Annotated in this window: 44 protein-coding genes, 1 tRNA gene and 1 pseudogene (2 of these 46 cut by a window edge); 26 read left to right on the top strand and 20 right to left on the bottom strand. The window is 64.6% G+C overall.

Annotated features, from left to right (window positions below):
- Both AC066Y_RS22395 and AC066Y_RS22390 read right to left on the bottom strand, forming a co-directional pair.
- Positions 1-2,392: the 5' portion of an adenylate/guanylate cyclase domain-containing protein gene (locus AC066Y_RS22395; protein WP_478275754.1), read on the bottom strand. 107 nt of this gene lie to the left of the window's left edge; the window shows 2,392 of its 2,499 coding nt (coding positions 1-2,392); its start codon is at positions 2,390-2,392; its stop codon lies off the left edge, out of view.
- A gap of 137 nt (positions 2,393-2,529) precedes the next feature.
- Positions 2,530-4,593 (bottom strand): AsmA family protein, encoded by a 2,064-nt coding sequence (locus AC066Y_RS22390; RefSeq protein ID WP_478275753.1) that lies wholly within the window; start codon positions 4,591-4,593, stop codon positions 2,530-2,532.
- Positions 4,594-4,805: 212 nt separating this feature from the next.
- Here AC066Y_RS22390 and AC066Y_RS22385 point away from each other — a divergent pair, with 212 nt between their 5' ends.
- Positions 4,806-5,480, top strand: a complete 675-nt coding sequence (locus AC066Y_RS22385; RefSeq protein WP_092121855.1) for a Crp/Fnr family transcriptional regulator — start codon at positions 4,806-4,808, stop codon at positions 5,478-5,480.
- A gap of 244 nt (positions 5,481-5,724) precedes the next feature.
- Here the strand turns inward: AC066Y_RS22385 and AC066Y_RS22380 are convergent, their stop codons facing one another.
- Entirely contained in the window at positions 5,725-6,585 is an 861-nt protein-coding gene (locus AC066Y_RS22380; RefSeq protein WP_478275752.1) for an AraC family transcriptional regulator, read from the bottom strand.
- A gap of 186 nt (positions 6,586-6,771) precedes the next feature.
- Here AC066Y_RS22380 and AC066Y_RS22375 point away from each other — a divergent pair, with 186 nt between their 5' ends.
- The 5 genes from AC066Y_RS22375 to AC066Y_RS22355 are packed head-to-tail and all read left to right on the top strand — an operon-like array spanning position 6,772 to position 12,540.
- Positions 6,772-8,349, top strand: a complete 1,578-nt coding sequence (locus AC066Y_RS22375; RefSeq protein WP_478275751.1) for an ABC transporter substrate-binding protein — start codon at positions 6,772-6,774, stop codon at positions 8,347-8,349.
- On the top strand, positions 8,346-9,347 hold the full coding sequence (locus AC066Y_RS22370) for an ABC transporter permease (RefSeq protein WP_478275750.1): 1,002 nt from the start codon (positions 8,346-8,348) through the stop codon (positions 9,345-9,347). Before AC066Y_RS22375 ends, AC066Y_RS22370 begins: the two co-directional genes overlap by 4 nt.
- A complete protein-coding gene (locus AC066Y_RS22365) occupies positions 9,347-10,180 on the top strand; it encodes an ABC transporter permease (protein WP_478275749.1) in 834 nt (277 codons plus the stop codon). Before AC066Y_RS22370 ends, AC066Y_RS22365 begins: the two co-directional genes overlap by 1 nt.
- Positions 10,177-11,880 carry a dipeptide ABC transporter ATP-binding protein gene (locus AC066Y_RS22360; protein WP_478275748.1) on the top strand — a complete coding sequence of 568 codons (1,704 nt, stop codon included), beginning with the start codon at positions 10,177-10,179 and terminating at the stop codon, positions 11,878-11,880. The genes AC066Y_RS22365 and AC066Y_RS22360 overlap by 4 nt, the downstream gene beginning before the upstream one ends.
- A 24-nt stretch (positions 11,881-11,904) precedes the next feature.
- Positions 11,905-12,540: a pyridoxamine 5'-phosphate oxidase family protein gene (locus tag AC066Y_RS22355; protein WP_478275747.1), complete on the top strand. Its 636-nt coding sequence runs from the start codon at positions 11,905-11,907 to the stop codon at positions 12,538-12,540.
- Here the strand turns inward: AC066Y_RS22355 and AC066Y_RS22350 are convergent.
- The 5 genes from AC066Y_RS22350 to AC066Y_RS22330 form a co-directional block, all read right to left on the bottom strand.
- The gene (locus AC066Y_RS22350) at positions 12,534-12,929 is read right to left on the bottom strand and encodes a nuclear transport factor 2 family protein (RefSeq protein ID WP_478275746.1); all 396 of its coding nucleotides are present in this window, start codon (positions 12,927-12,929) and stop codon (positions 12,534-12,536) included. The genes AC066Y_RS22355 and AC066Y_RS22350 overlap by 7 nt on opposite strands.
- A 117-nt stretch (positions 12,930-13,046) precedes the next feature.
- Positions 13,047-16,199, bottom strand: a complete 3,153-nt coding sequence (locus tag AC066Y_RS22345; protein WP_176534268.1) for an efflux RND transporter permease subunit — start codon at positions 16,197-16,199, stop codon at positions 13,047-13,049.
- A gap of 13 nt (positions 16,200-16,212) precedes the next feature.
- Complete coding sequence (locus AC066Y_RS22340) at positions 16,213-17,130, bottom strand: efflux RND transporter periplasmic adaptor subunit (RefSeq protein ID WP_478275745.1); 918 nt, start codon at positions 17,128-17,130, stop codon at positions 16,213-16,215.
- Between the two features lie 256 nt (positions 17,131-17,386).
- Positions 17,387-18,037 (bottom strand): OmpA family protein, encoded by a 651-nt coding sequence (locus AC066Y_RS22335; protein ID WP_478275744.1) that lies wholly within the window; start codon positions 18,035-18,037, stop codon positions 17,387-17,389.
- 139 nt (positions 18,038-18,176) lie between these two features.
- Positions 18,177-19,748 carry a caspase family protein gene (locus AC066Y_RS22330; protein WP_478275743.1) on the bottom strand — a complete coding sequence of 524 codons (1,572 nt, stop codon included), beginning with the start codon at positions 19,746-19,748 and terminating at the stop codon, positions 18,177-18,179.
- Between the two features lie 373 nt (positions 19,749-20,121).
- Between AC066Y_RS22330 and AC066Y_RS22325 the strand changes: the two genes are divergently transcribed.
- Both AC066Y_RS22325 and AC066Y_RS22320 read left to right on the top strand, forming a co-directional pair.
- Complete coding sequence (locus tag AC066Y_RS22325) at positions 20,122-20,928, top strand: N-acyl homoserine lactonase family protein (protein WP_478275742.1); 807 nt, start codon at positions 20,122-20,124, stop codon at positions 20,926-20,928.
- Positions 20,929-20,946: 18 nt separating this feature from the next.
- A pseudogene (locus tag AC066Y_RS22320) lies at positions 20,947-21,873 on the top strand (NAD(P)-dependent oxidoreductase); the annotation flags it as partial.
- Between the two features lie 273 nt (positions 21,874-22,146).
- On the opposite strand, the gene AC066Y_RS22315 reads toward AC066Y_RS22320, so the two are convergent.
- A complete protein-coding gene (locus AC066Y_RS22315) occupies positions 22,147-22,596 on the bottom strand; it encodes a MarR family winged helix-turn-helix transcriptional regulator (protein ID WP_229165148.1) in 450 nt (149 codons plus the stop codon).
- A gap of 305 nt (positions 22,597-22,901) precedes the next feature.
- Between AC066Y_RS22315 and AC066Y_RS22310 the strand changes: the two genes are divergently transcribed.
- The 5 genes from AC066Y_RS22310 (at position 22,902) to fahA (ending at position 28,576) form a co-directional block, all read left to right on the top strand.
- Entirely contained in the window at positions 22,902-24,527 is a 1,626-nt protein-coding gene (locus tag AC066Y_RS22310; RefSeq protein ID WP_478275741.1) for an FAD-dependent oxidoreductase, read from the top strand.
- Positions 24,528-24,537: 10 nt separating this feature from the next.
- Entirely contained in the window at positions 24,538-24,765 is a 228-nt protein-coding gene (locus AC066Y_RS22305) for a DUF2783 domain-containing protein (RefSeq protein ID WP_478275740.1), read from the top strand.
- A 28-nt stretch (positions 24,766-24,793) separates the two neighbouring features.
- Positions 24,794-25,750: an MBL fold metallo-hydrolase gene (locus AC066Y_RS22300; RefSeq protein WP_478275739.1), complete on the top strand. Its 957-nt coding sequence runs from the start codon at positions 24,794-24,796 to the stop codon at positions 25,748-25,750.
- The gene (hmgA, locus tag AC066Y_RS22295; protein ID WP_478275738.1) at positions 25,750-27,096 is read left to right on the top strand and encodes a homogentisate 1,2-dioxygenase; all 1,347 of its coding nucleotides are present in this window, start codon (positions 25,750-25,752) and stop codon (positions 27,094-27,096) included. The genes AC066Y_RS22300 and hmgA overlap by 1 nt, the downstream gene beginning before the upstream one ends.
- A 208-nt stretch (positions 27,097-27,304) precedes the next feature.
- Positions 27,305-28,576, top strand: a complete 1,272-nt coding sequence (gene fahA, locus AC066Y_RS22290) for a fumarylacetoacetase (RefSeq protein WP_478275737.1) — start codon at positions 27,305-27,307, stop codon at positions 28,574-28,576.
- A gap of 105 nt (positions 28,577-28,681) precedes the next feature.
- Here fahA and AC066Y_RS22285 read toward each other — a convergent pair whose 3' ends face one another.
- Both AC066Y_RS22285 and AC066Y_RS22280 read right to left on the bottom strand, forming a co-directional pair.
- Positions 28,682-28,993 carry a DUF1272 domain-containing protein gene (locus AC066Y_RS22285; RefSeq protein WP_478275736.1) on the bottom strand — a complete coding sequence of 104 codons (312 nt, stop codon included), beginning with the start codon at positions 28,991-28,993 and terminating at the stop codon, positions 28,682-28,684.
- Positions 28,994-29,077: 84 nt separating this feature from the next.
- Positions 29,078-29,554: an Lrp/AsnC family transcriptional regulator gene (locus tag AC066Y_RS22280; RefSeq protein ID WP_478275735.1), complete on the bottom strand. Its 477-nt coding sequence runs from the start codon at positions 29,552-29,554 to the stop codon at positions 29,078-29,080.
- Positions 29,555-29,677: 123 nt separating this feature from the next.
- Here AC066Y_RS22280 and hppD point away from each other — a divergent pair, with 123 nt between their 5' ends.
- A complete protein-coding gene (gene hppD, locus AC066Y_RS22275; RefSeq protein WP_478275734.1) occupies positions 29,678-30,796 on the top strand; it encodes a 4-hydroxyphenylpyruvate dioxygenase in 1,119 nt (372 codons plus the stop codon).
- Positions 30,797-30,867: 71 nt separating this feature from the next.
- Here the strand turns inward: hppD and AC066Y_RS22270 are convergent, their stop codons facing one another.
- The 4 genes from AC066Y_RS22270 to AC066Y_RS22255 all read right to left on the bottom strand — a co-directional run bounded on the left by AC066Y_RS22270 (position 30,868) and on the right by AC066Y_RS22255 (position 35,958).
- Positions 30,868-31,980 (bottom strand): CaiB/BaiF CoA transferase family protein, encoded by a 1,113-nt coding sequence (locus AC066Y_RS22270; protein ID WP_478275733.1) that lies wholly within the window; start codon positions 31,978-31,980, stop codon positions 30,868-30,870.
- 248 nt (positions 31,981-32,228) lie between these two features.
- Positions 32,229-33,029: an FAD binding domain-containing protein gene (locus AC066Y_RS22265; protein WP_478275732.1), complete on the bottom strand. Its 801-nt coding sequence runs from the start codon at positions 33,027-33,029 to the stop codon at positions 32,229-32,231.
- A 13-nt stretch (positions 33,030-33,042) separates the two neighbouring features.
- The gene (locus AC066Y_RS22260; protein ID WP_478275731.1) at positions 33,043-35,382 is read right to left on the bottom strand and encodes a xanthine dehydrogenase family protein molybdopterin-binding subunit; all 2,340 of its coding nucleotides are present in this window, start codon (positions 35,380-35,382) and stop codon (positions 33,043-33,045) included.
- A gap of 90 nt (positions 35,383-35,472) precedes the next feature.
- Positions 35,473-35,958: a (2Fe-2S)-binding protein gene (locus tag AC066Y_RS22255; RefSeq protein WP_478275730.1), complete on the bottom strand. Its 486-nt coding sequence runs from the start codon at positions 35,956-35,958 to the stop codon at positions 35,473-35,475.
- A gap of 408 nt (positions 35,959-36,366) precedes the next feature.
- Between AC066Y_RS22255 and AC066Y_RS22250 the strand changes: the two genes are divergently transcribed.
- From AC066Y_RS22250 to AC066Y_RS22235, 4 genes are all read left to right on the top strand, one after another.
- Positions 36,367-38,082: a PQQ-dependent dehydrogenase, methanol/ethanol family gene (locus AC066Y_RS22250; RefSeq protein WP_478275729.1), complete on the top strand. Its 1,716-nt coding sequence runs from the start codon at positions 36,367-36,369 to the stop codon at positions 38,080-38,082.
- A gap of 26 nt (positions 38,083-38,108) precedes the next feature.
- Positions 38,109-39,311 (top strand): c-type cytochrome, encoded by a 1,203-nt coding sequence (locus AC066Y_RS22245; protein WP_478275773.1) that lies wholly within the window; start codon positions 38,109-38,111, stop codon positions 39,309-39,311.
- Between the two features lie 138 nt (positions 39,312-39,449).
- A complete protein-coding gene (locus tag AC066Y_RS22240; RefSeq protein WP_176534248.1) occupies positions 39,450-40,130 on the top strand; it encodes a response regulator in 681 nt (226 codons plus the stop codon).
- Positions 40,131-40,211: 81 nt separating this feature from the next.
- Positions 40,212-40,991: a LuxR C-terminal-related transcriptional regulator gene (locus tag AC066Y_RS22235; RefSeq protein ID WP_478275728.1), complete on the top strand. Its 780-nt coding sequence runs from the start codon at positions 40,212-40,214 to the stop codon at positions 40,989-40,991.
- A 102-nt stretch (positions 40,992-41,093) separates the two neighbouring features.
- Here AC066Y_RS22235 and AC066Y_RS22230 read toward each other — a convergent pair whose 3' ends face one another.
- Positions 41,094-42,467, bottom strand: coding sequence for an ATP-binding response regulator (locus tag AC066Y_RS22230; protein WP_478275727.1), 1,374 nt, complete (start codon positions 42,465-42,467; stop codon positions 41,094-41,096).
- A complete protein-coding gene (locus AC066Y_RS22225) occupies positions 42,464-43,636 on the bottom strand; it encodes an FIST N-terminal domain-containing protein (RefSeq protein ID WP_478275726.1) in 1,173 nt (390 codons plus the stop codon). Before AC066Y_RS22225 ends, AC066Y_RS22230 begins: the two co-directional genes overlap by 4 nt.
- A 462-nt stretch (positions 43,637-44,098) precedes the next feature.
- Here AC066Y_RS22225 and AC066Y_RS22220 point away from each other — a divergent pair, with 462 nt between their 5' ends.
- A complete protein-coding gene (locus AC066Y_RS22220; protein ID WP_478275725.1) occupies positions 44,099-46,132 on the top strand; it encodes a methyl-accepting chemotaxis protein in 2,034 nt (677 codons plus the stop codon).
- 152 nt (positions 46,133-46,284) lie between these two features.
- Here AC066Y_RS22220 and AC066Y_RS22215 read toward each other — a convergent pair whose 3' ends face one another.
- Complete coding sequence (locus AC066Y_RS22215; RefSeq protein ID WP_478275724.1) at positions 46,285-46,677, bottom strand: DUF3175 domain-containing protein; 393 nt, start codon at positions 46,675-46,677, stop codon at positions 46,285-46,287.
- Positions 46,678-46,909: 232 nt separating this feature from the next.
- Here AC066Y_RS22215 and AC066Y_RS22210 point away from each other — a divergent pair, with 232 nt between their 5' ends.
- The 4 genes from AC066Y_RS22210 to AC066Y_RS22195 all read left to right on the top strand — a co-directional run bounded on the left by AC066Y_RS22210 (position 46,910) and on the right by AC066Y_RS22195 (position 52,053).
- Entirely contained in the window at positions 46,910-48,352 is a 1,443-nt protein-coding gene (locus AC066Y_RS22210) for an MFS transporter (RefSeq protein WP_478275772.1), read from the top strand.
- A 3-nt stretch (positions 48,353-48,355) separates the two neighbouring features.
- Positions 48,356-49,183, top strand: coding sequence for a trehalose-phosphatase (gene otsB / locus AC066Y_RS22205; RefSeq protein ID WP_478275723.1), 828 nt, complete (start codon positions 48,356-48,358; stop codon positions 49,181-49,183).
- A 213-nt stretch (positions 49,184-49,396) separates the two neighbouring features.
- On the top strand, positions 49,397-50,848 hold the full coding sequence (locus tag AC066Y_RS22200; RefSeq protein WP_478275722.1) for a trehalose-6-phosphate synthase: 1,452 nt from the start codon (positions 49,397-49,399) through the stop codon (positions 50,846-50,848).
- A 1,115-nt stretch (positions 50,849-51,963) separates the two neighbouring features.
- Positions 51,964-52,053, top strand: a tRNA-Ser gene (locus AC066Y_RS22195).
- Between the two features lie 108 nt (positions 52,054-52,161).
- On the opposite strand, the gene AC066Y_RS22190 is transcribed toward AC066Y_RS22195, so the two are convergent.
- On the bottom strand, positions 52,162-52,404 hold the full coding sequence (locus AC066Y_RS22190) for a hypothetical protein (RefSeq protein WP_478275721.1): 243 nt from the start codon (positions 52,402-52,404) through the stop codon (positions 52,162-52,164).
- Positions 52,405-52,498: 94 nt separating this feature from the next.
- On the bottom strand, positions 52,499-54,106 hold the full coding sequence (locus tag AC066Y_RS22185) for an AMP-binding protein (RefSeq protein WP_478275720.1): 1,608 nt from the start codon (positions 54,104-54,106) through the stop codon (positions 52,499-52,501).
- 197 nt (positions 54,107-54,303) lie between these two features.
- Between AC066Y_RS22185 and AC066Y_RS22180 the strand changes: the two genes are divergently transcribed.
- The 3 genes from AC066Y_RS22180 to AC066Y_RS22170 all read left to right on the top strand — a co-directional run.
- Complete coding sequence (locus AC066Y_RS22180) at positions 54,304-54,897, top strand: N-acetyltransferase family protein (protein ID WP_478275719.1); 594 nt, start codon at positions 54,304-54,306, stop codon at positions 54,895-54,897.
- A 244-nt stretch (positions 54,898-55,141) separates the two neighbouring features.
- Positions 55,142-56,491, top strand: a complete 1,350-nt coding sequence (locus tag AC066Y_RS22175) for a DUF3100 domain-containing protein (protein ID WP_478275718.1) — start codon at positions 55,142-55,144, stop codon at positions 56,489-56,491.
- Between the two features lie 23 nt (positions 56,492-56,514).
- Positions 56,515-57,671: the 5' portion of a M20 aminoacylase family protein gene (locus AC066Y_RS22170; protein WP_478275717.1), read on the top strand. It continues 13 nt past the right edge of the window; the window shows 1,157 of its 1,170 coding nt (coding positions 1-1,157); the start codon lies at positions 56,515-56,517; its stop codon lies beyond the right edge, outside the window.

The following is a 57,671-nucleotide window of genomic DNA, read 5'->3' as shown; positions in this document are numbered from 1 at the left end:
CCTCGACATGGGGCTCGACCATGCCGTAGACGCGGCGGCTCACCACGATCTGGTTGGCCTTGGCCTCGCCGCACAGGCGGGAGGCGAGGTTGGTGACGCTGCCGATCGCGGCGTATTCCAGCCGCTGCTCGAAGCCGACCTGGCCGAGCGTGGCATAGCCGAGCGCGATCCCCATGCCGAAGCCGAGACTGTGGCCGCGGTTGCGCCACTTCTCGGTCAGTGCGCCGATGGTGTCGCGCATCTCGACCGCCATCTTCACGGCGCGCAGCGTGTGGTCCGCGAGTTGGATCGGCGCGTTGAACAGGATCATCACGCCGTCGCCGGCATAGCGGTCGAGCGTGCCCTCGTACTTGAAGATCAGCTTGCCGAGCGCGGCGTGATATTCGCGCAGCACGTTCATCGCCTCTTCCGGCTCGGTCGCCTCGGTGAAGGCGGTGAAGCCGCGCAGGTCGCAGAACACGACGGTGACCTCGCGCCGGTGGCTATCGAGCAGCCCCTCATGGCCGTCGGAGGATGCGATCAGCTGCGCCACCTGCGGCGCCAGGAAACGCTCGAGCTTGCGGATGCGTTCGATCTCCGTGAGCTGGGTCTCGACGCGCGCCTCCAGCGACTTGTTCCAGTCGGTGAGCTCTTCGGTCTGCTGCTGCAATCTGTCGGCCTGCTCGCGCACGGTGGCGTTGGCCTGCTCCAGCGCGTGGCTCTTCTGGTCCACCTCGGTGAACAGCCGCGCATTGCGCATCGCCAGCACCGCCTGGTGCGCAAAAGTCTTCATCAGGCCGATCAGGCTCGCGGGGAAATCGCCGGGCGCCTTGCGCAGCACCACCAGCGAACCGAGCACGCCCTGCTGGTCGACCAGCGGTACGACAAGCACGGAGTGGAAGCCGGCGCCGACCACGACATCGCGCAGGGGATGATCGGCACTGGATTCTTGCTTTAACGCGTTTTCTTCACGCGAACCGGTATCCGCTTCGCTCGAAAACGCTCTCGTGGCGAGATCGGGAAACGCCAGCGGCTCGCCCTTCGTCGCGGCCTCGGCGAGCGGGCTGTTCGCGGCGTCGATCGCGCGGTGATGGCCCTCGGCCTCGGCGTCGATGCCGATCGATTGCGTCAGGTTGAAGCTGCGGCTCGTCGCGTCATAGCCATAGATCAGCACGGCGTCGGCATGGGTGATCTCGAGCGCGCGGGCGGCGACTGTCGGCAGCACGGCGTTGAGGTCGAGCGAGGACGCCACCGCGCGGCCGACCTCCTCCAGCACCTTCAGCTCGTTGATCGATTGCGCGAGATCCCGCGTGCGCTCCTTCACCTTGCCTTCGAGGCCGGAATAGGTCTCGGCAAGCTGCGAGGCCATGCTGTTGAATTGCCCGGCGAGCTCCTCCAGCTCATCCGCGGTCTTCACCTCGATGCGGTGGCCGAAGTCGCCGGCCCCGAGCCGCCGCGCGCCGGTGCGAAGGGCCGTGATCGGCACCAGCATGCGCCGCGCCAGAATCGTGCCGGCGATGATCGCGACCACGAGGCCGAGCGCGATCAAGAGCGCGATGCGCACCAGCTGGTCGCGGATCGGCGAGAGCGCCTGCGCGGTGGGCTGCTCGACAAAAACGTGCCAGCCGAGGTCCGGCGCTGATGTTGCAGTCGTCAGCACCGCGTTGCCGTCGACATCCTTGCCGGAGGCGATCCGTCTGCCGCTCGGCGACAGCACTGCCGCGACCTGCGGCAGCGCGGCAAGGTCCTTGCCGACCTCGGGGCCCTTCGACGAGCTCGCCAGCACGCGGCCCTTGGCGTCGACGAGATAGGCATAGGCCGTGCGGCCGACCTGGGAATCGCCGAAATAGTCGTTAAGGAAACGCAGGTCGATCTCGGCCACCGTGACGCCGGCGTTGAAGCCGGAATGCTGCTCGCCGATCGACATATAGGGCCGCTCGTCGCGAAAATACGCCGGCGCGTAGGCGGTGCCGCGCTCGATCGCCTCGGTGAAGCGGAGGTCGCGGGAGAAGTCGGCGTTGGAATTCAGCGTGTAGGTCTGGCGCGACAGCCGCAGCACCTCGCGGCCCTGGCCGTTGATCAGGGTGAGCTGGTTCACCGCCGGCACCTGGCCGAGCAGCTGGGCATAGTCGGCGCGCCGCAGCTCGACCGTGTTGGAGGAGGCGCGGGTCACCCAGGAGATCTGGCGCTCGAGATCGGAGATCGATTGCTCGATGCGTTTGGCGGTGGCGTCCGCCTTCTCGCTCATCGCGTCGGTCAGCGTGCTCCTGATGCCGCGATAGCTGATCCAGGTCTCGAGCGCGCCGTTGACCGCGAGCACGAACACGACGAGGCCGACCAGCGCGAGGACGTATTTGGCGAACAGGCCGCCGCGCAGGAACCAGTTCTTGCCCTTGTCCGGTGCCCCGTTCATCCAGCCTCGTCCGTTCCCCTCCAATCAGTCGGGTGCGCCACTGTATCGCTGCTGTTTAGCACGGATCGGCCGGGCAAGGCGGGGCCTCCCGTCGCATGGTTAGCCCTGCATTCCGGCGGGGGATATCCGGGAATATTTCAGCGGTTGAACAGCTGTCGCAGCACGTCGTTCATCGCGGGATTGTCCTGCTGCTCGGCGGTGTCGGCCGGCGGAGGGGCGGGCGGTGGCGCGGCGGCCGGCGGCGCGTCCGGGGTGGGCTGGGCCAGGCTGCGGCTCGGGCGGGAGGCGTTGCCTTGATTGAGGGTGGAGAGGCCCTGCTGCAGCAGGTTCCCGATGGTGTCGCCGAGCTGCCCGCCGAGCGGGTTGGTCTGGCCGGCGGCCGCGCCGCCAGGCGCCTGGCCCGTGCCGGGCTGCGCGCCGGTTCCGCCGCCCTGCACGCCGTTGAGGAGGTTGCTGAGCCCGTTCAGGCCTTGGCTCAACCCCTGGCCGTCCGCGCCGAACAGGCCCTTGCCCATCTCCTTGAGCTTGGCATAGGCGGCCTCTGGATTATCGAGGATGCCCTGCATCTCCGGATAGATCCGCGGGGACACCCAGGGCCCCTCGATCATCACGGGGATGCCGAGGCCGACCGGATTGCCGGTGCGGCCCTGGCCCTCTGTGGTCATCACGAGCTGCGGCTCGACGCGGAACCCGATCTGGCGGGTGTTGAGATCGACGGTGCCGACCCCGCCCATCTTCACCAGCGGGCCGATCAGATTAAGGTCGGTGGTCACGGCCTGGCCCTTGTCGAGCTTGAACGAGGCCGAGAGCTGGCTGAGATCGGTCGACAGTGCCTCACTCTGCTGCCAGCCCGACAAGGTGCTGGTCGTGAGGTTGCGGATCATCTGCGCGACGTTGAGGCCGAGGATCTTGCCGTCCTGGAATACGACGAAGGCGGTGCCGCCGAGATTGCCGACGATCGCGCGCGCACTGCTGCCCTGCGAGGTCAGCGCGATCTTCGCCTGCATCTTGCCGTCAAGCTTGTCGAATCCGGCGAGGCTCTTCAGCACCGGCTGCGCGCGCACGCCGGCGAGATCGAGCCGCAGCGCATAGGTTGGGTTCGAAGCTCGCACGTCGATCGTGACGTCGCCATTGGCGGTGCCCTCATAGGCGCCGAGATTGGCGAGCCGGGCCTTCAGCACGCCGCTGTCAACAGATGCATCGATCGACGCCTGCACGAAGCGGCCGTCGCCGATCACGAGCTCCGCCGCCGAGATGCGCGCCTGCGCGTCGACATAGTTGAGCCCGCCAAGGTCGATCGATGCGTTGCTCCAGCTGTTGGTGCCCAATGGCTGCGCCGCATCGGGCTGGCCCGGCCGCAGCGCCATCGTCATGCGCTGGAAGTCGAGATCGAGCTTCACCAGCGGCTTGTTGCTGGCGAAGTCGACCGAGGCCCAGCCGGTGAAGCCGCCATCGCCGAGCGTGCCGGATACGCCGTTGAACATCACCACCGTGCCGTTCAGGCGCACTTCCGCATTCGCCTTGATCGCAGCGGGCAACAGGCCAGGTGCGTCGATGTTGAACTCGGCCGGCACGTTCTGGCGTTCCAGCGGCGCCTGTGGCGCGGTCGCGCGGATCTCGAACTTCAGCGGCTTGTCACTGGCGCTCGCACTCCCCGTGACGACGATCTTGCGGTCGTTGCCGATGGTCGCATCGGCATTGAGCGTCTCGATCCGGTTCTCGACCCGATCGCGCACATTGGAGAACACGATGGTGCCGCCGCTGACGCTGACATGCCGGATCGTGAGGCCGCCGTTGTCGGACGCGGAAGACTTCGCCGGCGGATGATGGTCGCGGGTGCGCTCGCGCTGCAGCGGCAGATTGATCACCGGCTTGACGATCGCGAGGTCGGTGATGTCGGGCTGGCCCGACCACAGGCTCGACAGCGTCATCTCGGCTTCGACCCGATCAGCCGCGAACCGGTTGTTGGCCTCGCGCTCCCGCGGGTCCTGGAGCACGACGCCGCGCAGCGTCAGATTGACGGTCGGCCAGAGACTAACTTTGGCGCCGCCATTGATGGTGAGCGTGTAGCCGGTCTCCCGCTCCACCCGCTCGGTGATGGCCGAAATGAGGAACGAGGACGGGATCCCGATCGCGGCCACCAGCGCGATGATCACGATCACGGCAGCGATGGCGGCCCCGGCGAATTTTGGTGCTCTCATGTCGATATTCCAGGCCGGGCAGACAGGGTTCCGCCGCAGAAAGGCACGGCCGAACGCACGAGATTATCCCGCAAACGGGACCTCGCTCCAACGGTTGGAAAAATAATCCGTTACCAGCATGAACTTATGTGACCTCTCACACACTCTTATGAGGGTGATTGTTGCTAACCGGGCGTCGGGGGACCGCTCGGATCGATTTGGAAGGCAATACAATGAGCAAACAGGCCGAATTTGCGGTCATTCTGAAAATGAACCCGATGTTCGCCGATCTCGGTGCGGACGAATTGGCGCGGCTTGCGGGCCTTTGCCACACCCAGCAGCTCGCTGCCGGCGAGGTGCTGTTCCAGAAAGGCGATCCCGGCGACGCCCTGTTTGGGGTCCGCCGCGGCCAGATGCGCATCGAAACCGGTGCCTCCGACGGCAGCCGGCTCACGCTGAACTTCATGGGATCCGGCGACCTGTTCGGCGAAGTCGCCGTCCTCGACGGTCAGGAGCGCACCGCGGATGCGACCGCGGGGGAGCCCACCGAATTGTTCGTCCTGCGGCGGGAGGATTTCCTGGGCTTCCTCGAGCGCGAGCCGAAGGTCGCGGTCCGCCTGATCGAATTGCTGTGCCAGCGCATCCGCTGGCAGAGCGAGCGGATGGAAGAATCCGTGCTGCAACCGTTGCCGGTCCGCCTCGCACGCCGGCTGTGCGCGCTGGCCGAGGATTTCGGTTCCGAGGTGCACATCTCGCAGGAACAGCTCGGCATCTTCGTCGGCGCGGCGCGCGAGAGCGTCAACCGGCAACTGCAGACCTGGCGCAAGGACGGCATCGTCGACCTGCAGCGCGGCCGGATCATGCTGCACAACATGACCAAGCTGACGGCGGTCGCACGCAACGACTAAACGGTTGCATGCAACGCGCGCGCGAGGATCGCGTCCTCTCGCGCGCCTTGCTTGCGAATGTTGACGCACTCCTGCCTAAAAGACTTGCTTGCATGACGAGGCCGGTCTCGCTTTCATCGGCCGCCGGTCCTTGGGGTGACACCCAGCCTTGCTGGCCTCACGCCATCCACCTGCAAACCCCTGCGGTCTCTTTCCCGTTGACCGCAGGGGTTTTGCGTTCCGCTCGTGCGCGACGCGAGCGCGTCTACCTCATCACCACTTCGGGATCGGCCCAGCGCAGATACTGGCGCGGCGCGGCGCCGAGCTCGCGCTTGAACATCGCGGCAAACGCGCTCGGGCTGTCATAGCCGACGTCGAGCGCGACGCAGGTGACGGCTTCGCCGGCGCCGAGCCGGGCCAGCGCTTCGAGCAGCCGCACCCGCTGGCGCCAGGCCGCAAAGCTCTGTCCAGTCTCGCGCCGGAACAGACGCGTCAAGGTCCGCCGGCTGAGCTGGATGCGATCGGCCCATTGGTCGAGCGTGAGATCGGAACTCGGATCGACCAGCACCGCTTCGCAGATCGCGGCAAGCCGCGGATCGGGCGGCACCTGCACATGCAGCGACACTTCGGGCATCCTGCCGATCTCATCGAGCAGGAAATCGACCAGCCGGCCGTCGCGCCCTTCCGGGTCGTAACGCGTCGGCATATGCACCGCTTCTTCCATGAGCGCTTCGACCAATGCGGAGACCCTGATCAGGCGGCAGGTTGCCGGCGCATTCCGCACGCGATCCGGCGTGACATAGATGGTCTGGATCTCGACTTCACCCCATGCACGCGATTGGTGCGCGACGCCGGCTGGAATCCACAGGCCGTGGCCGGGCGGCACGACGAAATGGCCGCGCTCGGTCATCATCGAGGTCACGCCTGCGGTCTGCAGGATGAACTGATCGCGTCGGTGCGCGTGTCGCGCGCTCGTGCTTTCGTTCGGATAAGAGGCCGCCATCGCCGCGAGCGGCCGTTCGACCTGTTGCAGTTGTCCGGCATAATGCGCGGCAGCTACGGGACCGGATTGCTTGCGGCACACGCGCAGGCCAGCGGTGTCATTTCGTCGCGCTGCGACTTTCAAGTGTCGTGAGCTCCTGATCGATCGTCGTTTTCGCAGGGTGCTCATGCATCTTCCGGGCCAGTTGGCCCGATCGCGATGGTTGTTGTCCCCAATCAGGTAGCGCGGGATACGGCGTTTGGCAACAATGCCTCACCCCGCGACATTCGCCGAAATCGAATGCCTGACGCGCGGCGACGGAGAGGTCCGATGAACAGACGCGAATTCACCAAGGCGATGCTGGCCTGCGGTGCAGCCATCCCGTTCGGCATCACGCGGGCGGCGGGCCAGACCCGCGGTGGAACGCTCAACACCATCATCCAGCCGGAGCCGCCGGTTCTGGTGACGGCGCTGAACCAGCAGCAACCGACCCTGACGCTTGGCGGCAAAATCTATGAAGGCCTGCTGAAATACGGCGCCGACCTCAAGCCGATGCCCGGCATGGCGCAGTCCTGGGAGGTCTCGCCGGACGGCCTGACCTACACATTCAAGCTGTTTCCCGGCATCACCTTCCACGACGGCAAGCCGATGACCTCGGAGGACGTGGTCTTCAGCTGCATGAAGCTGCTGGTGGAGACGCATCCGCGCGCGCGGCAGAACTTCGCCCGCGTGGCGTCGGCTGAAGCGCCCGATCCGCTCACCGTCGTGTTCAAGCTGAAGCAGCCGTTCGCGCCGTTCATCGGCTGCTTCGACTGCACGTCCGCGCCGATCGTGCCCAAGCACATCTACGACGGCACCGACTATCGCAAGAACCCGGAGAACGACAAGGCGATCGGCACCGGCCCCTTCAAGCTGAAGGAATGGGTGCGCGGCTCGCATGTTCACCTGGTCCGCCATGACGGTTACTATCTGAAGGACGAGCCTTATCTCGACGAGATCGTCTACCGCGTGATCCCGGATGCGGCGTCGCGTGCGCTCGCGCTCGAGAACGGCACGGTGCAACTCGTGCAATGGTCCGACGTCGAATTCTATGACGTGCAGCGCTTCAAGGCGCAGAAGAACCTCGAATTCACCACCAAGGGCTACGAGTATTTCGCACCGCATCAGTGGCTCGAAATGAACAACCGCATCGCGCCGATGAACGACAAGCGGTTCCGGCAGGCGGTGATGCACCTGATCGATCGCGAGGCGTTCAGCAAGCGCGTCTATTTCGGCAACGCCAAGATTGCGACCGGCCCGATCTCGTCGAAGACGCGGTTCTACGATCCGAACGTGAAGCGCTACGAGTTCTCGGTGGACAAGGCCAAGGCGCTGCTCGACGACATGGGGCTGAAGCCTGGCGCCAACGGCAAGCGGGCCGAGATCAAGTACATCGTGCCGCCCTATGGCGAGTCCTATCAGCGCGCCGGCGAGTTCTTCCGGCAGAGCTTTGCACGCGTCGGCATCGACCTCGTGCTGGTCGGCACCGACATGGCCGGTTGGGCCGAGAAGGTCGGCAACTGGGATTACGAGATGACCCAGAACCTGCTCTACCAGCTCGGCGATCCCGCGCTCGGCGTCGCCCGCACCTATATTTCGTCGAACATCAAGAAGGGCATCCTGTTCTCGAACACGCAGGGGTACTCGAATCCCGAGGTCGACAGACTGTTCGACGAGGCCGCAATCACGCTCGATGAAGCCAAGCGCCAGGAGCTCTACAGCAAGGTGCAACAGATCCTGGTCGAGGATGTGCCGGTGGCCTGGACGCTCGAGATCGAATACCCGATCATCTACGACAAGGCGTTCAAGAACATCGTGACGACGGGCATCGGCTCGCACGAAACCTTCGGGTCGGTTTACAAATCGTGACGCCACTCGGGAGCGCAGCGGCGATCGGGCTCCAGGTGATCAGCCGCATCGCCCAGCTCGTCGCCGTGATCCTCGTCATCGCGACGTTCAACTTCGTGCTGGTGCGCGCTGCGCCCGGCGACCCGGCGCAGGTGATGGCCGGACAATCCGGCGCGTCCGATCCAAAGCTGCTCGACGATCTGCGCAAGGAGTACGGGCTTGACAAGCCGTATTTCGTCCAGCTCGTGAGCCAGCTCGGCCGCGTTGTCAGGCTCGATCTCGGCTATTCCTATCGTCAGCGCCGTCCGGTCGTCGATCTGATCCTCGAACGGCTTCCGGCGACGCTGCTGCTGACGGTCACGGCGTTCTGTCTCGCGCTCCTGATCGGCACCGCGCTCGGCGCGCTGGCGGGGCTCGCGGCCGGCAGCGTGCTCGATACGGTGTTCACCGTGCTCTCGCTCGTGCTCTATGCGACGCCGGTGTTCTGGCTCGGCCTGATGCTGGTGCTGGTGTTCTCGGTGACGCTCGGCTGGCTGCCGCCGTTCGGCTACGAGACCATCAACGTCCAGCTCTCGCCGATCGAGCACGCGCTCGACATCATGAAGCACATGATCATGCCGGTGACTTCGCTGGCAGCGATCTACCTCGCAATCTACGCGCGGCTGATGCGATCCTCGATCATCGAGGTCGCCCAGCAGGACTTCATCAAGACGGCGCGCGCCAAGGGCCTGTCCGGCACGCGGATCGTCGTCGGTCACATGCTGCGCAATGCGCTGGTGCCGGTCGTCACCGTCGCCGGTATGCAGGCCGGCGCGCTGGTCGGCGGCGCCGTGGTGATCGAGACAGTGTTTGCCTGGCCCGGCCTTGGCCGCCTGACCTTCGAGGCCCTGCTGCAGCGCGACTATCCGGTCCTGCTCGGCATCTTCCTGATCCTCTCGATCGTCGTGATCGCGCTCAACCTTTTGACCGACCTGGTCTACCGGCTGATCGATCCGCGCATGACCGCGGGAGCGGCGTGATGGAGACGGTGCGCGCCTTCCTGCGTCATCCCAGCGGCATGATCGGGCTTGTCTTGCTGCTCCTCGTCGTGGTCGTCGCGATCACCGCGCCGATCGTGTTTCCGGTCTCGCCCTGGGAGATGGTCGGCGCGCCGTTCACGCCGCCCGGCGAGGACGGGCTGTGGCTCGGCGGCGATACGCTCGGCCGCGATGTCGCGGCCGGCGTCGCCTACGGTGCGCGCGTCTCGCTGCTGATCGGCATCGCATCGGCGCTTGCGGCGATGGCGATCGGCGTCGTGGTCGGCGCGATCTCGGGCTATTTCGGCGGCAAGGTCGATCTGGTGCTGATGCGGATGACGGAATTGTTCCAGACCATTCCGGCCTTCGTGCTCGCCATCCTGCTGGTTGCGACCTTCAATCCGTCGCTGCTCACGATCATCCTGACCATCGGGGCGGTGAGCTGGCCGCCGCTGGCGCGGCTGACTCGCGCGGAGTTCTTGCGCCTGCGGCATCGTGAGTTCGTCGAGGCGGCGCTGTGCCAGGGCGAGCGCACCTGGCGCATCGTGCTCGGCCATATCCTGCCGAATGCGATCTCGCCGATCCTGGTCGTGACGTCGCTGACGGTGGCGACCGCGATCCTGCTGGAAAGCGCGCTGTCCTTCATGGGGCTCGGCGATCCCAATTTGATGTCGTGGGGCTTCATGATCGGCGCGGGGCGCACCGTGATCCGCAATGCGTGGTGGATGAGCGTGTTTCCCGGGCTTGCCATCCTCGTCACCGTGCTGGCGATCAACCTGTTCGGCGAGGGTCTGTCCGATGTTCTCAACCCACGGGTCTCGAGGCGCCGGTCATGAGCGAAACCATGCAGGCCAGCGCGCCGGTTCTTGCCGTCGATCGCCTCTCGATCGCGCTTCCCCAGGGCGGCGACCGGCCCTTTGCGGTCGAGAATGTCTCCTTTGAGATCAAGCCGAACGAGGTGGTTTGCCTGGTCGGCGAATCCGGCTCCGGCAAGTCGATGATCGCCCATGCGGTGCTGCAGCTGTTGCCGCGGGGCGTCGACATCGTGTCCGGCACCGTCACGGTCGCCGGGCAGGATCCGTCCAAGCTCGACAGCCGCGGGCTACGGAATTTGCGCGGCGGCAATGCCGCGATGATCTTTCAGGAGCCATTGTCCTCGCTCAATCCGCTCAAACGCGTCGGCAAGCAGATCGAGGAGATGATCCTGGCGCACCAGCGGCCCACACCGTCGATGGCGGAGGTCCGCGAGCGGGTGCAGACGCTGCTGACGCAGGTCGGGCTGCCGAACCCAGAGCTGCTGGAGAAGAGCTATCCGTTCGAGCTGTCCGGCGGCCAGCGCCAGCGCGTGATGATCGCGATGGCGATGGCCAACCGGCCCGCGCTGCTGATCGCGGACGAGCCGACCACCGCGCTCGATGTCACGACCCAGCGCCAGATCCTGCGCCTGATCGATGATCTCCGGCGCGAGCGCGGCATGGGCGTGTTGCTGATCACCCATGATTTCGGCGTCGTCGCCGATGTCGCCGACCGCGTTGTGGTGCTGCGCCACGGCAAGGTGGTCGAGCACGGCACCGTCAGCGAGGTGCTGCGCAATCCGCAAGCTGCCTACACGCGCGAACTGATCGACGCGGTCCCGAAGGCGCGGCTCGCCGACATCCATGACACGATCGTGCGACCGGAGCCGCTACTGGACGTCGTCGGCCTGCAAAAGACCTTTCGGGTCAAGCGCGGCTGGCTGCAGCCGCCGCGCGAGGTGGTCGCCGCGGACGGCATCTCGCTGACGCTGCACGAGGGCGAGACGCTTGCCGTCGTCGGCGAATCCGGCTCCGGCAAGTCGACGCTCGGACGCATGATCCTGCGGCTGACCGAGCCGGATGCCGGCGCCATCCGCTTCGGCGGCGCCGACCTTCGGCAGCTGCGCGGCGAGGCGCTCCGCCAGGCACGGCGGCAGCTTCAGATCGTGTTCCAGGATCCGTTTGCCAGTCTCGATCCACGCCAGAAGGTCGGCGATGCCATCGCGCGCGGCCCGATGGCCTACGGCACATCGCGTACCGACGCGATGGCGCAGGCGAGGAAGCTGTTGGTCCGGGTCGGCCTGTCCGAGACCGCCGCGGATCGCTATCCGCACGAATTCTCCGGCGGCCAGCGGCAGCGGATCTGCATCGCGCGGGCGCTCGCGCTGAAGCCGCGGGTCTTGATCGCCGACGAGGCGGTGTCGGCGCTCGACGTTTCGGTGCAGGCCCAGGTGCTGGCACTGCTCGCCGAGCTGCGCCAGGAAATGCGGCTTGCGATGATCTTCATCACCCATGATTTGCGGATCGCCGCCGAGATCGCCGACCGCGTCATTGTCCTGCAGAAGGGGCGTATCGTCGAGGAGGGCACCACGGCCGAGGTCTTCACCGCGCCGCGTCAGGCCTATACCCGCGATCTGCTCGATGCGATTCCCGGCCGCGATTTCTTCGACCAGCCGGGCTTTGCGGCCGCGGACGGCGCACGCCAGACGGCGAGGATCGATTCCGGCATCGACGCGGTATAAACTAACAACAAAGGGAGGTTCGCTATGGGTCACGAGGGCGCAGGCGGCAAGCCGCCGGTCAAGTCGCAGGAGGATCTTCGCGCGCATTTCGGGCAATTGAGCCCGCTCGCCGAGAAGAAGGTGCTCAATCATCTCGACAAGTTCTGCCGCGACTTCATCGCGCTGTCGCCGTTTCTGGTCATCGCCTCCAGCGACGGCAAGGGCCATGCCGACGCCAGTCCGCGCGGCGATGCGCCGGGCTTCGTCTCGGTGCTCGACGACAAGACGCTGCTGATTCCGGATCGGCGCGGCAACAACCGGGTCGATACGTTCGGCAATATCCTGGCCTCACCCGGGGTCGGGTTGATCTTCATGGTGCCGGGCATCAACGAGACCCTGCGGATCAACGGGCGAGCCGAGATTTCGCAGGAGCCGGATCTTTTGACGCCGCTGACGGTGCAGAACGTCACGCCGATCATCGGCATGAAGGTGCATGTCGATGAGACCTATTTCCATTGCGGCAAGGCGCTGATGCGCTCAAAGCTCTGGAACCCGGCCGCGCAGGTCGAGCGCCACAGTTTTCCGACGCTGGGCCGGATCATCGCCGAGCAGACCGCGGCGGTCGAGGTCGAGGTCGCTGAGAAGACGATGGAAGAGGCCTATCGCACCAGGCTCTACTGACGGCCGAGCTGGGCTGACGTGATTTGCTTCAGGAGCGCCGTATCGCCGAATTCGACGAGTTCGGCGATCTTGCCATTTTCGAACCTGAAGAGATCGACGACCTTCGTGGTGACGGTCAGATCCCTCGGAATAAAGCGGACCGTGATGGTCGAATGCACGGCAGCGCGATCGCCGTCGACGAGGAAGCTCGTGATCTTGCGATCGATGAACTCAAAGGCCTTGATGAACTCCTCCAGCGCCTGCCTGACGTTGGCGTGCCCCTCAAAGGCCCCCGTCAAATGAAGGGCCTCCTTGTCACCGACCAGTTCGAAACTGGCATGGGGAGCAAATGCGTCCATCAACGAATTAATGTGACCCTTGCCGCGAGCGTCGTAGGCCTGGGTGACCAAGCGATGTATTGCGTCCCGATCTGCCATAGGGAGCCCCTCTCTTCGGTGTGAAAGGCAGGCAATCTACCACATCGCGAACACGATAGGATCGACAACTTTTGGAAGGTCTGCCTCGGTTCATTCTGCGGCAGGCGAGATGACGCTTGGCGGGCCGGGCGGCCGCTTGGTCTGGTCGGTCTGGCGCTCGCTCGGGGTCAGCTCGTGGTCGGCATGCGAGACCACGAGCCGCTTGCCGAAGCGCCAGATCAAGCCGCCGATATCGTCCATCACCATGAACATCGCCGGCACGAACACCAGCGACAGCACGGTCGAGAAGATCAGGCCGCCGATCACCGCGAGCGCCATCGGCGAGCGGAATTCACCGCCGGCGCCGAACGCCAGCGCTGACGGCATCATGCCGGCGGCCATCGCGATCGTGGTCATCACGATCGGGCGGGCGCGCTTCATGCCGGCGTCGATCATGGCTTCCTCGCGTGCCTTGCCGTCGCGGATCGCCTCCACCGCGAATTCCACCAGCATGATGGCGTTCTTGGTGACGATGCCCATCAGCATCAGGATGCCGATCCACACCGGCGTCGTGAGCTGCTTACCGGTCAAAAGCAGCGCGCCGATCGCGCCGCCGATCGAGAGCGGCAGCGAAAACAGGATGGTGATGGGTTGCAGGAAGGTGCCGAACAGCAGCACCAGCACGGCGTAGACCATCATCAGGCCGGCGGTGATCGCGGTGGCGAAGCCGTCGGACAGTTCGGCGAGGCTCTCGGCGTCGCCGGACGGGCTGACTTTCACGCCCTTCGGCAGGCTCTTCATGACCGGGAGGTCGTAGATCAGCTTGGTGGCGTCGCCGAGCGCGGCATTGCCGACGAGGTCGGCGGCGACGGTGGCCTGCCGCTCGCGGTCGTAGCGGTTGATGCTGGTCGGGCCCTGGTCGAGCTGGATGTCGGCGACGACGGAGAGCGGCACGCCGCCGCGTTCGCCGCGCTGGCCGAGCGGCACGCGCAGTTGCTCCAGCATCTGCAGGTCGCTGCGCGCATTGTCCTCGAGCTGGACCCGGATCGGCACCTGGCGGTCGCCGGCGTCGAACTTCGCCAGCGCCGGACCGACGTCGCCGATGGTGGCGACGCGGATGGTCTGCGACAGGCTTTCGGTCGAGACGCCGAGCCGCGCCGCGAGCTCGGCGCGCGGACGGATGCGCAGCTCGGGCCGGTCGAGCGCGGTCTCCGAGATCACGTTGGCGATGATCGGAATCCGCTTCATCTGCGTCGCCAGTTCGCTGGCGACGTTGTTGACGATGTTGCTGTCGGTGCCGGTGACGACCAGCGAGATGGCGCGCAGGCCGTTCTCGTCGAGGAACCAGAACCTGATATCGGGGACGTTATCGAGCTCCTTGCCGATCGACAGCTCCAGCTCGCGCTGGGTGATCCTGCGATCCGCCTTCGGCGTGTAGTTGATGATCAGCGCGGCGCGGCGCACTTCCTGGATGCCCGGCGGAACGCGGCCGCCGTCTACGAACACGCTGCGCACCTCGGGCCGCTTGCGCAGGCGCGCCACGATCTCCTCGGTGACTTTCTCGGTATAGGCAAGCTGCGAGCCGGGCGGCAGCTCCATCGCGAGCAGCGAGCGCGCGGTGTCCTGCGCGGGCAGGAAGCCCTGCGGCAGCAGCGTGATGCTCCAGATCGATGCGGCGAACACCGCAAAGCCGATCAGCACGGTGATGTAATGGTGCTTCACCGACCAGGTGACGAGGCCGTGATAGCTGCGCAGGATGCGGCCGGGCGGCGGGTCGTCGTGGTCATGATGCTTGAGGAAATAGGCGGCCAGCATTGGCGTCACGAAGCGCGCGGCAAGCAGCGAGAAGAACACTTGCACCGACACCGTAATGCCGAACTGCTTGAAGAATTGCCCGGCGATCCCGGACATGAAGCTCGCCGGCGCGAAGATCGCGATGATGGTGAGCGAGATCGCGATCACCGCGAGGCCAATCTCGTCGGCGGCTTCAAGCGCGGCCCGGTAGGGCGTCTTGCCCATCCGCATGTGGCGGACGATGTTCTCGATCTCGACGATGGCGTCGTCGACCAGAATGCCGGTCGACAGCGTGATGGCGAGGAAGGAGACGAGGTTGAGCGAGAAGCCGAGCAGGTCCATCGCCCAGAATGCCGGGAAGATCGACAGCGGCAGCGAGACGGCGGCGATGATGGTGGCGCGCATGTCGCGCAGGAACAGCAGCACGATGATGACGGCGAGGATCGCGCCCTCGAACAGGGTCGAGATCGCGGCCTCGTAATTGCCCTTGGTGAACTCGACCGAGGTGTCGATCAGCTTGAGGTCGACGTCTGGATAGGCAACCTTCAGGGCGTCGATCCGCTTCTGCACCGCGGCCGCGACGACGACGTCGCTGGCGCCCTTGGAGCGCTTGATGCCGAGTGCAACCACCGGCTCGCCGTTGAAGCGGGCGAAGGTGCGCCGGTCGGCGATGGTGTCGGTGACGGTGCCGAGATCGTCGAGCCGGATCTCGCCGCCGCCGAACAGCGGAATCATGGTGCCGGCGAGCTCGTTCAGCGTCTTGGCGCCGGCGAGCGTGCGGATCGCCTGGTCGTTCTTGCCGATCTCGGCGCGGCCGCCGGCGACGTCGACATTGGTGCCGCGCAGGATCTGGCTGACATTGACCGCGGTGAGCCCCACCGCCTGCAGCTTGTCGGGATCGAGCGAGACCAGGATCTCGCGCTCGACACCGCCGATGCGCTCGACCTGGGCGACGCCGCGCACACCCTGCAGCGCGCGCTTGACCACGTCGTCGACAAAGTAAGAGAGCTGCTCCGGCGTCTTGCCGGGCGAGATCGCGGCATAGGTCACGATCGGCAGGCCGATCACGTCGACGCGCTGGATCAAGGGCTCGGTGACGTTCTGCGGCAGGTTGGCGCGTACCCGCGTCACGGCGTCCTTGACGTCGTTGAGTGCGCGGTCGGTGTTGGTCTCCAGCGCGAACTGGATCGTGGTCACCGACAGGCCGTCGGTGATTGAGGACGAGATATGGCGCACGCCCTCGACGCCGGAGACGCCGTCCTCGATCGTCTTGGTGACCTGCGACTCAAGTTCCGAGGGCGCGGCGCCGAACTGCGACACCGCGACCGAGATCACCGGAATGTCGGCGCTCGGCAGCCGCGTCACGGCGAGCTTGGTGAAGGAGACCCAGCCCAGCACCAGCAGGATGATCGAGAAGACGATCGAGGGAAGCGGGTTCCGGATCGACCATGCCGAGATGTTCAAAGCCATTAGCGTGCCCGAATTAGCGTGATCGCGTGCGATCGAGTTCGTCGGCGAACATGGTCTTGATCTGGTCGCCGTCATGCAGCGAGGTGCCAGCATCGGCCACGACGATTTCGCCGACGTCGAGGCCTTCAAGGATTTCGGTCGAGGTGTCGGAGGTCAGCCCGACGCGCACCCTGCGGGTCTCGACCGTGTTGCCCTTCACGACCTGCAGGGTCAGGCGGTCGATCGCGGTGCGCGGCACGGCGACGCCGCAGGACCGCTTGGCGTCGATATTGGCGCGCGCGAACATGCCGACCTTCAGCGTCGGATTGTTGTTGATGGTGATGCGGATGTGCCCGAGCTGGGTGGTGCGGTCGATCTGCGGCGAGATCTGCCGGACCTTGCCGACGATGTCGGGCGCGTCGTCGCGGCTGATCCGGACATTGGCGCCGGGATTGAGCTTCAGGAGCTGAAAGCCCGGCACCTCGGCGTCGAGCTCGATCTCGTTGTTGACGGAGATCTTGAACATCGGCGGAGCCTGCGGCGAGGCCGGAGCGCCGGGCGCGGTGCGTACCTCGGTGACGAGGCCGGCGGCCGGCGCGCGCAGCACGATCGGCTTGGCATTGCCCTGCGCCGCCTGCTGCGGCTGCGGGGTCAGCCGCGCCAGTTCCTGGTTCTCGGTCACGGTGTCGCCCTCGCGGACCAGCACGTCGGTAACCTTGGAGCCGTCCTGGTCGACATTCACCTGCGCCTCGCGGCGCGGCACGATGAAGCCGGTGACACGGACCATGTCGGAGAAGCAGGCATTGGTCGACTTCGTCACCACGACCAGCGCCTGGCCCGGCGTCTCCTTCTCCTCAGGATGGGAGCGGTGCTCGAACGTGTAATAGGCGACAGCCAGTGCGAGGAAGACCACCGTGCCAAGCGCAGGCTTGAGGTATTGGGAAAAATTCATCGCCTGATCAATCCAGAACTTGGCGCGTATCGACAGTGATTGTCTTGGGCGCTCGTCGAAGTCTCATCTCGCCGTCGTATTGTGCGGGCATCGGAAAGGCCGGGGTCCGTTGTTCCGGATCATGCCCTGATGTCATGTGAGGCGAGGCACCTGTGGGCCGCTTTGGGCGTTCGCCCCCAAGCAAATGCGCCCCGCCGGGGTGCGGGACGCATTGTAACCTCAAAAAGGGGCCGCGCCACCGCCCATCACCTCTAGATCACTTGGACGCGGTATCCTTGTTTTCCACGTTCACGACCTGGACGCGCCGGTTGACGTCCGCCATCGGGTGGCTCGGGTCCTTCAGCTTGCTCTTGCCATAGCCGACGGTGACGAGATCGGTGCCGTTGATGCCATATTTGTCGACCAGATAGCGCTTGATGGCGTCGGCGCGACGCTCCGAGAGGCCCTGATTGTAGTCCTCGCCACCGGCGGCGTCGGTGTGGCCGGCGACCACGAAGGTCGAGCCCTTCAGGTCCTGATTGGTCAAGGCGCGGCCGAGCGCCTGCACCGACGGCAGCGACTTCGCGCTGATGTCGGCGGAGTTGTAGTCGAAGTTGATCTCGAGATCGATCTTCGGCTTGTCCTGGACGATGGTCGCGATCTCCTCGCGCTCGGCCGAGGACAGCGAGCGGGTGGCGCGGCCACGGACACTCTGCACGAATTTGGCCTGGTCGGCGTTCAGCCCGGGCGAGGTCTGCGGGCCGGCCGAGAGGCCGCGGGTCAGCGGCTTCTTCTCGGGCGTCAGCGCCTTGATGATCTGGTCCTCGGTGACATTGTCACCGGCACGGGCGGCCGCCATGCCGAACGACAGCACGGCGCCGACGGTCACGATTGAAAGCATCGCGGCCCTTGCCGACGGCTTGAACATTTCGGTCCCTCCTGCGCCGGCTGGCGCGGTTCCATGCAACTCTTTGGATTGATCGCGGGCATCGCTGCCCGCACGCACCCTCTGATTAGTCGCGCAATTTCACCCGTGGTTCGAGCCGCGGGTAGGCCTCGTTCATTTGTCACTGCACGCCGTAGTCGGCGAATTCCTTGACGATGTTCGGGTCCATCGCCTTGGCGTTGGCGATGTCGAGATCGCCTTCCGCGACCGCGCCGTTGCGCTTCTTGGCAAGGCCGCGCCCGTACAGCGACGAGGTCAGCCGCGGGTTGATCTTCAGCGCGGCGTCAAAATCGGCGATGGCGTTCTTGTTCTGCCCGCCCTTCAGGTTCATCAGCCCGCGGCTGTCGAGCGCATCGACGAAATTCGGGCGCAGCCGCAGCGCCTCGTTGCAGTCCTTCAGGGCCGCCTGCAGGTCGCCGATCACGGTGCGGACCCAGCAGCGGTTGTTATAGGCCTCGACATCCTTCGGGTTCAGCCGCAGCGAATTGGTGAAATCTTTCACCGCGAGGTCGTAGGCGCCCTTACTGGCAAAAACTTGGCCGCGGCGATACAGCGCAGCCGCGTCATCCGGGTTCTTGTCGAGCTTTTCGTTCAGGCCTTTGATCGTCGGATCATCGGCGAGCACCGGCGAATTGCTCGGAGCCGGCGTGGGCTGGATCACCACCGGCGGCGGAGGCGCAGGTGGCGGCAGCGCGATCTCGGGCGCTTTCGGCGGAGGCGAGGGTGCGGACGGTGCTGTCGCGACCGGTGGTTTCGGCGGCGCAGGTGGCGGCGTCGGGGCGGTTGCCGCGGGAGGCGCCGGTGTCGGCGTTGCGGCGGGCGGGGCGGGCGGCGCCGGTGGCGGCGAAACCGGCGGTGCCGTTGCCACCTCGGGCGACGGCGATGCGGCCGGCGCGGGCGCGGCGTTCGACGGTCCCGTTGCGCCGCCTGAAGTGGCTGCGCCGGCTGGACTGAACGAAAAATCCTCGGCCAGTGACGACGAGATCCACGGTACCTGTTCCTGCCGCGAGGCGCGGGTGACGCCGACGCGGGTGCGGTTCAGCGTTTCCTCCGCCATCAGGTCGGGGGTGCGGATCTCCTTCAGCAGTTCCCGCACGAACAGGCTGCGGTCGCTGCCATTGTCCGAGACCACGGACGACAGCGCGGCCGAATACATCACCAACGTCCCGTTGGGTGCGATCACCGGGGCGAGCCCCGCCGAGAAGCTGCGGAAGCGGCGCTCGAACGGGTTGCGCCGCGAGGCGTCGACCAGGGCGATCTTGACCCCGGCGCCGCGGCTGTTGATCTCGCCAAGCACGGTCTCGAGGCTGAAGCCGTCGCGGCGGACGTCGGCCTCGGCCCAGATCTGGGCATCGATCGGGATCATGTAGCTCTGCCGGTTCGACTGGATGCCGTAACCCGAGAAGAAGATCAGCACGATCGAGCCCGGCTTGATCTTGCCATAGAGCCGGTCGAAGGCACGGCGCATGCCATCGCCGGTCAGGTTCTCGCCGACCTCGACGGTGAAGCCATCCCGCTTGAGCTCGTCGGCGACGTCACGCGCGTCATTGACCGGCTCCTTCAGCGGTGCGTCGGCGTCGGGATATTTGGCGTTGCCGATGACCAGCGCGAAACGATCGCCGGCGGCGACGGACAGGGTGGGCGCCGCGATTGAAAAAATCAGCGTGGCGAGCAAGGCAAGGCGGATTTTCATAATCGCGGCAAATCCAGATCGCGGCATTGCAATGAAATGGCGCCGCTTTCGGCCTGCGCCCCGGGGACCTTACTCTAGCGAAAATCCATTATCAAACCACGGCCAAACCCCCGTCAACGGCTTGCTGCACCATCGCTAATCGCGGCGGCGATAACGAGGCCGCAGTGCAACAGCCGCGGTCATGGCGGCCATCGCCTCCGTGGCATGGTGCAGGTTCCTGCGACCGGATAGTGTGATTGCATTCACAGAGGCTGCGGCCGTCCTGTCATGGGCTCGTCGCACTCCGCGCGGTTTGACCTTTGCGCGAGGCGATGGCTTTGTGGTCGGGACGCCAAGCCAATCAAAACAAGTCCCGCCAACAAGAGCGAAACCGATGGGAAACGCCTACGAAATCTACGCCCTGCGCTATGCGACGATGTCGCCGCGCACGCCTCACCTCAACTTCCTGGTGCCCGATCCGCACGACACCACGGCGCAGGATCTCGATTATTTCGTCTGGCTGATCCGTGGCCACGGCCGCGACATCCTGGTCGACACCGGCTTCAACGCCGAGGAGGCCAAGGCGCGCGCCCGCAAGCTGACGCTCAATCCGGTCGACGCGCTGGCCGGCTTCGGCGTCAGCGCCGACAGCATTAAGGACGTCATCGTCACCCATCTGCACTATGACCACGCCGGCAATCTCGATCGCTTCCCGAATGCCAAATTCCATCTGCAGGAACGCGAAATGAGCTACGCGACCGGCCGCTGCATGTGCAACGGCATGCTGCGCCATCCGTTCTCCATTGAACATGTCACGCAGATGGTGCGCCATGTCTATGGCGAGCGCGTCACGTTCCATTCCGGTGACGGCGAGATCGCGCCCGGCGTCACCGTGCATCGCGTCGGCGGCCATTCCGATGGCTTGCAGGTGGTGCGGGTCGAGACTGCGCGCGGGCCGGTCGTGCTGGCGTCGGACGCCGCGCATTATTATGCGAACCTGCACAAGCGCAGCCCGTTCCCGATCGTCTACAATGTCGGCGACATGGCGCAGGGCTGGGAAACCGTCGAGCGGCTTGCCGGTCATCCCGACCGCTTCATCCCGGGCCACGATCCGATCGTCAGCGAGATCTATCCGCGCGCCAGCGACAAGGTCGATGCGTTCGCATTGCATCTGGCGCCATCGCGATCGTTCGCGAAATAGCCTCGCCGAGTTCGGCAAGGCGCATCCGCAACACGTCAAGAAACGTCAAAAAGAAGAAGCGATATGACTGAATACAAGACCCTCGGATTCATCGGCCTCGGCGTGATGGGTGAGCCGATTTGCCGCAACCTGGTCAGGAAGAGCGGCAAGCGCGTTATCGTGTTCGACCTGTCGACTGAGCCGCTGCAGCGTCTGCGCGCCGACGGCGCCGAGATTGCCGGCTCGGTCGCCGATGCCATCAAGCAGAGCGATGTGCTGTTCCTCTGCCTGCCGAGCGCCAGGCATGTGCGCGCGGTGTTCGAGGGCGACGGCATTCTGAAGAACATCAGAAGCGGCCAGGTCGTGGTCGATCTCGGCACCTCTTCGGTCAGCCAGACCCGCGACTTCGCCGGGCAATTGCAGGCCAGGGGTGCGGCCTGGGCCGACGCGCCGATCGCGCGCACCCGGCAGGCGGCGCAGGACGGCACGCTCAGCGTGATGGTCGGCGCGGTGCCCGCGCTCTATGCCGCGATCGAGCCCTTGATCCGCTGCTTTGCCACCGATGTCACCAATTGCGGCGATGTCGGCGCGGGGCAGGTGACCAAGATCCTCAACAACATGGTGCTGTTCGAAACCGTGAACGCGTTGGCTGAGGCCGTCGCGGTGGCGAAGCACAATGGCGTCGATCCAAAGCTCTTGCTGGAAACCCTGTCGAAGGGCTCGGCCGACAGCTTCGCGCTGCGCAACCACGGCATGAAGGCGATCGTGCCGGGCGTGTTTCCGGAGCGCGCGTTCTCAACCGAATATGCGCTGAAGGATCTCTACTACGCGCTGGAACTCGCCGCCGACGCCGGCATCAAGATTCGCGGCGCGGAGCTGATCGGCACGGTGCTGCAGGAGGCGATCGACAAGGGATCGAAGGACAATTATTTCCCTGTCATCGCGAAGCATATCGACAGGGCGTAGGTTTCGCGTCGCAGGAGCTACGTAGGGCGGATTAGCGTAGCGTAATCCGCCGTTCTTGCATCGTGAGCGGCGGATTACGCCTGCGGCTAATCCGCCCTACGCAGCTATGCTCGTGTTGTGCTGGGACGCCAGCCAACTCCGGCGTCGTCCTGGCGAAAGCCAGGACCCATAACCACAAATGTCGTTTGTTGTGCTTTGCAGGAACGACGAGTCCCGTTCACAACACCGGCCGCGGCGTATGGGTCCTGGCTTTCGCCAGGACGACGGCAGGGTTTAGTACACGTCCTTGGCGTCGGCTTCTTCGCTGGTCTGCACCAGCTCGAGGCTGGTCTCGACCTTGCCGAGCAGGCGGGCGAGATCGCGGCGTTCCTGCGCGGACAGGCAAGACAGGATCTCCTGCTCCTTGCGCAGCAGGCGCGGGATCAGCTCCTCATAAAGTACTTGGCCCTTCTTCGTCAGGCGCAGGCGGAATTCGCGGCGGTCGTCGGCGTTCTCGACGCGCTCGACGATCTCGCGCTCCATCAGCGCCGAGACCGCGCGGCTGATGGTGGATTTGTGCGTGCGGGTGCAATGCGCGATGTATTGCGCGCTGCAGGGATCGCTGCGGAAGCCCAGCGTCGCGAGCACGCGCCATTCCGGAATGTCGAGGCCGTAGCGCGCCTGATATTCGCTCGACAGCGCCGACGACACCTCGGCCGCCAGCCGGTTCAGGCGAAACGGCATGAAGTGGAAGAGATCGAGGCGCTTCTTGGTTGGCGCGACATTGTCGCGCGCGTCCGCTTCCACGGCGTTGCGCGGCCGGGCTGGAGGCTGGCTTGCAGAGATCCTGGCCAAAAATTCCTCCAATTTGAGTTGACGGCGAGCCCGACTGGGAGTTTAAGATAGTTGCAAGTGAGACTAATTTAGCAAGGTCGCGGCCGGCCCGCAAGGTCTCGGTCGCAAACCGGTCACACAAGCCGCAGCCCAAGCTACAAAAAAGGGCCGGCGGCGCCAGGGAACATCCAGGGTCACGCAATCAGGGTCACGCAATGGCACCAGCCAATACGGCACAGGCCAAAACCCAGTTCGGCTATCGCCGTCATCCCGACCAGGAGCGGTCGGGCGCCAACGTCGCGGAACATCCGGTGGTGGTGGTCGGCGCCGGGCCGGTGGGATTGTCGCTGTCGATCGATCTCGCGCAGCGTGGCCAGCGCGTGGTGCTGCTCGACGATGCCGACCGGATCGGCGAAGGCTCGCGCGCGATCTGCTTCTCGAAGCGCTCATTGGAGTTTTGGGATCGCCTCGGGGTCGGCGACCGCATGGTCGAGAAGGGCGTGGTGTGGAGCGTCGGTAGGATCTTCCACGGCGCCGCGCAGCTCTACCAGTTCAATTTGCTTCCCGAGGAAGGCCACAAGCGGCCCGCTTTCATCAACCTGCAGCAGTTCTATGCCGAGGCCTATCTGGTCGACCGGGTCGAGCAGCTGCCTGAAATCGATCTGCGCTGGCGCAACAAGGTGATCGCGCTGGAGAGCCGCAACGATGGCGTTGCGTTGACCATCGCGACCCCGGAAGGCGCGTACCAGGTGCACGCCTCCTTCGTCGTCGCCTGCGACGGCGCCCGGTCCTCGTTGCGGCAGATGGTCGGTGCGGACTTTGCGGGGCAGGTGTTCGAGGACCAGTTCCTGATCGCCGACGTCAAGATGACCGCCGCGTTCCCCACCGAGCGCTGGTTCTGGTTCGATCCGCCGTTCCATGCGGGACGCTCGGCGCTGCTGCACAAGCAGCCGGACGACATCTGGCGCATCGACCTGCAGCTCAATCCGGATGCCGATCCGGTGGCCGAGAAGCAGCCGGAGAATGTCCGGCCGCGGATCGAGCGCATGCTCGGGCATGACAAGTTCGAGTTCGAATGGATCTCGCTCTACAAGTTCCAGTGCCGCCGGATGGCCAGGTTCATCCATGGTCGCGTGATCTTTGCCGGCGATTCCGCGCACCAGGTCTCGCCGTTCGGTGCGCGCGGCGCCAATTCCGGGCTCGAGGATGCCGAGAATCTGGCGTGGAAGCTCGATCGCGTGTTGCGCCGGCTGTCGCCGGAAGGCCTGCTCGAGACCTATCACATCGAGCGCAGCGCGGCAGCGGACGAGAACATCCGCGAGTCCACCCGCTCGACCGATTTCATGGCGCCGGTGACCCGGCAGGAGGCGCGGCTGCGCCAGGCGGTGCTGTCGCTCGCCAAGGATACCGAGTTCGGCAAGCGCATGGTCAATGGCGGCCGGCTGTCGGTGCCGTCGGTTTACGACACGCCGCTGTCGAGCGGCGATCGCGACAGCTGGCGCGGCGGCCCGCGGCCGGGCGCCTCGATGCTGGACGCGCCGGTGATCGAGCAGGGCGGTTCCAGCTATCTGACCGACGTTTTCATCAGGCAGGGAACACGTTTCACGCTGCTGGAGTTTGGTAATGGCGCGGCTGCCGATGCGCCTGACGGCGTCGGCACCATCCGGATCGGTGGCGAGGGCGGGCTGGTCGACGCGCAAGGCCTTGCCGGCAAGCGCTACGATGCCGAGCCCGGCACCGCCTATCTGCTGCGGCCGGACGGCTATGTCGCGGCGCGCTTCCGCAACGTCACGCGGCCGGCACTCGATGCGGCGCTGGCGCGCGCAGCCGGCCTGAATTGAGGATTTTGCGATGGCGCTGTCGACCAGTTCGAACTTCGTCAGTCCCGATGACGCCTTCCGCGCCATCGTCGAGGCGCATCGCGGCCTCACCGAGGCGCAGAGCGCCGATCTCGATGCCGCGCTGGTGCTGGTGCTCGCCAACCACATCGGCGATCTCGACGTGCTGCGCGAGGCGATCGCGCTGGCGAAGCCGCGGACGCTGGACGCGAGCCAGCAGCAACAACAGCAACAACAATAGCACTGATCAAACGGACAGGATTGAACTGATGGCCAAAGGTTTCGCATCGACCACGGATCTCGCGGAGAAGAAAGTCACCTTCTCCGAGATCGGCACCGATCTCTACGCCTTCACTGCCGAGGGCGATCCTAACACCGCCGTCATCGTCGGCGACGACGGCTGCCTGGTGTTCGACGCGCAGGCAACGCCCGCGATGGCCAACAAGGTGATCGAGCGGGTCAAGACCGTCACCGACAAGCCGATCAAATATGTCGTGCTGTCGCATTATCACGCGGTGCGCGTGCTCGGTGCCTCCGCCTATCACGCGCAGGGTGTCGTCGCCTCGCAGGAGACCTATCGGCTGATCCAGGAGCGCGGCCAGCAGGACTGGGATTCCGAATATGGCCGCTTCCCGCGGCTGTTTCAGGACGCCGCGAGCATTCCCGGGCTGACCTGGCCGACGCTGACCTTCGAGGGCGAGATGTCGATCTATCTCGGCAAGCGCGAGGTGCGGCTGATGCAGCTCGGCGCCGGCCACACCTCGGGCGATATCGTCGCCTGGGTGCCGGACGCCGAGGTGATGTTCTCCGGCGATCTGATCGAGTATCACTCGGCATGCTATTGCGGCGATGCGTATCTGCGCGAATGGCCGATGACGCTGAACGAGATCCGCGCCTTCAATCCGAAGGCGATCGCGCCGGGCCGCGGCGATGCGCTGAAGGGCCTCGAGACCGGCCGCGATGCGATCGCGATGACCCGCGATTTCGTCACCACGCTCTACGGCGCCGCCGAATCCTCCGTCGCCAAGGGCCGCAGCCTGAAGGAATCCATGGCTGCGACGCGCGAGGTGATGGATCCGAAATTCTCTGACTTTGCGATCTACGAGCACTGCCTGCCGTTCAACGTTTCGCGCGCCTATGACGAAGCGTCCGGGATCGACGATCCCGTGATCTGGACCGACAAGCGCGACCAGGAAATGTGGGCCGCCCTGCAAGGAGGATCATGATGAACATCAATACCTCACCTGATCAGATCGTTCGCAGCTCGGGCCAAGTCACGCCGGGCTACATGTCCGGCTTCGGCAACAGCTTCGAGACCGAAGCGTTGCCCGGCGCGCTGCCGATGGGGCGGAACTCGCCGCAGCGTTGCGCCTATGGGCTCTATGCCGAACAGCTGTCGGGTTCGCCGTTCACGGCGCCGCGCGGCACCAATGAACGCTCCTGGCTCTACCGCATCCGCCCGTCGGTGCGGCATTCCGGCCGCTTCGCCAAGGCCGATGCCGGGCTGTGGCGCACCGCGCCGTGCCACGAATACGACATGCCGATCGCGCAGCTGCGCTGGGACCCAGCGCCGATCCCGAAGCAGGACATGACCTTCCTGCAGGGCGTGCAGACCATGACTACGGCCGGTGACGCGAATACCCAGGCCGGCATGGCGGCGCACATCTATCTCATCACCAAATCGATGGTCGATCAGCATTTCTACAATGCCGATGGCGAGATGATGTTCGTGCTGCAGCAGGGCAATCTTCGCCTCGTCACCGAGTTCGGCCGGATCGATGCCGAGCCGGGCGAGATCGTCGTGATCCCGCGCGGCGTCAAATTCCGCGTCGAGATTCGGAATGGCCCGGCGCGCGGCTATCTCTGCGAGAATTACGGCGGCGCCTTCACGCTGCCGGAGCGCGGCCCGATCGGCGCCAACTGCCTGGCCAATTCGCGCGACTTCCTGACGCCGGTCGCGAGCTATGAGGACAAGGACACTCCGACCGAGCTCTACGTGAAGTGGGGCGGCGCGCTGTTCAAGACCACGTTGCCGCATTCGCCGATCGACGTCGTCGCCTGGCACGGCAATTATGCGCCCTATAAGTACGACCTGCGCACCTTCTCGCCGGTCGGCGCGATCGCGTTCGATCATCCCGATCCGTCGATCTTCACGGTATTGACCTCGCCGTCGGAGACCGCCGGCACCGCGAACATCGACTTCGTGATCTTCCCGGAGCGATGGATGGTGGCCGACAACACCTTCCGTCCGCCGTGGTACCACATGAACATCATGTCGGAATTCATGGGGCTGATCTACGGCGTCTACGATGCCAAGCCGCAAGGCTTCGTGCCCGGCGGCATCAGCTTGCACAATTGCATGCTGCCACACGGCCCCGACCGCGAGGCCTTCGAGCATGCCAGCAACAGCGAGCTCAAGCCGGTGAAGCTGACCGGCACGATGGCCTTCATGTTCGAGACCCGCTTCCCGCAGCGAGTGACGCAGCATGCCGCGACGTCATCGACGCTGCAGGATGACTACTCGGATTGCTGGAAGGGGTTGGAGAAGAAGTTCGACCCGACCAAGCCGTAAGCATTCACCCTCCCCTGGAGGGGGAGGGTCGGTTCGCATGCAGCGAAGCGGAATGCGAAACGGGGTGGGGTGATCTCTCAACCGGGCGATGTGTTCGCGGATAGACCGTCACCCCACCCCGCCGCTCATTTCATTCGCGTCGACCCTCCCCCTCCAGGGGAGGGTCAAGAAGATCAGCTGTTGCACTTGATTGCACATCGGAACCCCCATGCCCCACCCCAACGATCCAAAGCTCCGCTCCTTCATCGACGTCGCGCCGACCTCGGACTTCCCGATCCAGAACCTGCCCTACGGCGTGTTCTCGTCGAAGGACGGCCTTGCGCCACGCGTTGGTGTCGCGATCGGCGACTACGTGCTCGACCTCTGGGAGCTCGAGCAGGATTCCCGGCTCGACGTCGGGCCGCTCGGCGTGTTCTCGCAGCCGTCGCTCAACGCCTTCATGGCGCTCGGGCCGAAGGTCTGGTCGGCGACGCGGGCGCGGATCAGCGAGCTGCTGCGCGCCGATCATCCCGAGCTGCGCGACAACAGGGAATTGCGGGCGCGGGCGCTGGTGCCGATGGCGGACGTCCGGCTGCATATGCCGTTCGCCGTCTCGGGCTATACCGATTTCTATTCGTCGAAGGAGCACGCCACCAATGTCGGCGTGATGTTCCGCGGCAAGGACAATGCGCTGCAGCCGAACTGGCTGCACATGCCGATCGGCTACAACGGCCGCGCCTCGACCGTGGTGGTAAGTGGCACCAAGGTACGGCGGCCGCGCGGGCAGCTGAAGCCGCCGACCGCGGAGGTGCCGAGCTTCGGCCCCTGCAAGCGGCTCGACTTCGAGCTCGAGATGGGCGCGGTGGTGGGGCAGGCCTCGCCGATGGGCGAGACGCTCACCGAGAAGCAGGCCGAGGAGATGATCTTCGGCTTCGTCATTCTCAACGACTGGAGCGCGCGCGACATCCAGCAATGGGAGTATGTGCCGCTCGGCCCGTTCCAGGCCAAGGCGTTCGCGACCTCGATCAGCCCGTGGGTGGTGACGCGCGAGGCGCTAGAGCCGTTCCGGATGCAGGGCCCGGCGCAGCAACCGGAGCCGCTGGCCTATCTCAAGCAGACCCGGCCGAACAATTACGACATGCAGCTCGACGTCGCGCTGCGCGCCGGTGCGATGAACGAAGCGAAGACGATCTGCAGCACCAACTTCAAATACATGTACTGGTCGTCGGTGCAGCAACTGGTGCACCACGCCTCCAGCGGCTGCGCGATGAATGTCGGCGATCTCTTAGGGTCCGGCACGATCTCCGGTCCCGAAAAGCATCAGCGCGGCAGCCTCCTGGAAATCAGCTGGAACGGCACCGAGCCGGTCGAGCTTGGCAGCGGCGTCACGCGCTCGTTCCTCGAAAATGGCGACTCGCTCGTCATGCGCGGCTGGTGCCAGGGCGACGGCTATCGCGTCGGCTTTGGCGAGGTCGAAGGCACGATCGTCGCGGCTGAGTGAGCCTCCTCTCCGTCATTGCGCGGAGCAAAGCGACGAAGCAATCCATCGCTCCGCTTGCGCGGAACTATGGATTGCCTCGCTTTGCTCGCAATGACGAGGGGAAGCTCAGCGTTCCTCGGGCCTGATATCCTTTAGGCGCGCCGTATGCGCCGCGCAGTCCTCGAGGCTGTATTTCAGATGCACCCGCTTGTCCGACGGCGGCTGGTTCACGGTGCAGACACCCGGCCGCCACGGCTTGGCGGGCCGGATCGGCCGCGGCGCGAAGCCGCCGCCGCAGTTCGGGCAGACATTGCCGAGCTTGGTTTCGGCGCAATCCGCACAGAACGTGCATTCATACGAGCAAATCCGGGCGTCGACAGCGCTCGGTGGCAGGTCCTTGTCGCAATATTCGCAGTTCGGTCGCAGCTGTAGCGCCATGGTCGTCTCTCTAACTGGATGTTGGTGGAACGATCGCAGGTCGTGCCACCGAAGCGAATGACGGAATTCCCTCGATTTGAGCCATCACGCCTGGAGCGATTTCAGCGGCAGCTTGGTGCTCTCCTTCAACCGGTCGAGCACGATCGATGAGCGCACATGCGCCACGCTCTGATGCGGCATCAGCACGTTGTTGACGATGTCGGACAGGCTCTTCAGGTCGCGCAGCATTACCTTCAGCACGTAATCGGCATCGCCCGTCAGCGCATAGGCCTCCTGGATGTCGTCAACGCGGTTGACCAGCTCGCGAAACCGCTTGGCATTGTCGGGCGAGTGGGTCGCGAGCGTGATCTGGATGAAGGCAATCAGGCCGAAGCCGAGCGCCTCGCCGGCGAGATCGGCGTGGTAGCCGGAAATCACCTTCTCCTCCTCCAGCCGCATCCGCCGCCGCGAGCATTGCGACGCCGAGAGCCCGACCAGGTCGGCGAGCTGCTGGTTGGTCAGCCGGCCGTCGTCCTGCAGCGCGGCGAGCATTTTGAGGTCGAAGGCATCGACGTCTGGCATGCGCAGATAGTCCATTTTATGCACGGATCGTGCGCGATTTTAGCAAATCAGGGGCCATTTTGCACGCACGTTGCGCGGCAGGTGACGGAAACTGATCCTCAGATAAATCAGGGAGTTGCCGCCATGGGACCGTTTCCGCACGATGCGCCACCGGCCGAAATCAGCACTGAGAACCCGATGGGCACCGACGGCTTCGAGTTCGTCGAATATGCCCACCCCAACCCCGGCGAGCTGCACGCTTTGTTCAAGCTGATGGGCTTTGTCGCGGTCGCCCGCCACACCACCAAGAAGATCACGGTCTATCGCCAGGGCGACATCAACTATCTCGTCAATGAGGAGCCGGGCAGTCACGGCTTCAACTTCGTCGCCGCGCACGGACCCTGCGCTCCGTCGATGGCGTTCCGCGTGGTCGACGCGAAGCACGCCTATGAGCGCGCGATTGCGCTCGGCGCGGAGCCGGCGGATGTGTCGTCCGCGGAGAAGACGCTCGATGTGCCCGCGATCAAGGGCATCGGCGGCAGCCTGCTGTATTTCGTCGACCGCTACGGCGCCAAGGGTTCGGCCTATGATGCCGAGTTCGAGTGGCTCGGAGAGAAGAATCCGCGTCCCGCAGGCTCGGGCCTGTATTACATCGATCATCTCACCCATAACGTCCATCGCGGCCGCATGGATGTCTGGACCGGCTTCTATGCCAAGCTGTTCAACTTCCGCCAGATCCGCTTCTTCGACATCGAGGGCCGCGCGTCCGGCCTGTTCTCGCGCGCGCTGACCAGCCCGGACGGCAAGATCCGGATTCCGATCAACGAGGATGCCGGCGATTCCGGGCAGATCGAGGAATATCTCAACATTTATCACGGCGAGGGCATCCAGCACATCGCCTGTGGCGCGCGCGACATCTATTCGACGGTCGAGACGCTGCGCGCGGACGGCCTGCCGTTCATGCCGTCGCCGCCCGACACCTATTTCGAGCGGATCGACGCCCGACTGCCGAAACATGGTGAGGACGTCGCGCGGCTAAAGACCAACGGCATCCTGATCGACGGCGAGGGCGTGGTCGCCGGCGGCCAGACCAAGGTGCTGCTGCAGATATTCTCGGCGAACGCGATCGGGCCGATCTTCTTCGAATTCATCCAGCGCAAGGGCGACGACGGTTTCGGCGAAGGCAACTTCAAGGCGCTGTTCGAATCGATCGAGGAAGACCAGATCCGCCGCGGTGTGCTGAAGGTCGATCACGCGGCTTGAGTAGCGCAAGGGGCGTTCCCTGGCGCAAGGTCAAAGCTGTCGTCCCGGCCTTCGCCGGGACGGCAGCGAGGCTATTTTCCCGCCTTCCACGCGTTCGTCACGTCGCCGATGCTGGCCAGCTCCGGTTCGCGGATCGCCGACGGCGTGCGCGAGAAGCGCGGCGCGGGCGCGGGCTGGGTGACGCCGTGGCGCTCGACGAACACCTGGCGTGCCGCCATGTGCGGATGCGTCGGGGCCTCTTCCATGGTCAGGATCGGCGCGAAGCAGATGTCGGTGCCTTCCATGATCTTGCACCAGTCCGCGCGCGACTTGCTCTTGAACACCTTGGTCAGCTTCTCCTTCAGCGCCGGCCAGGCCTTGCGGTCCATCTGGGCGTCGAAGTCGGCGTCGATCAGGTCGGCATGCTTGCGCAGCAGCGCGTAGAACTGCGGCTCGATCGAGCCGATCGAAATGAAGTTGCCGCAGGAGCATTCGTAGACGCCGTAGAAATGCGCGCCGCCGTCCAGGAAGTTCTGGTCGCGGCCGCCGCTCCAGCGGCCCTGCGCGCGCATGTCGTAGAACATCGACATCAGCGAGGCCGCGCCGTCGCACATCGCGGTGTCGACCACCTGGCCCTTGCCGGACTTCTGCGCTTCCAGCAGCGCTGCGAGCACGCCGACCACGAGATAGAGCGCGCCGCCGCCGAAATCGCCGACCAGATTGAGCGGCGGCACCGGCTTCTCCTTAGGTCCGATCGCAGCGAGTGCGCCGGTGATCGAGATGTAGTTGATGTCGTGGCCGGCGGCGTTCGCCAGCGGGCCTTCCTGGCCCCAGCCAGTCATGCGGCCGAAGACCAGCCTCGGATTGCGCGCCAGCACGACGTCCGGGCCGAGACCGAGACGCTCCATCACGCCGGGGCGGAAGCCTTCGATCAGCGCATCGGCATGGCTGAGCAGGTCGAGCACTTCAGCGATCGCCGCCTTGTTCTTGAGGTCGAGCTCGATGACCTTGCGGCCGCGGGTTGCCACCGCCTTCAAATTCTTCCCCGCGCCGACCCGATCGAGGGTGATGACCTCGGCGCCCATGTCGGCGAGCAGCATGCAGGCGAACGGGCCGGGGCCGATGCCGGCGAATTCGACGATGCGGAAGCCGGCGAGCGGGCCCGAAATGCGAGCGGCGGTTTGGGAAGCGGGTTTATCGAGCACGTTGTTATCCGTTCGTTGTGGGCGTTAAGCGGCTGAGGTGCTTGCGGCTGGCTTGGTGCCGAATGTCATGCGTTCTCCCAGCCGTCCGTGGGACGGTATTTTTAATTAGCTGATTAGCTAAATTGTCTCGCCGAACGCGCGATGTGGCAAGCGTCTTTTGCCCCGAAGCGGCGGTAAAGCGAGGCGCCGGTAAAACGCGAACGGCGCGCATCGCTGCGCGCCGCCGCTCGACTTGTGTCTAGGCGCTATCAGCCGGCGGCAGTCACCGCCCGCTGTCCCATCACCTTCACCAGGTTCGCGCGGTAGTCCGCCGAGCCGTGGATGTCGGCGAGCAGGCCGCTCGCCGCGATCGTGACGCTGTCGAGTGCCGAAGCCGCCCAGTTCGCCTTCAGCGCCTGCTCGATCGGCCCCACCCGCATGACGCCGCTTTGCGATGCACCGGTCGCGGTGACGCGGACGTCACCCGACTTGGTCTTGGCAACGAACACGCCAGTCAGGGCGAAGCGCGAGGCCGGGTTCGGAAACTTGGCATAACCCGCCTTGGCCGGGATCGGGAACGTGACCTGTGTGATGATCTCGCCATCCTCGAGTGCCGTCGTGAACAGGCCCTTGAAGAAGTCATCCGCCGCGATCGAGCGCTTGTTGGTCTTGATCGTCGCGCCGAGTGCCAGCACCGCCGCCGGATAGTCCGCCGCCGGGTCGTTGTTGGCGAGCGAGCCGCCGATCGTGCCGCGATAGCGCACGGCGGGGTCGCCGATCATCGACGCCAGATTGGCAAGTGCCGGGATTGCCTTCCTGACCGCATCGCTTTGCGCCACATCGTAATGCGGCGTCGCGGCCTTGATGGTGACGGTGTCGCCCAAAACCTCGATGCCGATCATCTCCTGCACCTTGGAAAGGTCGATCACGTCGGACGGGGCGGCGAGACGCTGCTTCATCACGGGGAGCAGGGTTTGTCCGCCGGCAAGGAATTTTGATTCCGTGCCCTTGGCAAACGTGGCTGCGGCGTCGGCGACCGAGGAAGCGCGGTGATAATTTGTCTCGTACATGGCTCTTCCTCCCTCAACCGTGAATGGCGTGCCAGACGCGATCGGGCGTCGCCGGCATTTCCAGCTTGTTGTTGCCGATGGCGTCCGTGATCGCGTTGATCACGGCAGCAGAGGCACCGATCGCGCCGGCTTCGCCGCAGCCCTTGACGCCGAGCGGGTTGCCCGGACACAGCGTCGTGGTGTGGGAGAGCTGGAACGACGGCAGGTCGTCGGCGCGCGGCATGGTGTAATCCATGAACGATGCGGTCACGAGCTGGCCGGTGCCGTCATAGACCGCGCCTTCCAGCAGCGCCTGGCCGATGCCCTGCGCCAGGCCGCCATGGACCTGGCCCTCGACAATCATCGGATTGATCAGCCGGCCGAAATCGTCCGCTGCCACGAAGTTGACAAAGGAGGTCTTGCCGGTGCCGGGATCGACCTCGAGCTCGCAGATATAGGCGCCGGCCGGGAAGGTGAAGTTGGTCGGGTCGTAGAACGCCGTCTCCTTCAGGCCGGGCTCCATGCCGTCTGGCAAATTGTGCGCGGTATAGGCGGCGAGCGCGACCATCGGCAGCGCGATCGACTTGTCGGTGCCGGTGACCTTGAACTCGCCGTTCTCGATCACGATGTCGCTCTCGGAAGCCTCGAGCGCATGCGCCGCGATCTTCTTGGCCTTGGCTTCCACCTTCTCCATCGCCTTTACGATCGCCGCACCACCGACCGCGATCGAGCGTGAGCCGTAGGTGCCCATGCCGAACTGCACCTTGTCGGTGTCGCCATGGACGATCGAGACCTGGCTGATCGGCACGCCGAGCCGCTCGGCGATGATCTGGCAGAACGTCGTCTCGTGGCCCTGGCCGTGGCTGTGCGAGCCGGTGAGCACCTCGATGGTGCCGACCGGATTGACGCGAATTTCCGCCGATTCCCACAGGCCGACGCCGGCCCCCAAGCTGCCGACCGCCTTCGACGGCGCGATGCCGCAGGCCTCGATGTAGCAGGAGACGCCGATGCCGCGCAGCTTGCCATCGGCTTTCGCCTTGGCCTTGCGGGCCGGGAAGCCGGCATAGTCGATCGCCTTCATCGCGGCATCGATCGAGGCGTGGAAGTCGCCGACATCATACGCCATGATCACAGGCGTCTGATACGGGAACTGGTTGATGAAGTTCTTCTTGCGGAGCTCGGTCGGGTCGACCTTCAGCTGCCGCGCCGCGGTCTCCATCATCCGCTCGAGCAGATAGCTCGCCTCGGGACGGCCCGCGCCCCGATAGGCGTCGACCGGCGTCGTGTTGGTGTAGACGCCGATCACCTCGGCATAGATCGCCGGGATCACATACTGGCCCGACAGCAGCGTCGCGTAGAGATAGGTCGGCACCGCCGAGGAGAACAGCGACATATAGGCGCCGAAATTGGCATGGGTCTTCACCCGCAGGCCAAGGATCTTGTTGTCCTTGTCGAACGCCATCTCCGCCTTCGAGACATGGTCGCGGCCATGCGCGTCGGTGAGGAAGGCTTCCGAACGGTCTCCGGTCCACTTCACCGGGCGACCCACCTTCTTCGAGGCCCACAGCGCTACCATCTCTTCCGGATAGATGTAGATCTTGGAGCCGAAGCCGCCGCCGACGTCGGGTGCGATCACGCGCAACTTGTGCTCGGGCGCGATGTTGTAGAACGCCGACAGCACGAGGCGGGCGACGTGCGGATTCTGCGAGGTCGTGTAGAGCGTGTAGTGCTCCTCGGCCTGGTCATAATGCGCGACCGCTGCGCGCGGCTCCATCGCGTTCGGCACCAGGCGGTTGTTGGTGAGGTCTAGCGTCACCACATTGGCGGCCTTGCTGAACGCATCCTTGACCGCGGCTTCATCACCGAGATGCCAGTCATAGACGATGTTGCCGGGGGCTTCCGGATGAAGTTGCGGCGCGCCCGATTTGATCGCGGCCTTGATGTCGGCCGCTGCGGGAAGCTCTTCGTAATCGACGACGACGGCTTCCGCCGCGTCCTTGGCCTGGTTCTTGGTCTCGGCGATCACGACCGCGACCGCCTGTCCGACGAAGCGCACGGTCTCCGGCGCCATCGCCGGCCACGCGCCCATTTTCATCGGCGAACCGTCCTTCGAGGTGATGGCCCAGCCGCAGATCAGATTGCCGACCTTGTCGTCGACGATCTGCTGTCCGGTCAGCACCGCGATCACGCCCGGCATCTTCATGGCCTCGGCGGAGTTGATGCCCTTGACCTTGGCGTGTGCATGCGGACTGCGGATGAAGTGAGCGTAGCTCATGCCCACCATTTTGACGTCGTCGACGTAACGTCCCTGGCCGGTAATGAACCGGCGATCTTCCTTGCGCACGACGCGTGCGCCAATTCCTTCAACACCCATGGTCTGGTCCTCCCGACGGAGATTCGATTTGCCGCCGTTTCCATCGAGACCGGCGGTGATGAGCTTGATCGTGTGTACTGCGTGGGCCGGCTATTCGGCGGCCTGCGCGACCTTCATGCGGCCGGCGGCATCGAGCACCGCCTTGACGATGTTGTGGTAGCCGGTGCAGCGGCAGATGTTGCCTTCGAGCTCGTGGCGCACCGTTTCCTCGTCGAGCTTGCCACCGTAGCGGTGCACGATATCGACCGCGGACATGATCATGCCGGGGGTGCAATAGCCGCACTGCAGGCCGTGATTGTCGCGGAACGCCGCCTGCATCGGGTGCAGCTCGTCGCCCTTGGCGAGGCCTTCGATCGTGGTGACGTTGGTGCCCGCCGCCTGGCCGGCCAGCATGGTGCAGGATTTGACCGCCCGCCCATCGACATGGACGACGCAGGCGCCGCACTGGCTGGTATCGCAGCCGACATGGGTGCCGGTGAGGTTGAGGTTTTCGCGCAAGAGATGCACGAGGAGGGTTCGGTCCTCGACGTCGACCGAGACCGCCTTGCCGTTTACCGTCAGTTTGACTGTAGACACGCGTTTCTCCCAATATCTTAGCTTCGTTATGGGCCCAGTAGACCACGCTTCATTTGGGCCGTAACCGCGATCAAAGTCGTAGTCGCGGCCCTGTCATGAAAGGCGCCGGGCAGTGGCTGCGATCCTAGCAGGCAGCCGTTCGAGGGGCAATTTGCAAGCTGCGTCTGGCGTGCTCCGGCGCGACGAAATCGCGCGGCAGCGCAACGGATTTTCCGCCGGCCGATATGGTTTGCGCCATGTCAAAACCGCCACGGCGATTGCTACTACCTTCCGCCTATAACGACAAAAAGGCTTAGCTGGCATTTTCATCGCACATAGCGACTGAAGATCGCTGGTTCACGAATTGGGTAGTGAGACGCGGCGCGCGATGCATCCATCGCGGCAACGAAACCATATTGGAGGAAGCCAATGAAGCTGAGGAGCGGGATTTTCTTTGCCGGCGTGTCGCTGGTTGCCATGGTGATGGCAGGTATTACTGCGTCGAAAGCGAATGATTCCGTCGCAAAGGCGGTGTCCGATCCGAACGGATGGGCGATCGCCGGCCACGATTACGGCAACACGCGCTTCAGCCCGCTGAAGCAGATCAATTCCGAGAACGCCGGCAAGCTGCAGCTCGTCTACTCGATGTCGCTGGCTTCGTTGCGCTCCAACGAGGCTTCGCCGGTCGTGATCGGCAAGAACCTCTATGTGTCGACCTCGTGGGGGCCGAAATACGTCTATGCGATCGACGCCGCGACCGGCGCACGCAAATGGACCTGGCAGCCCGACATTCCGGATGACGTGCTTCAATACGCCTGCTGCGACGTCAACAGCCGCGGCGTGTCCTACGCCGACGGCAAGATCCTGGTCGGCCGCCTCGACGGCAAGCTGACGGCGCTCGACGCCGAGACCGGCAAGGAGCTCTGGACCTCGACCGTGGTCGACTACAAGCAGGGCTCGGTCATCACCTCGCCGCCGCTGATCGTCCGCGACAAGGTGATCACCGGCTTCGGCGGCGGCGAATATGGCGTCCGCGGCTCGTTGCAGGCCTTCTCGCTCAAGGATGGCAAGCTGCTCTGGCAGACCTTCACGGTGCCGGCGCCGGGCGAGCCCGGCAGCGACACCTGGAAGGGAGACACCGGGCTGCATGGCGGCGGCGCCGCCTGGCTGGTCGGCTCCTACGATGCCAAGTCCGACACGGTCTACTGGGGTACCAGCAATCCGGGGCCGTGGAATACAGGCGTACGCTCCACCGGCGACGGCAATTTCGGCAAGCTGACCAACCTCTACACCGCCTCGACGCTGGCGATCGATCCCAACACCGGCAAGATCAAGTGGCACATCCAGGGCACGCCGGCCGACGCCTGGGATTATGACGGCGTCAACGAGCTCTTGCTCGCCGACCTCAAGATCAAGGGCGCCGAGACGCCTGTCCTGATGAAGGCGGATCGCAACGGCTTCTTCTTCGTGGCCAACCGCGAGACCGGCAAGGTGATCTCGGCCGAGAAGTACGTCTTCTCCAACTGGGCCAAGAAGTGGGACATCAACACCATGCGGGCGGAAGAGGATCCGGACAAGCGCCCCGGCCCCGGCCATCCCGCCAAGGACATCTGCCCGAACCTGATCGGCGGCAAGAACTGGCAGCCGATGTCGTTCAACCCGCAGACCGGCCTCGTCTACATTCCGAGCAACAATGTGTGCATGGACTGGTCGGTCTCTGACGTGAACTACAAGCGCGGCGTGTTCTATCTCGGCGCCGAATTCCCGACCAAGCCCGGTCCCGGCGGCTTCCTCGGCGAACTCGTGGCCTGGGATCCGATCGCCAACAAGAAGGTGTGGAGCATCAAGGAAGACCTGCCGTTCAACGGTGGCACGCTGACGACCGGCGGCAACCTGGTGTTTTCAGGCAATCTGCACGGCGACTTCCGCGCCATCGATGCCAAGAGCGGCAAGGTGCTGTGGAGCAAGAACCTCGGCAGCGGCATCGGTGCCGGTCCGGTGACCTATTCGGTCGACGGCAAGCAGTATGTCGCGATCGTGGTCGGGCGCACCGCCGCGCTGCCGGCCTTCCTCGGTGACATCGGTAAGAAGATGGTCGCCGCGGCGCCGGAAGGCGGCTCGCTGTTCGTGTTCGCCCTGCAATAACGATCGTCAAGGAGGCAGCATTGTCCGTGTCTTGCATCGCCCGAAACGAACTGCGCACCCCCTCGCGCAACACGCGGTTGGAACATGCAATCCGGACCGTGCTGCTCTCCGCCCTGCTTATGGTGCCGGCCCTGGCGGCCGGCGCCGACGAGACAAAACCGCCGCTGCGGCTCTGCGCCGACCCGACCAACCTGCCGTTCTCGAGCGACGACCCGGGCAAGCCCGGCCTCTATCTCGAGATCGGCCAGGCGGTGGCCCAGAAGCTCGGCCGCACGGTGAGCACCAACTGGTACAAGTCCTATTTCGGCAAGCGCACCGTGCGGGAGACGCTGCTCAGCAAGCAGTGCGACGCCATGGTCGGCCTGCCGCTGGTCGACGATTTCATGGGGCCGGCGGTGATCTTCTCCAAGCCGATCGCCCATGAAGGCTATGCGCTGGTCGGCGCCAGGGATCGCAAACTGGCCGGCATCGACGACCTCAAGGGATTGCGGGTTGCGGTGCAATATCAATCGACGCCGCAAAATCTATTGGCGCTGCGTGACGACATCCAGAAGGTCACCGTGCTCAGCCCGGAGGAGGGCATGGCGGCCCTCGAACAGGGCAAGGTCGACATCGCCTTCATCTGGGCGCCGGTGGCGGGCTGGCTCAACAAGACCAGCTACGGCGACAAGTACCAGATCGTCTCGACCGAGGGCGACGGCCTGCTCTGGGCGACCGCGGTCGGCTTCGCCAAGGCGTCCGGCGCGCTGCGCGATGAGGTCGACGCCGTGCTGCCGTCGCTGCAGCCGGAGATTTCCGCCCTGTTTGCCAAATATAGCGTGCCGAACGGCGCTCCGGTGAAGTTCGGCGAGGCTGACCGGGCGACGACGTCGTCCGCCGGAGCCAGCGAACCGGTCACGGTCGGGCAGGCGGCTTCGGCGGAGAAGCCGGTCCAGACCGCCGCAACCGCCGGGGATGCCAAAGGCGATGCCACGGCGGGGCGGGAGGTCTTCAACGGCACCTGCGCCCATTGCCACGGTCCGGACGCGGTGCAGGCCGAGCGAAAGATCGATCTCAGGTTGCTCAGGAAGCGCTATGCTGATGACATGGAGTCGACCTTCTGGAAGACGGTCCATGACGGGCGGCCAGCCAAGGGCATGCCGGCCTGGAAGGACGTCTTCAGCGACGACGAGCTCAGAAACGTATATGCCTATCTGCAGAGTGTGCAGGACACCGGCGGGTCGAACTAGCTGCCGCGATCCGCAATAGAAGCGTTTTCGAGCGAAGTGGATACTGGTTCGCGTGAAGAAGACGCATCAGAACATGAATCGAGAGTCCCGTTCCGATTCAATCGGAATGGAAACGGCTCGAGCAGTGCGAGGGTCCTCATGATGGGGTTCCTGATCATCGACGATCATCCCCTGTTTGGGGAGGCGCTTGGCAACGCCATCCGCATCTCGCATCCCGATGCCCGGATTTATGAGGCCACCTCGATCAAGGGGGCCCTTGGCATCCTCGCCAGCGAGCCGAATATCGACCTCGCGCTGCTCGATCTGCTGCTGCCCGACGTCGTCGGCTTCTCCGGCTTTCAGAAGATCAGGGATCGCTATCCGCGGCTGCCGATCGCGATCGTCTCGAGCGAGGAGGACAAGCACACCATCCGCGAGGCGCTGGAAATGGGTGCGGTCGGCTACCTGCCGAAGTCGACCTCGCTCGGCGAGCTCTCGCAGGCGATCGCGCGCGTGCTGAGCGGATCGGTCTCGGCGCCGCGGGATTTCGTTGCGGTTGGCGCGCTGGAACAGTCCGAGACGGCGCGGACGCTGCGCGAGCGGATCCAGAAGCTGACGCCGCAGCAAATCCGCGTGCTTCACTTGATCATCCGCGGCCTGCAGAACCGCGAAATCGCCGCCGAGCTCAAGCTCGCGGAATCCACCGTGAAGGCGCATGTGACCGAGATCCTGCGCAAGCTGAAGCTGTTCAGCCGCAACAAGGCGATCATCGAACTCGGCAAGATTCCGCTTCCCGTCCTTGAAGCCAGCTCGGGCGCGAAGGCAGAGAAGGCGCCCTAGGTTTGCTGCGCTGCAAGGCGAAACCATCCGGGGTGCTACCTATAGGCTGCCGCCCGGCTTTGAGATAACGTCGTCCGAACAATGGCTGTCATCAGCGATCCGAGGGAGGACGGCGCAGCATTGACCACGACCGCGCCCCTGGCGGACGAGCCGCCGCTCGATAAGGCGGGTGCGCCTCGACTGCTGATCGTCGAGGACCACCCGCTGTTCCGTGCCGCCCTGATCGGCGTGATCGGGGCCGAGTTTCCCGACGCCGAGGTGCTGCAGGCGACCTCGATCGATGGCGCGCTCGACGTGATCGCCGCGCGCGACGGCCTCGATCTGATCCTGCTCGATCTGTCGATGCCGGGAACCACCGGCCTGCTCGGCGCTTACCGGGTGCGGGCCGCGGCGCCGCGTAGCGCGCTCGTGATCGTGTCGGCGCATGACGATTCCCGGATCATCGGCAGCGCGATCGCGCTCGGCATTTCCGGATTCATTCCGAAGTCGACGCCGAAGGTCGAACTGGCGCGCCTGCTGCGCGGCCTTCTCGAAGGCGAGGTGTGCCTGCCGACGCGTTTCCGCGATTCGGCTGCCGCACGGACGGGCCAGGCCGACACCAGGCAACTGGTGCAGCAGCTCGGCCAGTTCACCGCGCAGCAGCTTCGCGTGCTCGACATGATCTGCCGCGGCCTGCAGAACAAGCACATCGCCTATCAGCTCGATATCTCGGTCACCACCGTGAAGGTGCACGTCTCGGAGATCCTGCGGAAGCTCGGCGTGCGCAGCCGGACCGAGGCCATCATCGCGCTGTCGAAACTGGATTTTGGCAAGCACGATCACGCACCGGTGACGGTCTCGCCGCCGTCGCATAGCGACTAGAGCCTTTCCCGTTCCGATGGAATCGGAACCGGGCTCCAGGTTCCTGTCTTGACGCGTTTTCTTCACGCGAACCGGGATCCACTTCGCTCGAAAACGCTCTGATCATAGCCGCGCGCCCGACTGCTCCGCCGCCAGCAGGAATGACAGCAGCGAGCGCATCTCGGCGGGCTTGATCGGCTTCTTCAGCAATTCGTGGCCAAAGGCCGAGACGTCGGAGGCGGCCTTGGCCGAGTAGTCGGCGGTCACGATGATCGCCGGAACCTTGGCGTTGATCTCGCCGCGGATCACGTCGACGGCCTGGATGCCGGTCTCGCCATTGTCGAGGTGCAGGTCGGCGATGATGGCGTCGGGAATGCCGTCCAGTGCGTGGATGCGCTCGAGCGCCTCGGTCTTGGAGATCGTCACGGCGACGTCGCAGCCCCATTTCTCCAGCAGATGGGCGAGGCCCTCGGCGCTCGAGAGGTCGTTCTCGATCAGCAGGATCTTCGCGCCCTCCATGCCGCCATAGCGATAGTCGACGCTGGCCTGTTCGCGCACGGGGATCGCAACCGGATCGAGGGTGCGGGGCACGGTGACCGAGAACACCGAGCCCTTGCCGGCGCGTGAACTCAGCCTGATGTCATGACCGAGCAGGTCGGCAAACCGGCGCACGATCGAAAGGCCAAGCCCGATGCCGGCCTTGTCGCTTGCGCCGGCGTCCCCGCGCTGAAATTCGACGAAGATGGCTTCGCGCTGGGCTTCCGGGATGCCCGGCCCGGTGTCATGAACCTCGATGCAGATGTCGTCGCCCTTGAGGCGGCATCCCATCAGCACGGTGCCGCGCTGGGTGTAGCGCAGCGCATTGGCCACAAGGTTTTGCAGGATCCGGCGCAGCATCAGCGGGTCGGAGCGAACCACCGCAGACGACGGTATGATCTTGAAGCCGAGGTTGCGCTTGGCGGCGGTTGCCACAAATTCCTGCTCGAGCTGCTCGAACAGCGAGGCGATCGCGACCGGACCGAATTCGGGCCTGAGCACACCGGCATCGAGCTTCGAGATGTCGAGCAACGTTCGCAGCATGTCCTCGAGCGTCGCCAGCGAACGGTCGATCTGGTCGGTCAGCGCGACGCTCTTGGATTCGTTGGCCATCTCGGTCAGCGCGGACAGCGTCAGCCGCGCTGCATTGAGCGGCTGCAACAGGTCGTGCGTCACCGAAACCAGCACCGATGATTTCAGCGAACTTGCCGCCTCGGCTTGCTGCTTGGCCTGCAGCAGGCGTCCGTTGGTCTTTTCCAGCGATTGCAGCGCCTGCTTGAGCTGCTGGGTGCGGTCACGCACCTGCTGATCCAGCGCGATGGCCGTCTCGAACAGCGAGAAGGCATTGAGCTGCTGGTCGGTCGAACGTTCGACGCGCGACATCAGCGCCGCGTTGATCTTGCGCAGCTTCTCGGTTTCGCGTTCGAGGGCCGCAATGCGCGTGGTCGTGCTGTCGGTCATTGCGGGGCGACAGCCCGCTTGCCGATGGCGATGCCGGTCAGCGTCTGGTTGACATGCATGGAGCGATACTGCTCGCCATAGGTCTGAAAGCCAATCACTTTGTTGCGGCGATAGAGCTCCGACATCTCCCGCGACAGCTGGCGTTGCTCGACATCGAGCCGGCGCAGCACGCATTCGAAGCCGATGAACATCGAGACCTCGCCGAGTTCCTCGGTCAGCTCCTGGAGCAGGCGGCTCGTCACGTCGATCGGGTCGCGCTCGCGCGCCACCGTCAGCACCATGCCCTCGTCGATGGCGCAGAAGAACTGCAGCGACCCGTCGGGATTGGTGCGCTGGATCGACCGCGCGTAATAGGCGCCGCCGACGCGCACCAGGACCGGATGCGCGGCGAACGAGAACAGTTCGAGCTTGCTGTCGCTGAGGCCGACGGCACGCGAATATTCCAGCGCGGCGGGCTCGGCATTCAATTCCTTGACGATACGGTGCTCGATGTCGGCCTCGGTCACCACCATCTTGGTTGAGGTCGGCTCGAAATGGTCGCATTTGAAGGTGCGGAACGGCAGCCGCGTCCGGATCAGGATCAGGACGGCAGCGTCGGTAAAGGCTTCGCCGCCGTAGAATATCCACGACTTCTCGAAGCGCAGGCCATCGCCGGCGGAGCCGCCGACCACCGGAATGTCGCCGAGCGATGCGTAGATCGCCGACATGATGGTTTCCTCGCGCTGGCACATGCCGTCGATGAAGAGCAGCCCGAAGGAATCGTCGGTGTGATCGCAATGCTCGGTGCGTTGCGCGAATTCGTTCTGCAGCTCGGTGCACATCGAGCGGCCGTGATCGACCCGGAACGTCGCGAGATCGAACAGCGGCCGGGCCGCGATGACGAAATCGGCGGCGTTGAAGCCCATCGCGACGACGCTGTCCTCATCCCAGCCGCCGGGCGACAATTCGCCCGCCGTGGTGCAGCCGAAGATCGGAACGTCGGGCATCTGCCTCGACAGTTCGGCAATGAATTCCTTCGGGTCATAGAACGGCGACACGAACACCACGAGCATGGCGAGATCAGCCGCCGCCAACTGGCGCGCGATCTCGTCGGCGGCTTCCTGCGGCCCGTTGGTCTTTGCCTGCACCACGACAATACTGTCGGTGGCGCTGCCGTTCTGCTTCGCCAAAGGCGTTCTCCCTGACCAGAATTTTTTGCTTTTCTTGGCGCGGCCGGTTGAAGCCGCGCGGGCCGTAAGGGCATCCGGGCCAGGCCGCGATGGTTCGCGGTCCGCCCTGTCTTTATATTCTAGGTCGTGAGGGGGATGTCATGGGCCGCGCGGCTTCGCCGGCAGCTACGCTCGCCGCAAGCGCCAGCGGCGCCGACCGACGCGATGACATGGGACACCTCCCGATGTGTTCTCCTGGCCCGGGCAGGGACAGGTTTGATCGGTTCTAAACTATCGGGCCGGACCCGCGCGTCAATCACCTTGCCCACCCCCCTGGGCAGACCAAGGTAGTACCGGGCCGATACGGGCGTGCGGCTGCCCATTTACCGGGCCTTATTGATTCTGCCTTAGTTTTGCCCTCCGGGGGCTGGGCGGGTTGCTGCCGGACCCCGCGTGGTTTTCAGAATGAAGACGGGGGTTGGAATGCCGGGACTGAAGCGATCGTTGTCGATCAGGCTCCCAACCCTCAGATTCCGCGCCAAGATCATGCTCGGCTTTGCCGTCACGCTGGCGCTGTCGGCGGCCACCATGGGCTTTGCCTATATGGGCTTCGAGCGGGTCTCCGCCGGTGTCGGCTCCTACCGCCAGAGCGTCGCGGAAGCCGACCTCGCCCGCAACATCGATCGCGAATTGATCTCCTACCGTTCGCTGGCGCGCTACTACGTCGCCACCGGCAAGGAGGACGACGCCAAGGCCGCGCTCGCCGCCGAGGCCAGCCTGAAGGACGCCATCGTGGCGTCGATGAAGGGCACCAGCAATCCGGCCCGCCTCGAGCAGGTCACCAAGCTGGAGCGCGAATTTCGCGCCTTCACCAAGATTTTTGCCGAGATCGTCCGCATCAAGGACGAGAGCGCGCAGACCGCGCAGAACAAGCTGGTCCGCAGTGCGACCTCGATGCGCTACAAGCTCGACGATCTGCCGAGCAATGCCGACGATTCCGAGCTGCAGTCCATTCAGTTCGGCGCCAAGAAGGTCGCCGACCAGCTGCAGTCGATCACCGGCGCCGTCAACACGTTCGTCGTCAACGGCGACAAGACGGTCGCCTCCAGCGCGCTCGCCCGGCTGAAATTCGCCGACAATCTCGTCAAGGGAATCACATCGAACAACGAGCGGATCGCCCAGGGCGTGAAGGACATTACCGCCCTGCTTGAAGAGTACCGCGAGGCGCTGGCCAAGCTGATCGCGAATGCGAAGTCGATCGACGAATTGACCGTCGAGATGACGGAATCCGCGGCCGCCATCAGCCAGGGTGCGGCGGCGATGAAGTCCGACCTGCTCGCCGACCAGAAGCGGCTCGAGAACGAATCGCATTCCATGATCGGCGAGACCGAGCAGCTGATCCTGATGCTTGCGGCCGGCAGTTTCGTGCTCGGGCCGGTATGGGCCTTCCTGCTCGGCAAGGGGATCTCGCGGCCGATCGCGGCGATGTGCGCGGCGATGCGCGAGCTTGCGGCCGGCAATTTCGACGTGGTGCTGCCAGGCCTCGGCCGTCGCGACGAGCTCGGCGAGATGGCCGGCGCCGTCGAAGAGTTCAAGGTCCAGGCGGTCGCCAAGGCCGAGCGCGATGCCGCGACCCAGGAAGCGCAGAACAAGGCGAGCGCGGCTACGCGGCGCGCCGAGTTGATCCGCTTCGCCGACGAATTCGAATCCGCCGTCGGCTCGATCGTCTCCAATGTGTCGGCTTCCGCCGTGCAGCTCGAATCCGCGGCAGGCACGCTGACCCGCACCGCCGAGACCACGCAGAACCTGTCGAGCCAGGTCGCAGGCGCCTCCGAGGAAGCCTCCAGCAACATGCAGTCGGTTGCTTCCGCGACCGAGGAGCTGTCGGCGTCGGTCGACGAGATCGGGCGCCGGGCCAAGGAATCCAGCCAGATCGCCGATTCAGCCGTGCGTCAGGCCGAGCAGACCGACGCCCGGATCGGCAAGCTCTCGCGCGCTGCGCAGGAGATCGGCGACGTGGTCAAGCTGATCACGGCGATCGCCGAGCAGACCAACCTCCTGGCGCTGAACGCCACCATCGAGGCCGCGCGCGCCGGCGATGCGGGCCGCGGCTTCGCGGTGGTCGCCGCCGAGGTGAAGTCGCTGGCGAGCCAGACCGCGAGAGCCACCGACGAGATATCGACCCACATCTCGGGCATGCAGGCCGCGACGCAGGAATCGGTCGCCGCGATCAAGGAGATAGGCGGCACGATCGGGCAGATCTCCGGGATCGCGACCAACATCGCGAGCTCGGTCGAGCAGCAGAGCGCGGCAACGCAGGAGATCGCGCGCAGCGTGCAGAACGTCGCGCAGGGCACCCAGGAAGCCGCCTCCAGCGTCACCCAGGTCAATCGCGGCGCCACCGAGACGGGAGTCGCATCTGAAGAAGTGCTGAACTCGGCCCGCTCGCTGTCGGTCGAGAGCTCGCGGCTGCGCGAGGAGCTCGACCGCTTCATGGCGAACATCCGCGCGGCGTAGACCCACAAGTGTCGTCCCGGCGCGGGCCGGGGCCCATAACCACCACCGTTCGTTGGCGCGAGGATAACTCGCCGCTTGCCCTTTCCGATGGCCGCGGCGTATTGGTCCCGGCCTCCGCCGGGACGACGCCGTTAGTCGACGAGACGACGGGGTTAATCCCGTCCGAACAGGTGCTTCAATTCGACCTTGGCACGCTCCAGCCGTGAGCGCTCGGGCTTCGGGAGCGTCTTGCCGGCGCGGTTGATATAGAAGGTGAGCATCGACAACGCGGAGCGATAGGCGCCGCTCTTGCGACGCGTGCTTCGCTCGGCGGATGTTTTCAGCGATGATGCAATCTTTTTCGCGCTCGTCTGTTTGAACACGCCGCGCTTGAGGTCGAGCGCATCGCTGTGTCTCGTGACCCGCTGTGACCAGCGCTTCGTCGTCGTCTTGCTCGCTCCGCGCTTGCGGCGTGTCGTGCTGGCGGATCGTGCGGCCGATCTCCTTGCTGGTTTTCCCGTTGATTTTGTTGCCGTCTTGCGCGTGGTTTTCTTGTGTGCGGCCATCAATGCCTCCGTGGCTGTCGAGCCGAAAACCGTTCGCCGCAATCGCGGTTCCTATGCCGCATTGCGGGAACCCTTGCCGAGCTGCGGCGTTGACATCGCGTGGCGGGCACTCGTTTGCCGCAATCCTGGGAAAGAGCACCTTGGAACACAGCGCTTCCGAGGTGTTTCCCATTGGTCCATTCTGATGACACTGCAGCGGACACAGTTGAGTTCTGCGACCACGCACGAGGCGATGGCTCCAATCACGCCGAATGACGACCGCATCATCGAGACCTCGATTCCTCTCCGCCTCGACAACCTGCGCTGGAGCGGCTTTCACACCCGCGTCGTGCTGGCGCTTGGCATCACCTGGATTCTCGACGGACTCGAAGTGACGCTGGCCGGAGCGTTGTCGGGCGCGCTGAAGGAGAGCCCGACGATGAGCTTCTCCAACGCCGATGTCGGCCTTGCCAGCAGCGCCTATCTCGCCGGCGCCGTGCTCGGCGCGCTCGGCTTCGGCTGGCTCACCGACCGGATCGGCCGCAAGAAGCTGTTCTTCATCACGCTCGCGCTCTATCTCTCGGCGACGGCCGCGACCGCGCTGTCGTGGAATGTCGCGAGCTACGCGCTGTTTCGCTTCCTCACCGGCGCCGGCATCGGCGGCGAATACACCGCGATCAATTCGACCATCCAGGAGCTGGTGCCGGCGCGCTATCGCGGCTGGACCGATCTCGTCATCAACGGCAGCTTCTGGATCGGCGCCGCGATTGGTGCGGTGAGCGCGATCGTCCTGCTCGATCCTGCGTTGCTTGCGCCGGATCACGGCTGGCGGATCGCCTATTTCACTGGCGCGGCGCTCGGTCTCGTCGTGCTGTTGATGCGGATGTGGATTCCGGAAAGTCCGCGCTGGCTGATGATCCATGGACGCCCCGAAGAGGCCCACAGGATCGTCGCCGATATCGAGACCTCCGTGCTCGGCCACGAACAGCCGAGCGAGAGCTTCGAGAAGATCAGGCTGCGGATGCGCGATCACACGCCGCTGCGCGAGGTCGCGGTGACGCTGTTCTCCACCTACCGGCAGCGCTCGCTGGTCGGGCTGACGCTGATGGCCGCGCAGGCATTCTTCTACAATGCGATCTTCTTCACCTTCGCGCTGATCCTGACCGATTTCTTCGGCATCGCCGCCAGCAATGTCGGCTGGTACATCCTGCCATTCGCCGCCGGCAACTTCCTCGGGCCGCTGCTGCTCGGCCGCCTGTTCGACACGCTTGGCCGCCGCACCATGATCGCGTTGACCTATGGCATCTCGGGCGTGCTGCTGGCGCTGTCCGGCTATCTGTTCTCGATCGGCGCGCTCAGCGCGCAGACCCAGACCATCGCTTGGATGGTGATCTTCTTCTTCGCCTCGCCGGCGGCGAGCGCCGCCTACCTCACCGTCAGCGAGAACTTTCCGCTGGAGGTCCGCGCGCTCGCGATCGCCGTCTTCTATGCGGTCGGCACCGGCATCGGCGGCGTGATTGGACCCGCGCTGTTCGGCGTGCTGATCGACACCGGATCGCGCAACAGCGTGTTCGCCGGCTACCTTCTGGGGTCGGCACTCATGATGGTCGCCGCAGCCGTTGCATGGCGCTATGCCATCGCGGCCGAGCGAAAATCGCTCGAATCTGTCGCGCGACCGTTGGCATTTGTGGAGTAGACTATGACGAAGCATGAATTGGCCGAAATGCCCCTGGATGATGACATCACTCCCGACAGGACGGCTGACAGCGCGCCGGCATCGCTGATTCCGCCGCTGGATCGCACCGCGGTGCTGCTCGACATCGACGGCACCTTGCTCGATTTCGCGCCGACCCCGCGAGAGGTTTGGGTGCCACCGGAGCTCGCGACCACGCTGAAGCAATTGCATGGGCGCACTGGCGGCGCGCTGGCGCTGGTCAGCGGCCGTTCGCTCAACGATATCGACCTGATCTTCGCGCCGGAGCAGTTTCCCGCCGTCGGCGGACATGGCGCCGAGATGCGGGTGCAGCCGGACAGCGAGGCGGTCGCCGCGCACGCGCCGCCGCTCGACAAGGAATTGAAGCGACGGCTCGCCGCGATCGCCAAGCTCAGCCCCGGCATTTTGCTCGAGGACAAGGGCTATTCGCTGGCGCTGCACTATCGGTTGGCGCCGCAGGCGGAGAGGGCGATCTATGAGGCGGTCTCGCTGATCCGCGCCGAGCTGCCGAATGCGCCGATCGAGGTGCTGCCGGGCAAGAGCGTCTGCGAGATCAAGCATTCGGGCTTCACCAAGGCGACCGGCGTGCTCGAGCTGATGACGCATGAACCCTTCAAGGGACGCCGCCCGTTCTTCATCGGCGACGACGTCACCGACGAGACCGTGTTCGCGATCATGCCCGATTTCAACGGTCTCGCGTTCTCCGTCGGACGTCGCGCCACCGGCGTCGCCGGACATTTCGACGGGCCGGGCGATGTGCGCACATTCCTCGCACGGCTGCTCGACGATGATAGGGACGTGGGCCTGTCCTAACCAAATCATCAGCATCGCACGTCGCGCCGCGCATTGCCGAATGCGGTCGTTTTGCGTCGTGGCGTGCGTCTCGCGTGAATTTTTCTTTTCGCGAGTTCCCGCGAGTTCCTTCGCACTTCGCCAGAATTTGGTTTCAATTGGGAGATTCCTTGATCCGGAACCATCTTGATGAATGGTTGTTAATACGCGAGTTGACCAACAGGAGGGGACCGGGTGAACCTCGTCGTCGTATCGAACCGCGTCTCGCGCGGAAAACCCAATGAACCCATGACGGGGGGGCTGGCTGCGGCATTATTGCCGGTGGTGGAAAAGACAGGGGCAATATGGGTTGGTTCCAGCGGACGTGTCCGCGACGGGAACCACAAGGAACCTTTTGCAGAGGTCGAAGCTCTCGGCGCCGGCGCGCTGGCGATGCTCGATCTGCCGGCCGCGCACTATGGCGGCTACTACGAAGGCTTTGCCAATTCGGCGTTGTGGCCCGCGATGCATTCGCGCGCCGATCTGATTCGTGCCTCGCACGAGGACTACGCGAGCTATCGCGAAGTGAACGCGTTCATGGCGCGCGCGTTGTTGCGCTTCCGCAAGCCTGATTCCGTGTTCTGGGTCCAGGACTATCACTTCCTCGCGCTCGGCGCCGAGTTGCGCGATCTCGGCGTCACGCAGCCGATCGGCTTCTTCCTGCACACGCCGTGGCCGGCGCGCGCGGTGATCGCGGGCGTGCCCAATCATCGTGAGCTGATCGAGGCGATGCTGTCCTATGATCTGATCGGCTTCCAGACCGATGAGGACTGCGAGAACTTCCTGAGCTACGTGCAGAACGATCTCGAATTCGCGGTGCGCGACGGCGTGATCAATTCGTCGTTCGGCCGCACCCGCGCTGCGGTGTTTCCGATCGGCATCGATCCCGGGAAGTTCGCGCAGGCGGCGACCAAGGCGATGATGCATCCCGACGTGACGCGGCTGCGGCGCAGCCTCAATGGCGAGAAGCTCGCGATCGGCGTCGACCGGCTCGACTATTCCAAGGGCCTCGTCAACCGCATCAAGGCATTTGACAAGATGTGGACGTTGCACCCGAACCTGAAGCGTTCGGTGTCGCTGCTGCAGATCGCAACGCCCTCGCGCGGCGCGATCGAGGCCTATGGCAATCTCGCGAGCGAGGTCGCGAAGCTCGTCACCGACGTCAACGGCGTGCATGGCGAGGTCGACTGGACGCCGATCCGCTACCTCAACAAGGGTTTCGGCCAGGGTGTGCTCGCAGGGCTCTACCGCACCGCGCAGGTCGGCGTGGTGACGCCGCTGCAGGACGGCATGAACCTCGTTGCCAAGGAATATGTCGCGGCCCAGAATCCGGCCGACCCCGGCGTGCTGGTGCTGTCGAAATTCGCGGGCGCGGCGAACGAGCTCGACACCGCGCTGCTGGTCAATCCGCACGACATCGACGGCATGGCGCGCACTTTGGCGACGGCGCTCGCGATGCCGCTGACCGAGCGGCGGATGCGCTGGGAAGCCATGATGGAGAAGCTCAACAGCGGCACCATCCAGCAATGGTTCGCCGATTTCATCGAGGCGCTGCAGGATACGCACAGTGCGGGAAACGCGGCGCTGCCGGAGCCACCAACCCTGTGGCCGCGCCGCACGGCGGACATTGCCGCGCGATATCACTGAGCGAGCACGAGTTCGCCGGCGCATAGCGACGATGGGCACGCCAGCGCGTGCCCATCGTCGTGCATCGTTGTCTTCCGATTCACCAGTCAAACAGCTCCTCGGTGTCATCACCCGCGCATGCGGGTGATCCAGTATTCCAGAGGCGCCTGTTGCCTGAGCCGAGATGCCGCGGCGTACTGGATCGCCCGGTCGCCGCAGCGTCGCGCAACGATTGAGATTTGGGGTAATGGGTCCTGGCTTTCGCCAGGACGACACCGAATGTGTGGCGCGGACTGCTCGACATACACCTACATTCTCGCGACATGAATCGTCCGAGTCTTGCATCTCGTTCCGCCCTTTCTTGAACAGAGGGCGCAGGGAACGCCGGGTGCCGATCGCACCCATGGGCCCCGAGCAATGGGTAGAAGGCTCGGGGGGTAGGACCACAGGTGTAACCGGAGCAATCCGGCTTTCCCTGCGCGATGGGTTACGGCTTACTTCGTGCTCTCCCCGGCGAGACTGGGCTTGCTTGTCACCGCCTTCACAAGACGGGTTCGCGCCTTGTGAAAAGACACCTGCCGCTAGGGCGTCAGGACCACACGACTTCACCGTCCGCCTTGCATGCCCTCGTCAGTCGCACGCTCGGCGTCCACCGCATCTCGACCCACGTTCGTGACGACCGCGAAGCGCCCCTCGTTCAGGTGAGACGGGCGAACCATAAACCGAGTTGCATTTCGGATAAAGCGAAATATTTTCACGCGCAAGGATTGACAGGTTTTACTGAGTTGCCCGTCGGGTTGTTTTGTCGCACCTCTCTTGCCGTCATTCCCCGGTGCATCTCCTGGCGCGAGCCCAGAATCCATCAAGCCGCAACATTTGTGGCGAGGTGCATTCCGCGCCTGATGTTTCGCGTGCCGCGGCATAACCGGAGGGCGGCCTGATCAGTGCGTCCAGTGATTTGCGCCGGTCTCGGACCCGCCCCCGGCCAAAATCGCGCGCGGTTGCAAGCAAGGCCATCGGATGGGGCTGCGGGCGCCGCCAATTTACCCAATATTTTCAAACCATTGGGGAAATTTCGCGGTCCGGCCCTGCGCTCCCTTGCAAAATCCGCCTCAGCCCTTCAAGAGAGGCCTCCCGGAGAGATGGCCGAGTGGCTTAAGGCGCACGCTTGGAAAGCGTGTGTGCGGGAAACCGTACCGTGGGTTCGAATCCCACTCTCTCCGCCACCCCACGCCAGAGCTTGGTCTGAGTGTCGGTTTGTTGGCGGCCAGCTAGTTCATTCGCGAACGAAGGTTTTGATTCTGCTCAGGTGGCCGCATCAGTCCGCGACCTTATCAAAAGCCGCACGCCATGAGTGCGGTTTCGGCCAGGCTGACGATGTCCACCCGCAGATCCGCGGTGGTCCCCTGACCGATAATGCCTTGTAGCGTCAGTTCTCCTGTGAGCGCTTCGATCATCCGTTTCATGCGTCGCTGGCATTTGATGCTCGAGCATTCGTTGTCGTGACTGAACATGTCGCAGGCTGCAATTTGCTCGTTATCGATGAATCGCCGGGAATCCAAAAATGACATGTCCAATGGATGTCGGACCAAATTGGGAGTGATTTTGGGACATGGCGATCGGGATTTCTGGCTGGCGCCGTCGGCCGGTCGGGGCAAGTTCGCTGCAGCGTCAGTCCTTGAGCAGCCGGCGCAACAGCTTGCCGGCCGGTGAGCGCGGCAACTCGGTAACGAAGCTGACATCGCGCGGTACCTTGTAAGGCGCCATGTTCTGGCGCGCCCATGCCACGAGCTGAGCGGTGTCCAGTTCGGCACGCGGGACCAGAACGATGAAGGCCTTGACCACCTCGCCCTTGGTGGCGTCGGGCGCGCCGATCACGGCTGACGCAGCCACGTCGGGGTGCTTGTTCAGAATCGATTCGACCTCTTCCGGGAAGACGCTGTAGCCGGAGACCTTGATCATCTCCTTGAAGCGTCCCATGAAGGTCAGATAGCCCTCGGCATCGAGGCGGCCCATGTCGCCGGTGTGCAGCCAGCCATTCCGCAGCGCCTCCGCGGTCGCATCGGGACGATTGCGGTAGCCCTTGAATACGCCTGGGCCGCGGATCACGATTTCGCCCGGGACGCCGGCTGGCTGGTCTGCGCCGGAGTCGGGATCGACGATCCGGATCTCGTTGCCGGGCACCGGCCTGCCATGGGTACCCCAGCGTATTGCGTCGCGCGGCATGAAGGTGTCGACCGTGTGGGTCTCGGTCAGTCCATACGCCGCCTCGAAGCTCTCGCAGTTCGGCGCGACGGCCTGCCACTGCCTGGCAAGCGCTTCGGTCCAGTCGATACCGAAACTGGTCACGGGATTGACGCGGAGGCTCCTCAGTTCGAACTCGGAAATGTTCGGGAGCTGCGTGATCGCGACGTTCATCGGCGCCACGCTGTACCACCAGCTCACCTGATAGCGGTCGATCGCCTGTGCCGTCACGAGGGGATCGAACCGGTACAGCAGCACGGACGTCGCGCCGGCGTAGACCGGAGCATTCACGCCCATCACCATGCCGGCGATGTGATAAAGCGGCGCGATCGAGAGCAGGACGTCATCGGTGCCAATCCCGTTGCAGTTCACGGTCGCGGCCGTCTTGAAGATGACGTTGCGATAGGACAGCATCGCGCCCTTGGGCCGGCCCGTGCTGCCCGACGTGTAGATCATCAGCGCCGTATCGTTCATGTCGATCGCGACATCGCGGGGCGCCGCGCCGCTTGCAGCGACGGAGAGGAAGTCCTCAATTTCGCCGGCCGTACCGGCCGGCTCGGAGCCGGATGCGAGCAGCTCATCCGGAACGCCGATCGGTGGCCGCTCGGGCAGCAGGTCCGGGTAGCGGACCACGAAGATATGCTCGAGCTTCGTCTTGTCGCGGACCTGACCTACGATCGGCAACAGTTGTTCGGCCGCGACGATCACGCGCGCGCCGAGATCGTCGAGCTGGTAGGCGAGCTCGTGCTCCCTGTTCAGCGCCCCGCAGGGCGAGGCAATGGCGCCGATCTTCTGGATGCCGTATTGCGCCATCAGATATTGCGGGCAGTTGTTCATGAACAACGCGACCGGCTCGCCCTTGGCGACGCCGAGCTGTTGCAGGCGCGCCGCGAATGCATCACTCGCGCGGTCGAGCTCGAGGAACGTGATGGCGCGGCCATACCAGATGCAGGCCGGTTTCTCGGGCCGCTCACGAGCATGCCTTCGCAGTATTTCGTGCAGCGGTCGTTCGAGGGTGTCGTTGGAAGCGCTCATGGTCATTGTCGCCAGGCTTATGTGCTCATATCGAGACGGAAAGGTGCAAACGGGCCGTTTCAGGAGTTATATTAGGACATTGGTACACCCGGCTTGCCTGATCTGGCTCCTGCGTGCAGGACAGGCGGAAAGAGCGCTGCGATCCCCGCAAGGTGGCTGCGGCGAAGTCTGGATTCCGGATTGAGTGAGCGATCTGCATGAGGAACACCAAGATGCGATCCTATCCGCGTCGCGTCAACTTCGAGAGCGGGGACGTCGAGTTTCGCCTGATGGGGCCTGCCGACGAGGCCGCCGTCCTGGAGTTTGCCAACGCGCTTGCCGTGCACGACATGCTGTTCCTGCCGCGGAATATCCGTGAGCCGAAGGTGCTCTCGGCATGGATCAAGGAGATCGAGCGTGGCTCGATCGTCAGCCTGCTGGTGGTCAAGGACGACATCGTTGTGGGGTGCGGCACGATCGTGCGGGACCCCATGTCGTGGTCGGCCCATGTCGGTGAGATCAGGACCGTGATCGCCTCGCATGTGCGCGGCACCGGCATCGGACGGGCTCTTTCCAATGAGGCGTTTGACCTCGCGCTGTCGATGGGCCTGGAACGCCTGACCGTGCAGATGACGTCCGACCAGACCCGCGCGATCGCGATTTTCGAAGCACTCGGCTTCCGCGCCGAAGCTCTGTTGCGCGACCAGGTGAAAGACCTTCAGGGCAAGACGCACGACATCGTGGTGCTTGGCGTCAACGTGGCGGATGTGCAGAAGCTCGAACCGGGCGGCTCGTCCGGAGCGATCGACTAGCACGGGGGATTAGCCGAGGAAGGCTTCGCCGTCCTCACGCCGTTCGCATCCATGACGGCAACGGTCGCGGTCATACCGGCTTTCGCGGGCTGGATTTTCGTCCCGCCAGTGTTGCAAAAAATGCAACAAAAACTGGACGGCACGATCATTGATGCAAGATGCTTTCTCCCCGATGCTGCGCGGGCAAGTTGGTTCACCGTTCACCGCATTGCCTCGCAATCATTTTCTGGAGGTGTCCAGCATCATGACGTCGACCTCTTCGCCTTCCGCAGACCTGGCCGCCCAGGCGGTCAATCCCGCAAGCACCGGCAAGCTCACGCTGTTCGTTGCCGTTCTGATCATCGTTGCCGTCGCCGAGACGGTCGGGATCGTCCAGTTCCAGATCGGACCGGGCAAGGTGCTGCTTCAACCGATGGTGTGGGCGCTGCTGATCGCGGCCGCATGGGGCCTCTCAGCGCGTTATCTGCCCGCCGCCGCGCGGATCGGGCCCGGCCTGCAGACCTATGCGGGACAATTGCTCAACGCAGGCCTGCTGCTCTTCGTGATCAAGATGGCATTCACGGTCGGCGGCGCGCTGCCGGAGGTGCAGAAGGCCGGCTGGGCGTTGATCTTCCAGGAGCTCGGGCACACCTTCGGCACGCTCGTCCTCGGCCTGCCGATTGCGCTCCTGCTCGGGGTCAAGCGCGAAGCGGTCGGCGCGACCTTCTCGATCGGCCGTGAAGGCAACATGGTGATCATCGGCGAGAAATACGGCATGAACTCCGCCGAAGGACGCGGCGTGCTGGCCGAGTACATCACCGGCACCGTACTCGGCGCGCTGTTCATCGCGCTATTGGCCGGCTTTGTCGCCAGCCTGCACATCTTCGATCCGCGGTCGCTTGCGATGGGCGCTGGCGTCGGTTCGGGCAGCATGATGGCGGCCGCGATCGGCACCATCAACGGCCACAGTCCGCCCGAGATGGCGAAGGAGCTGATTGCGATCGCCTCGGCGGCGAACCTGATGACCGCCGTTCTCGGCTTCTACTTCGCCTTGTTCTTCTCGCTGCCGGTGTGCTCCTGGCTGTATGACAGGCTGGAGCCCGTGCTCGGCCGGTTCTCGAACTTCTCGTCGGGAAACCTCGGGCCCTCGATCGCCAGCGCCGGCGAGACAAAGCACGCAACGTTCGGCTTCTCCGACTCGCTGCTCGCCTGGATTACCGTCGCGAGCGGTGTCCTGATCGGCAATTCGCTCACCTACAAGGTTCCGCTGCTGGAATCGGGCGCAGGCCTCCTGGTCGTGCTCGCGGTCGTGCTGCTGGTCGACGTCCTTGCCCGTCTGCTGTCGAAAGTGCCGCACATCCTGATCCTGCTCGTGGTCACCACCGTGCTCGGTATTCCCGGCCTGCTGCCGTTCTCCAACGCGATGATCGGCTCGGTCGACAAGCTGAACTTCCTGGCTTTCACGACCCCCGTGCTGACGCTCGCCGGCTTCTCGGTCGCCAAGGATCTTCCGATCTTCAGGAAGCTGAGCTGGCGTATCGTGGTGGTCTCGCTGACGGCCGCTTCGGGCACGTTCCTCGGTGCGACATTGATCGCCGAATTCTTCCATCGCTAACCAACGAACAGGTGGACCAACGCATGTCAAAGAAGTTTGGAATCGCCGACGATATCTGTGCCCGGATGCTGGATTGGCGTCATGATATCCATGCCAACCCGGAAACCGCGTTCCAGGAGCACCGCACCGCCCAGCTCGTGGCCGATGCGCTGATGGAGATGCAGATCCCGGTCCATCGCGGCCTCGGCGGAACCGGCGTGGTCGGAACGCTGAAGAATGGCGAAGGCCCGACGATCGCGCTGCGCGCCGACATGGACGCGCTCGATCTCCAGGAACTCGGGGACCGCGTCTACAAGTCCACCCGCGCCGGCAAGATGCACGGCTGCGGCCATGATGGCCACACCACAATGCTGCTTGGGGCAGCCGTGCAGCTCGCCCGTCACCGGCCGTTCCGCGGTACCGTCCATTTCGTTTTCCAGCCCGCCGAGGAGAACGAAGGCGGCGGCAAGAAGATGGTCGAGGAAGGGTTATTCAAGATGTTTCCGGCCGACGCGGTCTACGGGATGCACAACATTCCGAATATCCCGCGCGGAAAATTCGCGATCCGGACCGGCATTGCGACGGCCTTCCTCGATACCTTCGAGATCGTGGTGACCGGGAACGGTTGTCATGCCGCGACGCCGGAGAAGGGCATCGACCCGATCCTGGTGTCGGCCGATCTCGTCTCCGCTCTACAAGGCATCGTGAGCCGCCGCATCGGCGCAATGGACGCCGCTGTCGTGAGCGTTACCCAGATCCACGGCGGCGACACCTGGAACGTGGTGCCCGAAACCGTTACATTGCGTGGCACGGTGAGAACGCTGGACGCCGAGATACAGGATCAGATCGAGGCCGCCATGAAGCAGGTCTGCGCCGGCGTGGCGCAAACCCATGGCGCAAAGATCGATCTGAGCTACATGCGAGGTTATCCGGGGGTGATCAACACGCCCGCGGAAACCGACGCCGCAGCGTCGGCAGCCGCAAACCTCGTCGGCGTCGAACAGGTGCAAACCGACATCAAGCCGGCGATGGGATCGGAGGATTTCGCCTTCATGCTGCAAGAGCGCCCGGGCGCTTACATCTGCATCGGTGCGGGCGAGACCGCCAATGATCCGCCGTTGCACAATCCATACTACGATTTCAATGACGCCATCCTGCCGCTCGGCGCCGCCTATTGGGTCGAGCTGGTCAAGCAACAACT

Source organism: Bradyrhizobium sp. USDA3010 (assembly GCF_056429065.1).
Note: the sequence above shows the minus strand (reverse complement) of the source record. Positions and strands in the feature narration are given on the sequence as shown.

What these genes read in the sequence shown, in the direction of transcription:
- AC066Y_RS22345 (WP_176534268.1), bottom strand. Translation starts at nt 16,199, where the DNA reads ATGGCTTTGAACATCTCGGCATGGTCGATCCGGAACCCGCTTCCCTCG.
- AC066Y_RS22360 (WP_478275748.1), top strand. Translation starts at nt 10,177, where the DNA reads ATGAGCGAAACCATGCAGGCCAGCGCGCCGGTTCTTGCCGTCGATCGC.
- AC066Y_RS22340 (WP_478275745.1), bottom strand. Translation starts at nt 17,130, where the DNA reads ATGAATTTTTCCCAATACCTCAAGCCTGCGCTTGGCACGGTGGTCTTC.
- otsB (WP_478275723.1), top strand. Translation starts at nt 48,356, where the DNA reads ATGACGAAGCATGAATTGGCCGAAATGCCCCTGGATGATGACATCACT.
- AC066Y_RS22250 (WP_478275729.1), top strand. Translation starts at nt 36,367, where the DNA reads ATGAAGCTGAGGAGCGGGATTTTCTTTGCCGGCGTGTCGCTGGTTGCC.
- fahA (WP_478275737.1), top strand. Translation starts at nt 27,305, where the DNA reads ATGCCCCACCCCAACGATCCAAAGCTCCGCTCCTTCATCGACGTCGCG.
- AC066Y_RS22335 (WP_478275744.1), bottom strand. Translation starts at nt 18,037, where the DNA reads ATGTTCAAGCCGTCGGCAAGGGCCGCGATGCTTTCAATCGTGACCGTC.
- AC066Y_RS22285 (WP_478275736.1), bottom strand. Translation starts at nt 28,993, where the DNA reads ATGGCGCTACAGCTGCGACCGAACTGCGAATATTGCGACAAGGACCTG.
- AC066Y_RS22215 (WP_478275724.1), bottom strand. Translation starts at nt 46,677, where the DNA reads ATGGCCGCACACAAGAAAACCACGCGCAAGACGGCAACAAAATCAACG.
- AC066Y_RS22365 (WP_478275749.1), top strand. Translation starts at nt 9,347, where the DNA reads ATGGAGACGGTGCGCGCCTTCCTGCGTCATCCCAGCGGCATGATCGGG.
- AC066Y_RS22260 (WP_478275731.1), bottom strand. Translation starts at nt 35,382, where the DNA reads ATGGGTGTTGAAGGAATTGGCGCACGCGTCGTGCGCAAGGAAGATCGC.
- AC066Y_RS22230 (WP_478275727.1), bottom strand. Translation starts at nt 42,467, where the DNA reads ATGACCGACAGCACGACCACGCGCATTGCGGCCCTCGAACGCGAAACC.
- AC066Y_RS22210 (WP_478275772.1), top strand. Translation starts at nt 46,910, where the DNA reads ATGGCTCCAATCACGCCGAATGACGACCGCATCATCGAGACCTCGATT.
- AC066Y_RS22280 (WP_478275735.1), bottom strand. Translation starts at nt 29,554, where the DNA reads ATGCCAGACGTCGATGCCTTCGACCTCAAAATGCTCGCCGCGCTGCAG.
- AC066Y_RS22220 (WP_478275725.1), top strand. Translation starts at nt 44,099, where the DNA reads ATGCCGGGACTGAAGCGATCGTTGTCGATCAGGCTCCCAACCCTCAGA.
- hppD (WP_478275734.1), top strand. Translation starts at nt 29,678, where the DNA reads ATGGGACCGTTTCCGCACGATGCGCCACCGGCCGAAATCAGCACTGAG.
- hmgA (WP_478275738.1), top strand. Translation starts at nt 25,750, where the DNA reads ATGAACATCAATACCTCACCTGATCAGATCGTTCGCAGCTCGGGCCAA.
- AC066Y_RS22240 (WP_176534248.1), top strand. Translation starts at nt 39,450, where the DNA reads ATGATGGGGTTCCTGATCATCGACGATCATCCCCTGTTTGGGGAGGCG.
- AC066Y_RS22175 (WP_478275718.1), top strand. Translation starts at nt 55,142, where the DNA reads ATGACGTCGACCTCTTCGCCTTCCGCAGACCTGGCCGCCCAGGCGGTC.
- AC066Y_RS22315 (WP_229165148.1), bottom strand. Translation starts at nt 22,596, where the DNA reads ATGCCGTTTCGCCTGAACCGGCTGGCGGCCGAGGTGTCGTCGGCGCTG.
- AC066Y_RS22265 (WP_478275732.1), bottom strand. Translation starts at nt 33,029, where the DNA reads ATGTACGAGACAAATTATCACCGCGCTTCCTCGGTCGCCGACGCCGCA.
- AC066Y_RS22180 (WP_478275719.1), top strand. Translation starts at nt 54,304, where the DNA reads ATGAGGAACACCAAGATGCGATCCTATCCGCGTCGCGTCAACTTCGAG.
- AC066Y_RS22300 (WP_478275739.1), top strand. Translation starts at nt 24,794, where the DNA reads ATGGCCAAAGGTTTCGCATCGACCACGGATCTCGCGGAGAAGAAAGTC.
- AC066Y_RS22235 (WP_478275728.1), top strand. Translation starts at nt 40,212, where the DNA reads ATGGCTGTCATCAGCGATCCGAGGGAGGACGGCGCAGCATTGACCACG.
- AC066Y_RS22390 (WP_478275753.1), bottom strand. Translation starts at nt 4,593, where the DNA reads ATGAGAGCACCAAAATTCGCCGGGGCCGCCATCGCTGCCGTGATCGTG.
- AC066Y_RS22330 (WP_478275743.1), bottom strand. Translation starts at nt 19,748, where the DNA reads ATGAAAATCCGCCTTGCCTTGCTCGCCACGCTGATTTTTTCAATCGCG.
- AC066Y_RS22310 (WP_478275741.1), top strand. Translation starts at nt 22,902, where the DNA reads ATGGCACCAGCCAATACGGCACAGGCCAAAACCCAGTTCGGCTATCGC.
- AC066Y_RS22355 (WP_478275747.1), top strand. Translation starts at nt 11,905, where the DNA reads ATGGGTCACGAGGGCGCAGGCGGCAAGCCGCCGGTCAAGTCGCAGGAG.
- AC066Y_RS22325 (WP_478275742.1), top strand. Translation starts at nt 20,122, where the DNA reads ATGGGAAACGCCTACGAAATCTACGCCCTGCGCTATGCGACGATGTCG.
- AC066Y_RS22185 (WP_478275720.1), bottom strand. Translation starts at nt 54,106, where the DNA reads ATGAGCGCTTCCAACGACACCCTCGAACGACCGCTGCACGAAATACTG.
- AC066Y_RS22375 (WP_478275751.1), top strand. Translation starts at nt 6,772, where the DNA reads ATGAACAGACGCGAATTCACCAAGGCGATGCTGGCCTGCGGTGCAGCC.
- AC066Y_RS22385 (WP_092121855.1), top strand. Translation starts at nt 4,806, where the DNA reads ATGAGCAAACAGGCCGAATTTGCGGTCATTCTGAAAATGAACCCGATG.
- AC066Y_RS22305 (WP_478275740.1), top strand. Translation starts at nt 24,538, where the DNA reads ATGGCGCTGTCGACCAGTTCGAACTTCGTCAGTCCCGATGACGCCTTC.